Annotated in this window: 56 protein-coding genes and 1 pseudogene (1 of these 57 only partly in view); 26 read left to right on the top strand and 31 right to left on the bottom strand. The window is 73.0% G+C overall.

Annotated features, from left to right (window positions below; genetic code table 11):
• A protein-coding gene (locus tag ACWEF6_RS23440) for a phage tail protein (protein ID WP_449684905.1) crosses the window boundary here: on the top strand, window positions 1–1,729 show its 3' portion. 1,697 nt of this gene lie to the left of the window's left edge; only the last 1,729 of its 3,426 coding nucleotides appear in the window; its start codon lies off the left edge, out of view; the stop codon is at window positions 1,727–1,729.
• A 9-nt stretch (window positions 1,730–1,738) separates the two neighbouring features.
• Here ACWEF6_RS23440 and ACWEF6_RS23435 read toward each other — a convergent pair whose 3' ends face one another.
• The 3 genes and pseudogenes from ACWEF6_RS23435 to ACWEF6_RS23425 form a co-directional block, all read right to left on the bottom strand.
• Window positions 1,739–2,428 (bottom strand): eCIS core domain-containing protein, encoded by a 690-nt coding sequence (locus ACWEF6_RS23435; RefSeq protein ID WP_449684904.1) that lies wholly within the window; start codon window positions 2,426–2,428, stop codon window positions 1,739–1,741.
• 100 nt (window positions 2,429–2,528) lie between these two features.
• Entirely contained in the window at window positions 2,529–4,517 is a 1,989-nt protein-coding gene (locus ACWEF6_RS23430) for an ATP-binding protein (RefSeq protein WP_449684903.1), read from the bottom strand.
• Window positions 4,514–5,173, bottom strand: a pseudogene (locus ACWEF6_RS23425) (DUF4255 domain-containing protein). Before ACWEF6_RS23425 ends, ACWEF6_RS23430 begins: the two are co-directional and overlap by 4 nt.
• A gap of 118 nt (window positions 5,174–5,291) precedes the next feature.
• Here ACWEF6_RS23425 and ACWEF6_RS23420 point away from each other — a divergent pair.
• The 3 genes from ACWEF6_RS23420 (at window position 5,292) to ACWEF6_RS23410 (ending at window position 7,288) form a co-directional block, all read left to right on the top strand.
• Window positions 5,292–5,735, top strand: a complete 444-nt coding sequence (locus tag ACWEF6_RS23420; RefSeq protein ID WP_449684902.1) for an N-acetyltransferase family protein — start codon at window positions 5,292–5,294, stop codon at window positions 5,733–5,735.
• 75 nt (window positions 5,736–5,810) lie between these two features.
• Window positions 5,811–6,365 (top strand): hypothetical protein, encoded by a 555-nt coding sequence (locus tag ACWEF6_RS23415; protein WP_449684901.1) that lies wholly within the window; start codon window positions 5,811–5,813, stop codon window positions 6,363–6,365.
• An 8-nt stretch (window positions 6,366–6,373) separates the two neighbouring features.
• A complete protein-coding gene (locus tag ACWEF6_RS23410) occupies window positions 6,374–7,288 on the top strand; it encodes a hypothetical protein (RefSeq protein ID WP_449684900.1) in 915 nt (304 codons plus the stop codon).
• A gap of 60 nt (window positions 7,289–7,348) precedes the next feature.
• Here the strand turns inward: ACWEF6_RS23410 and ACWEF6_RS23405 are convergent, their stop codons facing one another.
• Window positions 7,349–8,182 carry a hypothetical protein gene (locus ACWEF6_RS23405; protein WP_449684899.1) on the bottom strand — a complete coding sequence of 278 codons (834 nt, stop codon included), beginning with the start codon at window positions 8,180–8,182 and terminating at the stop codon, window positions 7,349–7,351.
• Window positions 8,183–8,774: 592 nt separating this feature from the next.
• Here ACWEF6_RS23405 and ACWEF6_RS23400 point away from each other — a divergent pair.
• A complete protein-coding gene (locus ACWEF6_RS23400) occupies window positions 8,775–10,262 on the top strand; it encodes a right-handed parallel beta-helix repeat-containing protein (protein ID WP_449684898.1) in 1,488 nt (495 codons plus the stop codon).
• 7 nt (window positions 10,263–10,269) lie between these two features.
• On the opposite strand, the gene ACWEF6_RS23395 is transcribed toward ACWEF6_RS23400, so the two are convergent.
• Together ACWEF6_RS23395 and ACWEF6_RS23390 are read right to left on the bottom strand one after the other, a co-directional pair.
• Window positions 10,270–10,764 carry a hypothetical protein gene (locus ACWEF6_RS23395; protein ID WP_449684897.1) on the bottom strand — a complete coding sequence of 165 codons (495 nt, stop codon included), beginning with the start codon at window positions 10,762–10,764 and terminating at the stop codon, window positions 10,270–10,272.
• Between the two features lie 16 nt (window positions 10,765–10,780).
• Window positions 10,781–12,196 (bottom strand): amidohydrolase family protein, encoded by a 1,416-nt coding sequence (locus tag ACWEF6_RS23390; RefSeq protein ID WP_449684896.1) that lies wholly within the window; start codon window positions 12,194–12,196, stop codon window positions 10,781–10,783.
• 130 nt (window positions 12,197–12,326) lie between these two features.
• Here ACWEF6_RS23390 and ACWEF6_RS23385 point away from each other — a divergent pair, with 130 nt between their 5' ends.
• The 5 genes from ACWEF6_RS23385 to ACWEF6_RS23365 all read left to right on the top strand — a co-directional run bounded on the left by ACWEF6_RS23385 (window position 12,327) and on the right by ACWEF6_RS23365 (window position 16,999).
• The gene (locus ACWEF6_RS23385) at window positions 12,327–13,139 is read left to right on the top strand and encodes an IclR family transcriptional regulator domain-containing protein (RefSeq protein ID WP_449684895.1); all 813 of its coding nucleotides are present in this window, start codon (window positions 12,327–12,329) and stop codon (window positions 13,137–13,139) included.
• Between the two features lie 101 nt (window positions 13,140–13,240).
• Window positions 13,241–14,398, top strand: coding sequence for a CaiB/BaiF CoA transferase family protein (locus ACWEF6_RS23380; RefSeq protein ID WP_449684894.1), 1,158 nt, complete (start codon window positions 13,241–13,243; stop codon window positions 14,396–14,398).
• A complete protein-coding gene (locus ACWEF6_RS23375) occupies window positions 14,391–15,185 on the top strand; it encodes a citryl-CoA lyase (protein WP_449684893.1) in 795 nt (264 codons plus the stop codon). The genes ACWEF6_RS23380 and ACWEF6_RS23375 overlap by 8 nt, the downstream gene beginning before the upstream one ends.
• Before the next feature lie 11 nt (window positions 15,186–15,196).
• Window positions 15,197–16,057: a dioxygenase family protein gene (locus tag ACWEF6_RS23370; RefSeq protein ID WP_449684892.1), complete on the top strand. Its 861-nt coding sequence runs from the start codon at window positions 15,197–15,199 to the stop codon at window positions 16,055–16,057.
• A gap of 6 nt (window positions 16,058–16,063) precedes the next feature.
• The gene (locus ACWEF6_RS23365) at window positions 16,064–16,999 is read left to right on the top strand and encodes a quinone oxidoreductase family protein (protein WP_449684891.1); all 936 of its coding nucleotides are present in this window, start codon (window positions 16,064–16,066) and stop codon (window positions 16,997–16,999) included.
• A 28-nt stretch (window positions 17,000–17,027) separates the two neighbouring features.
• Here the strand turns inward: ACWEF6_RS23365 and ACWEF6_RS23360 are convergent, their stop codons facing one another.
• Entirely contained in the window at window positions 17,028–17,183 is a 156-nt protein-coding gene (locus tag ACWEF6_RS23360; RefSeq protein ID WP_158104622.1) for a hypothetical protein, read from the bottom strand.
• 174 nt (window positions 17,184–17,357) lie between these two features.
• Here ACWEF6_RS23360 and ACWEF6_RS23355 point away from each other — a divergent pair, with 174 nt between their 5' ends.
• The 4 genes from ACWEF6_RS23355 to ACWEF6_RS23340 are packed head-to-tail and all read left to right on the top strand — an operon-like array spanning window position 17,358 to window position 20,638.
• A complete protein-coding gene (locus ACWEF6_RS23355; protein ID WP_449684890.1) occupies window positions 17,358–18,296 on the top strand; it encodes a hypothetical protein in 939 nt (312 codons plus the stop codon).
• Complete coding sequence (locus tag ACWEF6_RS23350; protein WP_449684889.1) at window positions 18,296–18,502, top strand: hypothetical protein; 207 nt, start codon at window positions 18,296–18,298, stop codon at window positions 18,500–18,502. The genes ACWEF6_RS23355 and ACWEF6_RS23350 overlap by 1 nt, the downstream gene beginning before the upstream one ends.
• Entirely contained in the window at window positions 18,499–19,929 is a 1,431-nt protein-coding gene (locus ACWEF6_RS23345; RefSeq protein WP_449684888.1) for a substrate-binding domain-containing protein, read from the top strand. The genes ACWEF6_RS23350 and ACWEF6_RS23345 overlap by 4 nt, the downstream gene beginning before the upstream one ends.
• Window positions 19,916–20,638 (top strand): hypothetical protein, encoded by a 723-nt coding sequence (locus ACWEF6_RS23340; RefSeq protein WP_449684887.1) that lies wholly within the window; start codon window positions 19,916–19,918, stop codon window positions 20,636–20,638. The genes ACWEF6_RS23345 and ACWEF6_RS23340 overlap by 14 nt, the downstream gene beginning before the upstream one ends.
• Window position 20,639: 1 nt before the next feature.
• Here ACWEF6_RS23340 and ACWEF6_RS23335 read toward each other — a convergent pair whose 3' ends face one another.
• The 3 genes from ACWEF6_RS23335 to ACWEF6_RS23325 all read right to left on the bottom strand — a co-directional run bounded on the left by ACWEF6_RS23335 (window position 20,640) and on the right by ACWEF6_RS23325 (window position 23,793).
• Window positions 20,640–21,386, bottom strand: coding sequence for a hypothetical protein (locus tag ACWEF6_RS23335; protein ID WP_449684886.1), 747 nt, complete (start codon window positions 21,384–21,386; stop codon window positions 20,640–20,642).
• Between the two features lie 55 nt (window positions 21,387–21,441).
• Window positions 21,442–21,975, bottom strand: a complete 534-nt coding sequence (locus ACWEF6_RS23330) for a carboxymuconolactone decarboxylase family protein (RefSeq protein WP_449684885.1) — start codon at window positions 21,973–21,975, stop codon at window positions 21,442–21,444.
• 102 nt (window positions 21,976–22,077) lie between these two features.
• Window positions 22,078–23,793, bottom strand: a complete 1,716-nt coding sequence (locus ACWEF6_RS23325; RefSeq protein WP_449684884.1) for a glycosyl hydrolase family 18 protein — start codon at window positions 23,791–23,793, stop codon at window positions 22,078–22,080.
• A gap of 284 nt (window positions 23,794–24,077) precedes the next feature.
• Between ACWEF6_RS23325 and ACWEF6_RS23320 the strand changes: the two genes are divergently transcribed.
• From ACWEF6_RS23320 to ACWEF6_RS23310, 3 genes are read left to right on the top strand one after another with little or no spacing between them, the layout of a single operon-like run.
• Window positions 24,078–26,660 carry an FtsX-like permease family protein gene (locus ACWEF6_RS23320; RefSeq protein ID WP_449684883.1) on the top strand — a complete coding sequence of 861 codons (2,583 nt, stop codon included), beginning with the start codon at window positions 24,078–24,080 and terminating at the stop codon, window positions 26,658–26,660.
• Window positions 26,653–27,345, top strand: coding sequence for an ABC transporter ATP-binding protein (locus tag ACWEF6_RS23315; RefSeq protein ID WP_310972912.1), 693 nt, complete (start codon window positions 26,653–26,655; stop codon window positions 27,343–27,345). The genes ACWEF6_RS23320 and ACWEF6_RS23315 overlap by 8 nt, the downstream gene beginning before the upstream one ends.
• Window positions 27,342–28,010 (top strand): ABC transporter ATP-binding protein, encoded by a 669-nt coding sequence (locus ACWEF6_RS23310; RefSeq protein ID WP_449684882.1) that lies wholly within the window; start codon window positions 27,342–27,344, stop codon window positions 28,008–28,010. Before ACWEF6_RS23315 ends, ACWEF6_RS23310 begins: the two co-directional genes overlap by 4 nt.
• On the opposite strand, the gene ACWEF6_RS23305 is transcribed toward ACWEF6_RS23310, so the two are convergent.
• Entirely contained in the window at window positions 27,991–29,184 is a 1,194-nt protein-coding gene (locus ACWEF6_RS23305; protein ID WP_449684881.1) for an FAD-dependent monooxygenase, read from the bottom strand. The genes ACWEF6_RS23310 and ACWEF6_RS23305 overlap by 20 nt on opposite strands.
• 147 nt (window positions 29,185–29,331) lie before the next feature.
• Here ACWEF6_RS23305 and ACWEF6_RS23300 point away from each other — a divergent pair, with 147 nt between their 5' ends.
• A complete protein-coding gene (locus ACWEF6_RS23300; RefSeq protein ID WP_449684880.1) occupies window positions 29,332–29,688 on the top strand; it encodes a VOC family protein in 357 nt (118 codons plus the stop codon).
• Here the strand turns inward: ACWEF6_RS23300 and ACWEF6_RS23295 are convergent.
• Window positions 29,685–30,524: an oxidoreductase gene (locus ACWEF6_RS23295; RefSeq protein ID WP_449684879.1), complete on the bottom strand. Its 840-nt coding sequence runs from the start codon at window positions 30,522–30,524 to the stop codon at window positions 29,685–29,687. The genes ACWEF6_RS23300 and ACWEF6_RS23295 overlap by 4 nt on opposite strands.
• Window positions 30,525–30,622: 98 nt before the next feature.
• Here ACWEF6_RS23295 and ACWEF6_RS23290 point away from each other — a divergent pair, with 98 nt between their 5' ends.
• A complete protein-coding gene (locus ACWEF6_RS23290) occupies window positions 30,623–31,525 on the top strand; it encodes a LysR family transcriptional regulator (protein WP_449684878.1) in 903 nt (300 codons plus the stop codon).
• Here the strand turns inward: ACWEF6_RS23290 and ACWEF6_RS23285 are convergent.
• Entirely contained in the window at window positions 31,513–31,848 is a 336-nt protein-coding gene (locus ACWEF6_RS23285; protein ID WP_449684877.1) for a rhodanese-like domain-containing protein, read from the bottom strand. The two genes, ACWEF6_RS23290 and ACWEF6_RS23285, sit on opposite strands and share 13 nt — an antisense overlap.
• Window positions 31,849–31,858: 10 nt before the next feature.
• Entirely contained in the window at window positions 31,859–32,488 is a 630-nt protein-coding gene (locus ACWEF6_RS23280; protein WP_449684876.1) for an FMN-dependent NADH-azoreductase, read from the bottom strand.
• Between the two features lie 63 nt (window positions 32,489–32,551).
• Here ACWEF6_RS23280 and ACWEF6_RS23275 point away from each other — a divergent pair, with 63 nt between their 5' ends.
• Together ACWEF6_RS23275 and ACWEF6_RS23270 are read left to right on the top strand one after the other, a co-directional pair.
• Entirely contained in the window at window positions 32,552–33,184 is a 633-nt protein-coding gene (locus tag ACWEF6_RS23275; RefSeq protein WP_449684875.1) for a TetR/AcrR family transcriptional regulator, read from the top strand.
• A 106-nt stretch (window positions 33,185–33,290) separates the two neighbouring features.
• Window positions 33,291–34,370 (top strand): GDSL-type esterase/lipase family protein, encoded by a 1,080-nt coding sequence (locus tag ACWEF6_RS23270; protein WP_449684874.1) that lies wholly within the window; start codon window positions 33,291–33,293, stop codon window positions 34,368–34,370.
• A gap of 4 nt (window positions 34,371–34,374) precedes the next feature.
• On the opposite strand, the gene ACWEF6_RS23265 is transcribed toward ACWEF6_RS23270, so the two are convergent.
• Complete coding sequence (locus ACWEF6_RS23265; protein WP_449684873.1) at window positions 34,375–34,842, bottom strand: winged helix-turn-helix transcriptional regulator; 468 nt, start codon at window positions 34,840–34,842, stop codon at window positions 34,375–34,377.
• Between the two features lie 49 nt (window positions 34,843–34,891).
• Between ACWEF6_RS23265 and ACWEF6_RS23260 the strand changes: the two genes are divergently transcribed.
• Window positions 34,892–36,115, top strand: a complete 1,224-nt coding sequence (locus ACWEF6_RS23260) for an MFS transporter (protein ID WP_449684872.1) — start codon at window positions 34,892–34,894, stop codon at window positions 36,113–36,115.
• On the opposite strand, the gene ACWEF6_RS23255 is transcribed toward ACWEF6_RS23260, so the two are convergent.
• Genes ACWEF6_RS23255 through ACWEF6_RS23240 form a run of 4 tightly spaced genes read right to left on the bottom strand, consistent with a single transcriptional unit; the run spans window position 36,012 to window position 38,163 of the window.
• The gene (locus ACWEF6_RS23255; protein ID WP_310972923.1) at window positions 36,012–36,311 is read right to left on the bottom strand and encodes a hypothetical protein; all 300 of its coding nucleotides are present in this window, start codon (window positions 36,309–36,311) and stop codon (window positions 36,012–36,014) included. The two genes, ACWEF6_RS23260 and ACWEF6_RS23255, sit on opposite strands and share 104 nt — an antisense overlap.
• A complete protein-coding gene (locus ACWEF6_RS23250; RefSeq protein ID WP_191306170.1) occupies window positions 36,298–36,522 on the bottom strand; it encodes a hypothetical protein in 225 nt (74 codons plus the stop codon). Before ACWEF6_RS23250 ends, ACWEF6_RS23255 begins: the two co-directional genes overlap by 14 nt.
• Window positions 36,523–36,568: 46 nt before the next feature.
• Window positions 36,569–37,024 (bottom strand): Lrp/AsnC family transcriptional regulator, encoded by a 456-nt coding sequence (locus tag ACWEF6_RS23245; protein ID WP_043786019.1) that lies wholly within the window; start codon window positions 37,022–37,024, stop codon window positions 36,569–36,571.
• Complete coding sequence (locus tag ACWEF6_RS23240; protein WP_310972924.1) at window positions 37,021–38,163, bottom strand: M24 family metallopeptidase; 1,143 nt, start codon at window positions 38,161–38,163, stop codon at window positions 37,021–37,023. The genes ACWEF6_RS23245 and ACWEF6_RS23240 overlap by 4 nt, the downstream gene beginning before the upstream one ends.
• A gap of 541 nt (window positions 38,164–38,704) precedes the next feature.
• Between ACWEF6_RS23240 and ACWEF6_RS23235 the strand changes: the two genes are divergently transcribed.
• The gene (locus tag ACWEF6_RS23235; RefSeq protein WP_449684871.1) at window positions 38,705–39,649 is read left to right on the top strand and encodes a 5'-3' exonuclease; all 945 of its coding nucleotides are present in this window, start codon (window positions 38,705–38,707) and stop codon (window positions 39,647–39,649) included.
• Here ACWEF6_RS23235 and ACWEF6_RS23230 read toward each other — a convergent pair.
• From ACWEF6_RS23230 to ACWEF6_RS23215, 4 genes are all read right to left on the bottom strand, one after another.
• Window positions 39,646–40,863, bottom strand: a complete 1,218-nt coding sequence (locus ACWEF6_RS23230; RefSeq protein WP_449684870.1) for a GNAT family N-acetyltransferase — start codon at window positions 40,861–40,863, stop codon at window positions 39,646–39,648. The two genes, ACWEF6_RS23235 and ACWEF6_RS23230, sit on opposite strands and share 4 nt — an antisense overlap.
• A gap of 42 nt (window positions 40,864–40,905) precedes the next feature.
• A complete protein-coding gene (locus ACWEF6_RS23225; protein ID WP_449684869.1) occupies window positions 40,906–42,108 on the bottom strand; it encodes a GNAT family N-acetyltransferase in 1,203 nt (400 codons plus the stop codon).
• Between the two features lie 74 nt (window positions 42,109–42,182).
• Entirely contained in the window at window positions 42,183–42,953 is a 771-nt protein-coding gene (locus ACWEF6_RS23220; RefSeq protein ID WP_449684868.1) for a DUF4333 domain-containing protein, read from the bottom strand.
• A 158-nt stretch (window positions 42,954–43,111) separates the two neighbouring features.
• Window positions 43,112–45,880 (bottom strand): DEAD/DEAH box helicase, encoded by a 2,769-nt coding sequence (locus ACWEF6_RS23215; RefSeq protein ID WP_449684867.1) that lies wholly within the window; start codon window positions 45,878–45,880, stop codon window positions 43,112–43,114.
• A gap of 122 nt (window positions 45,881–46,002) precedes the next feature.
• On the opposite strand from ACWEF6_RS23215, the gene ACWEF6_RS23210 reads away from it, so the two are divergent.
• Window positions 46,003–46,578, top strand: a complete 576-nt coding sequence (locus tag ACWEF6_RS23210) for a hypothetical protein (protein WP_449684866.1) — start codon at window positions 46,003–46,005, stop codon at window positions 46,576–46,578.
• On the opposite strand, the gene ACWEF6_RS23205 is transcribed toward ACWEF6_RS23210, so the two are convergent.
• The 7 genes from ACWEF6_RS23205 to ACWEF6_RS23175 all read right to left on the bottom strand — a co-directional run bounded on the left by ACWEF6_RS23205 (window position 46,575) and on the right by ACWEF6_RS23175 (window position 51,482).
• Window positions 46,575–47,456, bottom strand: a complete 882-nt coding sequence (locus tag ACWEF6_RS23205; RefSeq protein ID WP_449676478.1) for a diacylglycerol/lipid kinase family protein — start codon at window positions 47,454–47,456, stop codon at window positions 46,575–46,577. The two genes, ACWEF6_RS23210 and ACWEF6_RS23205, sit on opposite strands and share 4 nt — an antisense overlap.
• Window positions 47,456–48,427: a twin-arginine translocase subunit TatC gene (tatC, locus tag ACWEF6_RS23200; protein ID WP_449684865.1), complete on the bottom strand. Its 972-nt coding sequence runs from the start codon at window positions 48,425–48,427 to the stop codon at window positions 47,456–47,458. Before tatC ends, ACWEF6_RS23205 begins: the two co-directional genes overlap by 1 nt.
• Window positions 48,428–48,512: 85 nt before the next feature.
• Window positions 48,513–48,827 carry a Sec-independent protein translocase subunit TatA gene (gene tatA, locus ACWEF6_RS23195; protein ID WP_449684864.1) on the bottom strand — a complete coding sequence of 105 codons (315 nt, stop codon included), beginning with the start codon at window positions 48,825–48,827 and terminating at the stop codon, window positions 48,513–48,515.
• Between the two features lie 31 nt (window positions 48,828–48,858).
• Window positions 48,859–49,071 carry a bacteriophage holin gene (locus ACWEF6_RS23190; RefSeq protein WP_310972933.1) on the bottom strand — a complete coding sequence of 71 codons (213 nt, stop codon included), beginning with the start codon at window positions 49,069–49,071 and terminating at the stop codon, window positions 48,859–48,861.
• Between the two features lie 9 nt (window positions 49,072–49,080).
• A complete protein-coding gene (locus tag ACWEF6_RS23185) occupies window positions 49,081–50,061 on the bottom strand; it encodes a helix-turn-helix transcriptional regulator (protein WP_449684863.1) in 981 nt (326 codons plus the stop codon).
• The gene (locus ACWEF6_RS23180; protein ID WP_449684862.1) at window positions 50,058–51,041 is read right to left on the bottom strand and encodes a helix-turn-helix transcriptional regulator; all 984 of its coding nucleotides are present in this window, start codon (window positions 51,039–51,041) and stop codon (window positions 50,058–50,060) included. Before ACWEF6_RS23180 ends, ACWEF6_RS23185 begins: the two co-directional genes overlap by 4 nt.
• Before the next feature lie 9 nt (window positions 51,042–51,050).
• Window positions 51,051–51,482 (bottom strand): winged helix-turn-helix transcriptional regulator, encoded by a 432-nt coding sequence (locus ACWEF6_RS23175; RefSeq protein ID WP_086842651.1) that lies wholly within the window; start codon window positions 51,480–51,482, stop codon window positions 51,051–51,053.
• A gap of 91 nt (window positions 51,483–51,573) precedes the next feature.
• On the opposite strand from ACWEF6_RS23175, the gene ACWEF6_RS23170 reads away from it, so the two are divergent.
• Both ACWEF6_RS23170 and ACWEF6_RS23165 read left to right on the top strand, forming a co-directional pair.
• Entirely contained in the window at window positions 51,574–52,497 is a 924-nt protein-coding gene (locus ACWEF6_RS23170; RefSeq protein WP_449684861.1) for an NADP-dependent oxidoreductase, read from the top strand.
• A gap of 10 nt (window positions 52,498–52,507) precedes the next feature.
• Window positions 52,508–53,206 carry an SDR family oxidoreductase gene (locus tag ACWEF6_RS23165; protein WP_449684860.1) on the top strand — a complete coding sequence of 233 codons (699 nt, stop codon included), beginning with the start codon at window positions 52,508–52,510 and terminating at the stop codon, window positions 53,204–53,206.
• Here the strand turns inward: ACWEF6_RS23165 and ACWEF6_RS23160 are convergent.
• Window positions 53,203–54,225 (bottom strand): WD40/YVTN/BNR-like repeat-containing protein, encoded by a 1,023-nt coding sequence (locus ACWEF6_RS23160; RefSeq protein WP_449684859.1) that lies wholly within the window; start codon window positions 54,223–54,225, stop codon window positions 53,203–53,205. The genes ACWEF6_RS23165 and ACWEF6_RS23160 overlap by 4 nt on opposite strands.
• Window positions 54,226–54,306: the final 81 nt, after the last annotated feature.

Below are 54,306 nucleotides of genomic sequence, written 5' to 3'. Positions count from 1 at the left end.
GATCATCGCCAAGCCGATCGAGTTCCTCGGCAACCTGGTCAACGCGGTGAAGACCGGCGTGATGAACTTCGGCGCCAACATCGTCCAGCACCTCAAGGACGGCCTGAAGGGGTGGCTGCTGGGCAACCTGGCGAGCGCGGGCATCGAGATCCCGGAGGCGCTGGACGCCAAGGGCATCCTGAAGATGGTGCTGTCGCTGCTGGGCCTGACCTGGGCGAGCGTCCGCGCGCGGATCCTGCGGTTCATCCCGGAGCCGGTGCTGGCGAAACTGGAGCAGACCCTCGACGTCGTCAAGGTCCTGATCACCGAGGGCGTGCCGGGCCTGTGGCGCTGGATCGTGCAGAAACTGGGCGACCTGAAGGAGCTGGTGCTCGGCCGGATCAAGGAATTCGTGGTCGAGAAGATCGTCAAGGCGGGCCTCACCTGGATCATCTCGATGCTCAACCCGGCGGCGGCGTTCATCAAGGCCTGCAAGGCGATCTACGACATCGTGCTGTTCTTCGTGGACAAGGCCGCGCAGATCAAGGAGTTCGTGGATTCGGTCCTGGACTCGGTCGAGTCGATCGCCCGCGGCGGCGCGGGCGCGGTGGCCGGGCTGATCGAGCGGACGCTGGCGAAGGCGTTGCCGATGGTGCTCGGGTTCCTGGCGAGCCTGCTGGGGCTGGGCGGGATCTCGGAGAAGATCAAGTCGGTGCTGGAGAAGGTCCAGGCGCCGGTGGGCAAGGTGATCGACTCGGTCGTGGGGACGATCGTCAAGGCGGGCAAGAAGATCTGGTCGAAGTTCACGGGCAAGAAGGGCAGCGGGGTCCCGGACCCGCGCAGTGCCGGCCAGAAGCAGCAGGCGCTGGCCCAGGCGAAGCAGGCGGCCGACGCGGAGATGCGCAAGCCGGACGCCACCCAGCACACCGTGGAAGCGGCGCTGCCGAAGATCAAGGACACCTACCGGCTCACGACCATCGCGTTGGTGCCCACGAGCAACGGCAAGTTCAAGACCCACCTGGAGATCAACCCGACCGACGACACCGGCGAACTCCCGCTCGGGCCGATGGCGCCGGTCGACGAGGCGAAGGTCTACCTCGGCAAGCGGTTCGTCGTGAAGTCCACCAACCGGGTCGCCAAGGTCACCGACGTCCGCCCCGACGGCTGGGTGACGCTCCAGTACGAGCTGGAACGCACCGTCGGCCGGAATTCGGAGGGGCGCCCGGCCTTCCCGGTGCTCAAGTTCCTGGCCAACACCCCGAACGGCGGCCCCGAGCTCGCCCCGGCCGAAGGCGGCGCCGACCAGACGCAGTACACGATCGACGGCAAGACCCTGCGGCCCGAGTACCACGACGTCCGCGCGGTCTTCTACGGCGGCTCCCACAAGTACAGCGGCCACGACGCGGCCAAGATCGCCGCGGTGATGCGGCCGGACGGCGTGACGTTCACCTGCCCGGGGGTCCCGTTCCTGGGCATCGCCCCGCACGTCGCGGCCCGCGTCAAGCCGAACAACGCCGACAACTACGCGCTGGACCACCGGAAGTCGGTCGCCGGGCACTGGAACGCCCAGGGCCGGGCGAAGGGCCAGAGCGATCGTTCGCAGTTCTACGCCGACCCGGGCAATCTCGAGGTCCTGTGCGCGTCCTGCAACAGCAAGAAGGGCTCCAAGGACGCCGACACGGGCGCGGCCGAGCGGTACCGCAAGGACGTGGAGATCCCGGGCTTCACCGGCCCGGACGGCAAGGCGTAGGGCGGCGGATCAGGCCTCTTCCTCGACCTCTTCCTCACGCTGCACGAACGTCTGCGCCATCGTGTCCTCTTCGCCTTCGGCGGCCTCGGGAGCTTCCTCCCGCTGAACGGCCGCCGCCGGAGCGGGCGCCGACATCAGCCGGTCGGCGTTCGCCACGGCTTCGCGCTCGAACCGGTCCGAAGGATCCGACACCTTCACGCCACCGCCGGCGTCCGTGCCGTCCACCGGGCCGCTCCGCTGCTGCACGACGTGCGTGAGCTCGTGCGCCAGCATGTGCTTGCCCGAATCCGAAGCCGGGTCGAACTTGTCCCGCTGGAACACGATGTTCGAACCCACCGTGTACGCCTGGGCGTTCACCGACTTCGCCGAATCGTGCGCCGCGCTGTCGGTGTGGACGCGGACGTCGGAGAAGTCCGTGCCGAAGCGGGTCTCCATGTCCTCGCGGGTCGCCTTGTCCAGCGGGGCGCCGCCACCCGAGCCGACGACGTCGTGGACCGGGGAACGGTCCTCCTCCACCAGCGACGACGTCCCCGCGTTGCCCACCGCGCGCTGGAGGCCCAGCAGGCCGGCCGGGCCCAGGACGTCGGTGCGGCCGGCCGCGGCCGCGCGGCCCAGGAGGTCGTGGTCGTCCCGCTCGAGGCGGTCGCCCTTCGGCCGCAGGGTCGGGTCGAGGTCGTTGTCGTGACTGTGCCCGCGCATGTTTGCTCCCTCCGCCCGTAAAGCTTGCCCCGCCGGCGGGGCCGAGCGCCAGACTGCGCCGCCGTCCGGACGGGCAGCGAAAGCTGCCCCTGCGGGCAGCTCAGCCGTCGGTCACCATCGCCAGGTAGGGGCCGAACTCCCGGTCGAGGCAGAGCCGGCCCAGCTTGCGGTACTCCCGGGCCACCGCGCCGACCAGGTCGCTCATCCCCACCGGCCGGCCCGCCTCGGCCGCCAGGTACGCGCCGGTGACCGCGGCCGAGCGGATGTGGCCGCCGGCCAGTTCGAACGCCTCGGCGAGGAAGCCCAGGTCCAGGTCCGCCCCCCGCGGCATCCGGGTGCCGAGGCAGCGGTCCCAGAGCCGGTGCCGGAGTTCGACGTCCGGCAGCGGGAAGTCGACGATCACGTCGAGCCTGCGGGTGAAGGCTTCGTCGAGGTTCGCCCGCAGGTTGGTGGCCAGCACCGCGATCCCGTCGAACGTCTCCATCCGCTGCAGCAGGTACGCGCTTTCGATGTTGGCGTACCGGTCGTGCGCGTCGCGGACCTCGGACCGCTTGCCGAAGATCGCGTCCGCCTCGTCGAACAGCAGCACGCCATTGACGCCGGACGCCTCGGTGAAGATCCGCTCGAGGTTCTTCTCCGTCTCGCCGACGTACTTGTCGACCACGGTCGCCAGGTTCACGGTGTAGAGGTCCAGCCCGAGCGAGGCGGCGATCACCTCGGCGGACATCGTCTTCCCGGTTCCCGAATCCCCCGCGAAGAGCCCGGTGACGCCCCGGCCGCGGCCGCCGCCCGGGCGCATCCGCCACTCGTCGAGGACCTGGTCGCGGTAGCGCGCCCGCGCCGCCAGTTCGTCCAAAAGGGACAGTACGCCGGCCGGCAGGACCAGGTCGGCCCAGCCGACGACCGGTTCGATCCGCCGCGCGAGCCGTTGCAGGCCGGCGGCGTTCTGGCTGCGCGCGCCCGCCCGGACGTGCGCGGTGCGGACCAGCCCGTCGTCGTCGGCCAGCGCGGTGACCGACGCCGCCTTCGCCGCACGCGCGATCTGCCCGGGCCCCAGGACGAAATGGGCGGTCGCCTCACCCGGGTCGACGCCCGGGGCGAGCCGGCCGTCGAGGCGGCTGCGCCAGAGTTCCGCGCGGGCCGCGCCCGACAGCGGCACGGCGTCGAGCTGCAACGGCGGTGTAGCGCTCCAGCGCGGGTCCCAGGCGCCGGTGCCGTGCACCACCAGCGGGATCGCCGGGTGCGCCAGCTCCTCCAGCCGCGGGTCCTCCACCGGGCCGAGCACGATCCCGGCGCCGCGCAGCAGCGCCTCCCGCCGCAGCGACGCGGTCAGCTCGGTGTGGCCGGGCTCGGCCTGCCAGCGCGGCGCGTCCACCACCAGCGCCGGGTACCCGGCCGCGGCCAGCGCGCCGACGCCGAGCTCCTCGGCCCCGCCGCCGGGCAGCTCCTTCAGGTAGACGAGCCCGGCGCGGCCGCGGATCGCGCGGGCGAGCCGGTCGGTGCCCGGCACTTCGACGAGCTCGGTGCCCAGGCGCGCGCAGCCGGCGAGCTCGGGCGCGAGCCGGTCGTCGCCGAGCAGGTGGTTCACCACCCGGTCCGGGACGCGCAGCGTGCGCGAGAGGAACGGCCGTTCCTCCTCCCCCACGGCGAGCAGGCCGCAGGTGACCAGCGGGGAATCGGCGTCGAGCCGGGCCCGGCCGGCGGCCGAGGCCTCGGGGATCCCGCACAGGCGCAGCGCGAGGCCGGCGCTGGCGCGGCGGCGGGTGACGTCGTCGTTGAGGTAGCCGTAGAACTGCTCGAACCGGCTGTCCAGGTCCGGGGCCAGCGCGACCAGCAGCAGTTCGACGTCGACGCCGGTGAGCCCCGCACGGTCGGCGAGGGGGCGCAGCCGGCCGTCCGGGGCGGAGTCGGTGAACGGGGTGAACGGCTCGCGCAGCCCCTCCAGCAGGGCGTCGATGGTCTCGTTGGACAGGTACAGGCCGCGGAAGGGGTCGTCGGGGTTCGGGTCGGCCGCGCGACGGCTGTCGACGGCGTCGCGGATCCGCTGTTCGAGCCGGGCCAGCCGCTCGAACAGGTACTCCAGGCTCACCGGGGCTTCCGGTGGGTGCGCGCCATCGCGACCCGGCGCTGCCCCTCGACGGCGCCGGCCGCGGACACGTGGTGCCCGACGAGCTCGCCGTCGCCGGTGTCGATCTTGAGGCCTTCCTTGGCGGGCGGCCCGGCCGGGTAGACGCGGCCGCTGTGGATCGGCGCGGAGACGACGACGTCCAGCGACGGCTTGAGCTCGCCGCCCAGCGCCGTCCACACGTCGGCGAAGGCGCGGTCCTCCGGCGGTGGGAGCGCGACGGTCATCGGGACGGGCAGCCCGGTCTCGGCCAGCGACCCCGTGAGCACCTCGGCCGGCACGGCTTCGTAGCGCAGCAGGCCGAGCAGCAGGTCGGACAGGACGCGGTGCTCGTCCTCGGGCCGCTGGGTTTACGCGGTGACCAGGTAGGACAGCTTGACGTGCTTGGGCGGCAGGTGCCGCGCGGCGACCTCGCCGCGCTGGTCGTACTCGTTGAGCAGCCCCCGCGACCGGCGCCGCATGTCCTCCCGCACGTCGTAGAGGTAGATGTTCACCGTCGGTGCGTTGCGCCGGGCGGCCCAGTCCTTGGTGGGTGCGTCGAAGGCGACGTCGACCTCGCTGCCCCGCAGCGCCTCGTCCTTCACCAGCCGGCGCAGCGCCTCGTCGACCTCGTGGATCACCGGCGGACCTCCTCGCACTGGCGGTCCCTCCACGATGATCGCGGCACGCGGGCCGGGCCAGCCGCACAACGGCAAACCTTCGGGTACACCCGGCTGCCCGTAAGGGCAAAGTGGGACCGTGACGATCACGACCCGGCCCGCCGCCGAAGCCGATTTGCCGGCCCTGCTCGCCCTGTTCCGGGAGCTGCACCCGGACGACCCCGCCCCGCCTCCGCAGGCCGCGGCGGCGGCCTGGCGGGCCATCGAGCGCCAGGCCGGACGCGCGATCCTGGTCGCGGAGTCGGCCGGCGTGGTCGTCGGAACGGTCGATTGCACCACGCTGCCGAACCTCACCCGGGGAGCGCGGCCGTTCATGCTCGTCGAGAACGTCGTGGTGGCGGCGGAACACCGCCGGTCGGGCGTGGGCGCCACCCTGATGGCGGCGGCCTTCGCGGCGGCACGGGAGGCGGGTTGCTACAAGGTCCAGCTGCTGTCCCGGTCCGGCCGCGACGGCGCGCACGCCTTCTCCGAGTCGCTGGGCTTCCGGGCCGCGGCCCAGGGCTACCGCCGGTACCTCGGCTGAGCCGGATCGATCTTGTAACCGGCTCCGGGCCCCCGGCGACTACTGCTTCGGGGAGTGGGAGAACACGAGGCACCCATGCGACGGATCGCCGGCCCGATCGGGACGGCCCTGGCCCTGCTGCTGGCCGGCTGCGGCACCCCGGAACCACCGGGGACGCCGGATCCGCCGCCGTCCGCCTCCACCGGCGCCGCGACCACGGACTCCACCGGCGAGCCGCCCACCGGCTCGGGCCCGTCGGCCACGGCCGCCGCACCGGCGACTCCGCCGTCCCGGACCACCACCGGCTCGTCCCCCGCGAAGACGTCGCCCAGGAAGCCGCCGACGCCTCCGAAGGTCACGACGGCGAAACCGCCGGCGAAGGGGTCGCCCGTGCGGACCGCGCCCATCGAGATCATCGGCACGTCCTACGCGGCGCTGGGGCCGGTGACCGAGGCGCAGCTCGCGGACGAGTGCGGCGGCACCCTCTGCGTCACGCTCCGGACGACCGTCGAAGGGCCCCCGGACCCGCAGCTGGACTGCAAGGTCGTGCGGATCATCCAGTCGGTGCCGATCTACCGCGGTGACACGATCACCTTCGTGCTCGCCGATCCGTGCGGGGACTTCACCGAACCGCCCCAGCCCACCGAGTAGCCGCGGCCATGGCGAAACGGCTCCGCTCACTGCGGCCCGCGCCCCCTCCGGCCGCGCCGCCCGAAAGCCCGTCGAAGGCGCTGCGCGTGCTCGGCTCGGTAATCGCGCCGACGACCGTGCTCACCGGGCTGCTGTTCTTCTTCGGCAGGCAGCACGCCAACTGGCTGCTCGACTACTTCGGCGTCCCGCTCTCGACGATGGGCCTGACCGCGCAGGACTACCTGGTCCGCAGCGCCGACGGTCTCTTCGCCCCGATCGCCGTCGTGCTGGCGGGGGTGCTGGCGCTGCTGTGGCTGTACCGCTTCCTGCGCGCCCGGCTCGGTGACGCGGCTTGGCAACGGCTGCTCCGGCTCGCGACCCCGGTCGCCGTCGCGGGCGGGGTGGCCGGGCTCGCCGTGGCGGCCGTCGGCGTGGTGCGTCCCGAAGCGTTCGCCTCGTCGTACGCGGTTCCCGGCGCCGGGCTCTCCCTCGGCGTGCTGTTCCTCGTGTCCGCGTCACGCCTGCTCGCGGCCCGGTCCGGCCGGGTGGTGCCCGCCGCGGTGGCGACCGCCGAGTGGGTGGCGGCATTCGTGCTGGTCAGCGTGGGGCTGTTCTGGGCCGTGGCCGACTACTCAGCCTCGGTCGGCGTCGGCCGGGCCCTGCAGATCGAGGCCGGGCTGGCCGCGCCGCCGGAGACCGTCCTCTACAGCGCCAAGAGCCTGAACCTCACCGGGCCCGGGGTGCGCGAAACGCAGTGCCGCAACACCGACACCGCCTACCACTACCGGTACACCGGGCTGAAGCTGATCCTGCAGTCCGGCGGCCAGTACTTCCTCCTGCCCGTGCAGTGGCACAAGGCCGACGGGACCGCCCTCGTGCTGCCGCGGACCGACGCGCTGCGGCTGGAGTTCACCCCGGCCGCGGACCCGGACGCACCGTGCTGAGCGAGCCGGGTCCGCGCGGTGCGGACCCGGTTCGCTCAGCCCTGGCTTCGACCGTGGAGCTCAGTCCTGGTCGTAGTCGGATTCGTCGTCCGCGTCGTGGTCGACGACCCAGTCGTCGTCGTCCGCCGCCGTGGCGTCGGCGACCGCCGTCACCGAGTGCGCGGCCGCGCCGCCCACCCCGGCCGTGGTGTACCAGGCGTGGTAGCCCGCGTAGTCCGGCACCGCCACCGCGTGCGCACCCTCCGACGATGCGCCGTACGGGCCGGCCGTCAGCTTCTCCGCCTCGTACGTGGCGTGGTGCTCGCCCGCGTGGCTCACCACGTGCGCCGAGGTCGCGCCGTCCACACCGGCCGAGTGCTGCTCGGCGTAGTAGCCCACGTCACCGGCGTCGTCGGCGTCGTCAGCGTCGTCGTCGGCGTCGTACACCGGGTGGACGACGTAGCCGGCCGGTTCCTGGTCCACCGGGTCGGGGTGGCTCACGGCGTGGTGCACGACGTCGTCGTCGTCATCGTCGTACTCGCCTGTGACGTAGTGGTGGTCGTCGCCGTCGTAGTCGTCGCAGTCGCCGTCGTCGCCGTACCAGCCGTCGTGGGCCGGGTGGTGCCAGGCGTGGTTCCAGCCGTCGTCGCCGGACTCGCCACTGTGCGTCACGGCGGCGCCGCCGATGCCGGCCACCGCGGAGTCCGTCTCCGACCAGTGGTGTCCCCACCAGGTCGAGCCTTCGTCGGTGTCGGTGGTGCCCGCGCCGCCGATGCCGGCCCAGGTGCTGGAGCTCTCGGCGCTCCAGGAGTCGTGCGGCCAGTCGAGCGGGTGCGCCGTCGCCGGACCGGCGATGACGAGGGAAAGCGGCAGTGCGAAAGCGCCGGCGACAGCCAGTCGTCGCAATGTGGACATGATTTCTCGGGGTTCCCTTCCTGAGTGCGGCGGCCGGGTTTGATTCGGGGCCCGGGCACCGGGGCAGCAGTTCTGTCCGATAGGTGACGCTACCGCCCCGATGGGCCGCCCACAGGGCGTTGACCTGCGTAAATACCCGATCGGTGCGCGGGAACCGCCGAGTGGAGGACAGATCCGGAATGGGGTTGAACCAGCCTACTTCGCCACCGCGGGAGTGGCCGGAATGAATGGCGTGAAATCACTCGCTCAGGTAGTTCTCCGTTTAACGGATAAAATCCGGGTCCGGGCCGGCACCACGGGAGGGGCCCGATCGCCGTCCGCCGGTCGACCGCGGCGGCGCTCGGCCGCCCGGCCGACCGCGACGCGGCAGGTGGCCCACCCGCACTGCGCCGCTCCGAGCCCGCCTCCGCGCGGAATTCCGGCCGCGGGCCGGCCCGGACCACGATAACAGAACCTTCCACCTATTGTTCCCACGGTATTCACAGTCGTGGAGTAATCACTGTTTTTTTCGTTACCTGGTACACCCGAAAACCACAGGAATGGACTCGATCGGACCAAGCCGTTGCGCGATCAATTGCGTAGGTTTCCCACCATGTCGCCGATGAGATCCATTCTGGCCGTCGTTCTGCTGGCCGCGTTCGTCGTGCCGCCCGGGCCGGCGGCCGCGGCCGCGGTGACGCCCGGGCCGGTGTGCGATCACCAGCCATTGGTCAACACCACGGCGCCCGCGGGTGCGGTCACCGTCGACGCCGCGGTACCCGGCGACCTCTACCGCAAGTCGCAGGAGTCGCCGCCGGGCACCACGTTCTGGCTGCCGCCGGGCACGCACCTGCTGGCGGCGGACCCGTTCGGGCAGGTCATCCCCAAGGACGGCGACGTCTACCTCGGCGCGCCCGGCGCGGTGCTGGACGGGCAGGGCATCAACCGCGCCGCCTTCACGCAACAGGCGAAGAACGTCGTCATCCGCGGGCTCACCATCCAGAACTTCGTCGCCCCGCAGGACCAGGGCGTGGTGAACCACGATTCCGGCGAGCATTGGATCATCGAAAACACGACCGTGCAGAACAACAAAGGCGCGGGAATCATGGCCGGGGCGCGCCAGGAGGTGCGGCACAGCTGCCTGCGCAACAACGGCCAGTACGGCATGAACGCCTACCGGTCGGACAGCACGATCACCGCGTTGATCATCGAGGGCAACGAGATCGCCGGAAACAACACCGACGACTGGGAAACGCGCAGCCCCGGCTGCGGGTGCAGCGGCGGGATCAAGTTCTGGGTGGTCGACAAGGCCGACGTCCGCGGGAACTGGATCCACCACAACCACGGCGCCGGGCTCTGGGCCGACACCGACAACAACGACTTCCTGATCGAGAACAACCTCATCGAGGACAACGACGCCGAGGCGCTGTTCTACGAGATCAGCTACAACCTGGTCTTCCGCGACAACGTCCTGCGGCGCAACAGCCTGGTCGCCGGCAAGCGCCGCGCCGACAAGGGCGACAACTTCCCGGTGGCGAGCGTCTACCTGTCCGAGTCGGGCGGCGAGCCGCGGGTGCCGGCCCGCACGCACCTGATCGACATCTACGACAACACCTTCGAGGACAACTGGTCCGGTGTCACCGCCTGGGAGAACGCCGACCGGTTCTGCAACAGCCCGGCCAACACCTCGATCAACACCTGCACCAAGCTCGTCACCGACCGCACGCGGTGCTCGGCGCCCGGGATCGCGTCGGCGCCGCTGTACGACGACTGCCGGTGGAAGACCCAGCTGGTCGAGGTGCACGACAACACGTTGCGCTTCGACCCGGCCCGCATCGGCTGCACGAACGGCTCCTGCGGCAAGATGGCGCTGCTGTCGAACTGGGGGACGTACCCGTCCTGGTCGCCGTACCAGGGCAAGGTCGTCCAGGACGCCATCACCCACGACCAGGGCAACTACTGGTTCAGCAACGCCTACTACGGGCCCTGGAAGTTCGTCGCGGGCGACACGTCCCGGATCCTGACGGCCGAGCAGTGGCAGACGACCCCGTGGGACCAGGACGACTGCGCGTCCTTCGACGGAGTCATGCCCCACTGCTGAGCGCGCCTCAGTGCGTGGCGAGCAGTCCCAGCACGGCGGCGGACTTCGCGGCGTCGAGGAACCGCAGGCCCATGAAGTTGTCGCCGGGGTTGAAGCCGGGCAGCGCCCAGACCGCTTCGTACGGCAGTCCGACACGCCGGTAGCGGCGCAGGCTGTAGACGTTGCTGAACAGGCACTTCCCCGGGTCCGGGCGCCACAGCCGGCGCGCGAAGGCGGGATTGCGGAACCCGTGCCCGACCTCGGCCGTCGCCTGGACGTGCTTGCCGCCGGTGAAGAGCACGACGTCGCCGGTGGTCACGGTGTCCATCCGGCGGTCGTACTTGTCCTTGGCGCCCCAGAACCGGGCCCGCCCGCCCGGGTGCAGCGCGTCGAGGCGGGCGAGGTCCGCGGGGTCGAGCAGGTCGGCGAGTTCGCCGAAGGCGACGGTCTTTTCCAGGGATTCGGCGCCGTAGCGGCGGGCGTCCGCGGTGCCGTAGGCGGGCTGGACGAAAACCTGGACCACGGAGGGGAACGGTAGCTCAGCCGCCGTGCGTGCGGTCACTCTGGTAGGCGGTGTAGGTGTAGGGGTTGTCGAGGATCTTGGTCTCCGGCACGTCGGGGTTCATCCCCTGCCGCCACGCCTCCTCCCCGAGCTGCGCCCGCAGGTACTCCACCGTGCCCTCGACCCGCCGCCGGACCGCGAGGAGGTCGACGTCGACCAGGCGGCCGTCGCGCTTGACCACGCGGCCGCCGACCAGCACCGTGTGGACGTCGGCGCGCTGGGCCTGGAACGCCACGTGGCCGTACGGGTTGAGCAGCGGGAACGACACCGGGGAGTGGTCGTTCTTCAGCAGCACGACGTCGGCCTTCTTGCCGACCTCCAGGCGGCCCAGGTCCGAGCGGCCCAGCGCCGCGGCGCCGCCCCGGGTGGCCCACTCCACGACCTGGTCCGCACGCAGGGCCGCGTGCGTCACCGTCTCGCCCTTCGCGTGCGCCTCCAGGTGCTCCCGGGACCGGTCGGCGCCGAGGGTGGCGCGCATGGCCGAGAACAGGTCGCCGCTCCACCACACCGAGGTGTCCATCGACAGCGACACCGGGATGCCGTACTTGCGCAGCGCCCAGGTGGGCGGGTAGCCCTGGCCGGCGCTCTGTTCGCTTTCGGTGGAGACCGACACCGACCCGCCGGTGGCGGCGATGCGGTGGTAGGAGTCGGCCGACAGCGACGCGCCGTGGACGTAGACCGTCTCCGGGGTCATGAACCCGTGGTCGTACATCAGGCGGATGCCGTCGTCGCCGGTCGCGCCCCAGACGCCGGCGTGGGTGGTCACCGGCACGCCGAGCTCGCGGGCCACCTCGAAGGCCGGCTTTTCGGGGAAGGCGGGGTCGCCGGTGACGTCGAAGGCGAGCTGGAAGCCGAGTTCGCCACCGGCGCGCCGGGCGGCGAAGTCGCGGAACTCCGGCGTGGCCGTCCAGTTCGCCGGGGCGTCCTGGATGTTGCCGTAGGCCAGCACGAACCGGCCGGGGACGGCTTCGAGCGCGTCGGCCGCCGCGTCGGCGTGCTGCGTGGTCCGCAGGCCGTGGGACCAGTCGACGGTGGTGGTGACGCCGGCCTCCAGGGCCTCCCACGCGCCGAGCAGGTTGCCCGCGTAGATGTCCTCGGGGCGGAACACCTTGCCCCACTCGAGGTAGTACCAGACGAAGTACTGGGTGAGCGTCCAGTCGGCGCCGTAGCCGCGCATGGCGGTCTGCCACAGGTGGCGGTGCGTGTCGATCATCCCCGGCATGACGATGCCGCCGGAGGCGTCGATCTCGGTCGTGCCCGCCGGGACCTCCAGGGCCGGGCCGATCGCGGTGATGCGGTCGCCCTCGACCAGGACGTCTGCGCCGGGCAGGACGCGGCGAGCGTCGTCGAGGGTCAGCACCGTGCCACCCCGCAGGACGATCGATTCGGACATCACTGGCCTCCGTTGCGTACACTTGTCCGCTCTACGGACACTCGACGGGTGCCGCCACTTTCGTCCAGTGCCGCGCCGGTGTCAATCCCCGCGGCTACGCTGCGGGCAGGACTGCAGAGGGAGGTCGCGCATGCCACGCGAGGGAACGGGTCCGGACTTCATCGAGGCGCTGGCGCGCGGGCTCGAGGTGATCACCGCGTTCCGGCCGGGCCGGCCGGCGATGACGCTGGCCGAGGTCGCCACCGCGACCGGGCTGGCCCGCCCCACCGCCCGCCGGATCCTGCTGACCCTCGAGGAGCTCGGCTACGTCCGCACCGACGGCCGCGACTACTCGCTGACGCCGCGGGTGCTCGACCTCGGCGTCGCGTACGTGCATTCCACGGGCCTGTGGGAGGTCGCCCGCCCGCACCTGGAACGCCTGGTCGCGCGCACGGACGAGTCCTGCTCGATCGCCCAGCTCGACGGCTCCGACATCGTCTACGTCGCCCGGGTGGCGGTGCCGAAGATCGTGGGCCTGAGCGTGCAGATCGGCACCCGCTTCCCGGCCCTGCCGACGTCGCTGGGCAAGGTGCAGCTCGCGGCGCTGCCGGCGGACGAGCTGGAGGCGGTGCTGGCCGAGCCGACCCGCTCAGGCCTGGTCCCCCGCTGGCAGCCGGGCCGGGCCGAGCGCGACGCCGAGCTGCGCGAGGTCCGCGCCCGCGGCTGGGCGCTGACCGACGAGCAGCTCGCCCTGGGCATCCGCTCGGTGGCGGCGCCGCTGCGCGACGGGACGGGCCGGGTGATCGCCGGCGTCAACGTCAACTGCCACGCCGCGGAGACCTCGGTCGAGCGGCTGGTCGAGCACCATCTGCCGCTGCTGCTGCAGACGGCCGGGGAGATCAGCGCCGACTTCGCCCGCCTCGACGCCGTCCCCGCCGTGGTCGTGAGTGGTAAGGCGGGTTAGAACGCGCCTTACCACTCACGAGGCTCCTTGACCGCGGACCGCCGCTGTCGCAGACTGGCGGACAAGAGTCCGTCTGACGGACAGAAGGCGAGGAGCTGGTCTTGGAAACCCCCACCGGCCCGCTGTCCGGGCTGCTGGTCGCGGACTTCTCCCGGGTGCTGGCCGGCCCGTACGCCACCATGCTGCTGGCGGACCTGGGCGCCGACGTCGTCAAGGTCGAGGGGCCGCAGGGCGACGAGACGCGCACCTGGATGCCGCCGGTGCGCGGGGACGTCTCGACCTACTACCTCGGCGTCAACCGCGGGAAGCGCTCCATCGCGCTGGACCTGCGTGAGGAGGCCGACGCCGTCGTCGCCCGCGAGCTCGCCGCCCGCGCGGACGTGCTGATCGAGAACTTCAAGCCCGGCGGCCTGGCCAAGTACGGCCTGGACTACGACACCGTCCGCCGGGCCAACCCCGGCAGCGTCTACGCCTCCATCAGCGGGTTCGGGGCGGGCGAAGGCGCGCACGTGCCCGGCTACGACCTGATGGTGCAGGCGATCTCCGGCCTGATGAGCCTGACCGGCGCCCCGGACGGCCCGCCGTACCGGGCCGGGATCTCGGTGTTCGACGTCATGGCCGGCAACCACGCGGTGATCGGCATCCTGGCCGCGCTGCGCCACCGCGACCGCACCGGCGAGGGCCAGCACGTCGAGGTCAACCTGCTCTCCTCGGCGCTGACCGGGCTGGTCAACCACAGCTCGGCCTACGCCGCCGGCGGGGTGGTGCCCTACCGGATGGGCAACGCCCACCCCAGCGTCTTCCCCTACGAGCCGCTGCCGACGGCCGACGCCGACCTGATCGTCGCCGCGGCCAACGACGGGCAGTTCCGGCGGCTGTGCGAGGTCCTCGACCTGCCCGGCGTCCCGGACGACCCGCGGTTCGCCCGCAACGCCGACCGCACGAAGAACCGCGAGGAGCTGCGGCCGATCCTGGTCGAGCGGCTGGCGACACGCGGTGCGGCGGACTGGTTCGACGCGCTGACGAAGGTCGGTGTCCCGTGTGGACCGATCAACACGATCGACGGCGGGTTCGCGATGGCCGAACGCTTCGGGCTGGACCCGATCGTCGAGGTCGGCGCGGGTGACCGCGCGGTCCCGACCACCCGCCACCCCATCCGGTTCTCCGCGACCCCGGCCGGCTACCGGCTGCCGCCACCGGAGCTCGACGAGCACGGCGCCGAACTGCGCGCCTGGCTGACGGAGGCCGCCGATGGCTGACCCGGTCTACGAAACCGCCCTCGGTGCGTCCACGAAGGACACGATCACCCTGCTCGGCCGCGACCTGGCCGAGGACGTCATGGGCACGGTCGGGTTCGGCGAGCTCGCCTTCTGGCTGGCCACCCAGCGACGTCCGGCCAAGGGCGAAACCCGGGTCTTCGAGGCGGTGCTGGCCGCCTTGGCCGACCACGGCTTCACCCCGACCGCGATCGTCACCCGGCTGACGTACCTGTCCGCGCCGGACTCGGTCCAGGGCGCCCTGGCGGCCGGCCTGCTGGGCGGCGGGTCGCGCTTCCTCGGCGTCACCGAGGACTGCGGCCGGTTCCTGCACGACGTTCTGTCCACAGTGGACAGCCTGCCGGACGACGACGGCGGCTGGGACGCGCTCGCGCTCGAAACCGTCGAAAAGCGCCGGGCGGAAAGGAAGTTCGTCCCCGGGCTCGGCCACCACGTGCACAAGGACGGCGACCCGCGCACCGCGCGGCTGTTCGCCATCGCCGAGGAGGAAGGCCTGCGCGGCCCGCACCTGGAGCTGTTCGCCGCGATCGGCCGGGTCCACCCGCGGGTGCTGGGCAAAACCCTGCCGCTCAACGGGGCCGGCGTCTGCGGGGCCGCGCTCGCCGACCTCGGGCTGCCCCTCGAGCTGCTGCGCGGGTTCGCGTTGCTGGCCCGGACGGCCGGGCTGATCGGCCAGCTCGCCGAGGAGCTGCGCCACCCCGTCGCCCACGACATCTTCCTGTCCGTCGACTTGAACAACCGGTCGGTCCCGCCGGATCCGCACGCGTGAGAGGAACGCCGATGCAGCTGGTCACCGAGGACAACATCACCGAGCTCGCCGCGCAGCGCTGGGCGAGCGCGCACGACCCGCGGACGGCGGAGGTGCTGGCGGCGCTCGTGCGTCACCTGCACGCCTTCGCCCGCGAAGTGCGGCTGAGCGAGCCCGAGTGGATGGCCGCGATGCGGTGGCTGACCGAAACCGGGCGGATCAGCGACGAGAAGCGGGAGGAGTTCATCCTCGCCTCCGACGTGCTCGGACTGAGCATGCTGGTGGTACAGATGAACCACGCCTTCGACGCGAAGGCGACCCCGGCCACCGTGCTCGGTCCGTTCCACATCGACGGCTCGCCCGAGAAGGACTTCGGCGGCGACATGTCCGACGGTCTGCCCGGCACGCCGCTCTACATCACCGGCGCGGTCCTCGACCTCGACGGCACGCCCGTCACCGGCGCGGTGCTCGACGTGTGGCAGGCCGACGAAGACGGCGCGTACGAGTCGCAGATCCCGGACATCGACGAAGCCCGCCTGCGCGCCAAGTACACCAGCCGCGCCGACGGGACCTACTGCGTGCGGACCATCGCGCCGAAGGGCTATTCGATCCCGATGGACGGCCCGGTCGGCGCGCTGATCCGCGGCACCGACATCAGTCACTTCCGGCCCGCGCACGTGCACTTCCTGATCAACGCCGCCGGGTACGAGCCGCTGATCACCCACCTGTTCCAGGAGGGCGCGCAGTACCTGGACAGCGACGTCGTGTTCGGCACCAAGCAGGAACTGGTGGTCGCCTTCGAGGAACGCGCTCCCGGGCCGACGCCGGACGGCGGCGAATCGGAACAGCCGTGGCTCGAGGCGCGCTACGACTTCGTCCTGCAGCCGGTGTGAGGGCCGGTGCGCGCGGCGGAGATCCGGGCGGCCGGGCAGCCGCCGGTGGTGACCGACCGGGCCGGGCCCTCCCCCGGGCCCGGTGAGGTCGCCGTCCGCGTGACGGCGGCGCCGATCACCCCGCTCGACCTGCTGTGCGCGTCCGGCACGTCCTACTTCGGCGTGCCGGCCACCCCGTACGTGCCGGGCGTGCAGGGCGTGGGCGAGCTGGCGGGGACGCCGGTCTGGTTCGCCACGGCGGCGGGCATGCGGCCCGGGGACGGCAGCATGGCCGAGTACGCCGTGGCCGCGTCCGGCGACGTCGTCGTCCTGCCGGAGGGAGCCGATCCCGCGCTAGTCGCGGCGCTCGGGCTGTCGGCGGTCGCGGCGTGGCGGTGCCTGACGGCCACGGGCGGACTCGCCGCGGGCGAGACCGTGCTGGTGCTCGGCGCGGGCGGGGTGGTCGGGCAGTCGGCCGTCCAGCTGGCGCGGGTGGCCGGGGCCGGCCGGGTGGTGGCGTGCGCTCGGTCGGAGGCCGCGCTGGCGCGGGCCCGGCAGCTCGGCGCGGACGCCGCGGTCCGGCTCGAGGGCGGCGAAGACGCCGAAACCCTCGCGCAGCGGCTCGGGGTGGTGGCCGGCCCGGTCGACCTGGTGGTCGATCCGGTGTGCGGCCTCCCGGCCGCGGCGGCGCTGCACACCCTGCGTCCGGGCGGGCGGCTGGTCAACCTCGGCAGCGCGGCCGGCGAGGTGTGCCCGGTCCCCTCGGCGCTGCTGCGCAGCCGGTCCCTGCGGATCCTCGGCTACACGAACAACGAGCTCACCGCCGGCGAGCGCCGCGAAGCGCTGCTGACGGTGGTGGCGCAGACGCTGACGGGGGCGCTCACGGCCGGGTACGAGCGCGTCCCGCTGCACGACGCGGCCCGGGCGTGGAACCGCCCGGGCCGCGTGGTGCTGGTGCCCTGACGCGGGCATCCGGCGGTGACCACGGTGGTCACCGGCCCCCAGGGCCGGGTTTCGGCACATCGCCGATGTAGGGACCGCTTCCCACCCCGCCGACCGGCGACGGGTCGTTCGTCGCGGACGCCGCGGGGGCGAGCACGGCGAGCGCGGCCGCGGTGAGCAAAGCGGCAGCTACAGCACGTTTCATCGATGAGCTCCTTCGCGTTCCCCCGCATTCTGCGGGATCCGGCTTCCAAACCGCTTCCGTTCCCGGAAAAACCGATGGTCCGTTCGGTCCTATTTCGGCGGATGCCGTGGCCGGTGCGGACGGCCTTCTCGTTCAATGACCCGGTACGGAGTCCGAGGGGCCGAGGGGGCCGGGGTGGACGAGCCGAAGTTCGACGTCGTCGACACGCGACGGCGGTTCCTGTCCTGGTTCGTGCCGCCGGCCGGGGTCTTCGTGCTCGGGTTCGTCGCGCTGCTGTTCGCCGGGCACGTCACCGGGCCGCTGAAGCACATCACCGTGGTCCGCGCGATGATCGCGTCCAAACGGGACTTCTTCGAGGACGAGCAGGTCAAGCGGCTGCTGATGAGCCACGGCTACCAGGTCCAGGTGACCCCGGCCGGCTCGTTCGAGCTGGCCGAGACCGCCGACCTGGACGGCTACCAGTTCGTGTTCCCCTCCGGGCAGGCCGCGGCCGACCGCGTCTACGAGCGCCGCCAGGGCAAGCACGCGGTCGGGTACAAGCCGTTCTTCACGCCGCTCGTGCTGGCCACCTTCCGCGACTACGCCGAGGCGCTGGTCGCGGCCGAAGTGGCCGAACGGCGGTCCGCCGGGGACCGGCCGCTGTACTACAGCGTCGAGATGGACAAGCTGATGGCGCTCGTGGCCGGCCAGGGCCGCTGGCGGGACTACGGCCCCGGTCTCAGCGCGAACCGGCTGCTCGTCCAGTCGCCCGACCCGTGCCGGAGCTACTCGGGCGCTGCCTACGTCGGCCTGGTCGCTTTCGCACGCTACGCGCAGCCGGCGGCGACGGAAGCCGAAGCCGTCGAGCAGGCCCGCGGCATCAAGCCGATGCTGGACGCCGAAGGCCAGCACAGCGACGACATGGCGCCGAAGTACTTCGTGCCGGAAGGCCGCAGCTTCGCGACGGTCGCGGTCATCTACGAACACCAGTACCTCGCCTACCAGAACCGGCGGCTCGACAACGGTTCGGCCCTCGACGCCGACCGGGTGCTGATGTACCCAGCGCTCAGCACCAGACCGCGCCCGACTTCATCTCGTTCAGCCCCGAGGGCGACGCGATCGGCGCGCTGCTGATGTCCGATCCCGCACTGCGCCGGCGGGCCGTCGAACTCGGATTCCACGTGTACTCGGCCGACACCGCGCAGTTCGACTTCGCCGGCTACCTGAAGGAGCGCGGCATCCCGGAACCCGCGGCCGCGATCGGGGACACCGAGACCTGGCTGCCCCGCGACGCCGAGTTCCGGCGGATGGTCGCCGAGATCGGGGGCTGCCGGTGGTGAGGGCCGCCCTGGTGCTGCTGCTCCTGCTCACCGCGTGCAGCCCCGGCGAACCGGCCGACACGAAGCTCACCGTGCTGGCCACCAGCGAGCTCGCCGATCTGGGCCCGGTGCTGGCGGACCTGCGTCGCGACACCGGCGTCGAACTGGTCCTGGACTACCGCGGCACGGTGGCGGCGACCGCCGAGCTGAACCGCGGATTCGACCTGGCCTGGCTCTCGACCGGCCGGTTCCTGCGGCTGCGCGGGACCGAGCCGAAGCTGGCGACGTCGATCATGCTCTCGCCGCTGGTGCTCGGCGTGAAGCCGGGCGAGGCGGCGAAGCTGGGTGCACAGCCGACGTGGGCGGACATCGCCGATCGCGCGGCCGGCGGCGAGCTGCGGTTCGGCATGGCGGACCCGCACGTCTCCGGCAGCGGGCTGGCCGCCCTGATCGGCGTGGCCACCGCGGCGGCCGGGACGGGCGCTGCGCTGCGGCCGGAGGACGTCCGGTGCGACCGGATCCAGGGCTTCCTCGCGGGCCGGGCGTTCGACGCCGCCGACGTCGCCGAGGAGTACGTGCGCCGCCAGCACGAGGCGGGCGGCATCGTCGCGCCGGAGTCGGCGATCCTGGCGCTCAACGCCTCGGGCCGCTTGCGCGAGCCCCTCCAAGTCGTCTACCCGCGGGACGGGATCGTGCTCGCGGACTACCCGCTGATGCTGCTGAACCCGGACAAGCGCGCGGCCTACGACCGGGTCGTGCAGTGGCTGCGCGGCCCGTCGGCGCAGCGGGCGATCATGGACCGGACGTTCCGGCGTCCGGCCGATCCGGCGGTGCCGCGCACCGGGCCGCTGGCGGCGCCGATCGGGAACCCGCTGTACTTCCCGGACCACCAGGAGGTGCTCGACCGGCTGCTGCAGGCCTACGACCGCGCGCGCACCGGCCGTCAGGTGATCTACGTGCTGGACTACTCGCTGTCCATGGCCGGGCCGCGGGTGGCGGCGCTGCGCCGGGCGTTCGCCGCGCTGACCGGGTTCGACCGCTTCTACGCCGGTGAGACCGTGACGATCATCCGGTTCGCCGGCGAGGTCCTGGAGGAGCGCACGGTCACCGTGTCCCGCCGGGAAGACGCCGACGCGCTGCAGGCGGTCGTGGGGTCGGCCGACCTGCGGCCGTACACGGCGATCTGGGGCGCGCTCGAGCACGCCTACCGGATCGCGAAGCCGGGGGCGTCGATCGTGCTGATGACCGACGGCGAGAACAACGCCGGCCCGGGCCTGGACGGGTTCCTGGCCGGCCGGCACGACGCCGGGCCGGCGTTCGCGATCCGGTTCGGCGAGGCGAACCCGGCCGACCTGGCCCGGGCCACCGCCGCGACCGGCGGGCGGGTCGTCGACGGCGCCGCGGAATCGTTGACGGAGGCGGTGAGGGAGCTTCGTGGCTGTCGATAGGGCCATGCTGTGGTCGGTGCTCGGCTGGTGGGGTGTGCTCTGGGTGGTGACCGCGCTGGCCGCGGTGCTGGCGCTCGTAGTGCTGGTGCTCGGGGTGCTGAGGCGCAGCCGCCCGGTGATCCTGCCCGGCCTGCCGTTCTACCTGGACGAGCCGCGGGTGATCGAGCTGTGCCAGCAGGGCGGCTACGGCGACATCGCCAAGCGGACGATCCGCGAGTTCGTCAACCGCAGCACCGACGGCTCGTTCGGGTTCACCAGCCAGTGGTTCAAGCTCGGCCGCGGCGCCAACCGCGGGCACGAGACGGAGACGAGTTACGACGTGCACGTCACCGCGAACACGCTGCTGGGCCTGGCGTTGCAGTCCCTGGAGGCGCAGCACGGCGTCGTGCACGCGAACCTGCCGGCCCGGTCGGTGCAGGGCGACCGGGCTTGGCGCCGGACGGGCTCACCGCGGCTGTCGGAGATCCACGACGGCTACGTGGTCGTGCAGGGCAAGTTCACCGTGGCCGAGGAGTCCGGCGACGAGGTCGTGCTGCACGCGCGGATCGGCCGGCACGACGCGTGGGTCCGGGTGGCCTGCCACGACGGCCACCTGCGCCGCAAGGAGGTGCCGCGGGGCGAGTTCAACGCGCGCTGCCTCGGCAAGAGCCAGGCGTGGCGGCCGGACAGCGGCGAGCTGGTCATCCTGCCGATCGCCGTCCTCCAGTAGCTCATCCCGGAGGGGTGAGGTTTGTGCAGAGGGCGGTGGGGAACTTCGGTTCGGCGGCCAGGATTTCCCCGCAGCCGCCACCTTTCGCCCCGGCGACGCTCGTCCAGCCGGTGCCCGCCCAGCGGTAGGCGACCCGGGTCGCGGGCTCGCCGCTGTGCCGTTGCAGGTCGTGGATCAGCCAGTTCTGGTCGCAGGCCCGGGTGGTGCCGGGGTACTCGGCTTCGGCGCTGAACTCCAGCTGCGCGATCCACGCCGGGTTGCAGTGATCGGCGGGCGGGTGGCAGCCGAGACGTTCGTCGCACTTCTTCCAGGCGCCGGACACCAGTCCCCAGGTCTGGTTGACGTTGACGATGAACGGCCGGTCCCCGATCGGTGCCGCCGTCTTGACCGGGAAATCGGCCGGTGCCTGTCCGCAGCTCGTACCCTCCGGCGGCCGGAACAGGATCTCGGCGTCGATGCGGTTGCCGTCCTCGGTGACCCGGGCGTGCGGTGCTCCCGCGCAGGTGGGCAGGTCGACGTGCAGGACGGCGCTGCGGTCGTCGGGGCCCGGCCGGACGTCGGTGACCCACGCGAGCTGCTCCGCCGGCGGCGCGGGTACAGGCGGCGCCGAAGTGGCCGCTGTTGACGCGGGCGCCGGCGTGGCGGTGCTCCGGTACGGGATGTCCAGCGCCAGTAGCAGCCAGAACGCGAGCAGGCCGGTGGCGAGCACCCCGGCCGTCCACAGTGCGGGCTTGACGAATCGCGACATCGAAGCTCCCCCCTCAATGTTCCGGGGGGAGCCTAGCCGACGCCGGGCGCCCGGCTCAGCCGCCGTAGCCCTCGGTGGCGAGCATCTTGCCGATCTGGTCGTAGACCGCCTGGTCGTCCGGGGCCACCGTGGCGAGGCCGTCGACGTAGCGGTTGAACATGCAGAACGCCGCCGCGATCAGGACGGTGTCGTGCAGCTCGACGTCGGTCGCGCCTTCGGCGCGGGCCGCCTCGATCAGCTCGGGCGTCACCGCGCGCCCGGTTTCGCGGGTGGCGAGGGCGATCCGCAGCAGGGCCTTGAGCTTGTCCCCCACCGGGGCGTCGTCGATCCCCGCGCAGGCCGCGTCGACCACCGCGCGGCCGCCGTCGAGGGTTTCGGCCGCGGCGGCGGCGTGGCTGCCGTGGCAGAAGCGGCATTCGTTGCCGTGGGAGACCACCGCCGCGATCAGTTCGCGCTCGCCGACGGTCAGGCTGCTCGGGCCGCGCAGGAGAGTCTGCGCCAGGTGGTTGAGCGGGACGGCGGTCTCGGGCCGGAACGCGAACAGCGACCGGATGCCGGGCGACTGCGGGTCGAGCGGGATGTGCGGCATCGGTTCCTCCAGGCGGGCGCGAAAGATCGTCCCGCGCAGTCTGGCGGCCGGCGGCGGCCCGGCCAACCTCCGTGTTGCGCAACCGGACCGCCGCCGAAAGCCTCAACTCACCGCGAAGTCGTCGGCGTAGACGGCACTTTGGCCGTACCAGCCGTGGACGTACACGGTCACCGCACCCGACGCGCCGGTCGTGAACGGCACCGACAGCTTCGTCCAGCCGCTGCCGGAGGTCCACGCGCTCGCGGTGGCGCCACCGCGGACGCCGACGTAGGCGTAGCTGCCCTGCACCCACGCCGTGAGCGTGTAGGCGTGGTTCGGGGCGAGCGTCACGTTCTGTGCGGCTTCGCCGGTGGCCGACGCCGTGGGCGTCACCTGCAGCGCGTGGGTGCCCGAGTGCGCCGGGGTGGCGACGAGCGCGTCGCCGGGGGCGGTCCACGGGCTCAGGGCGCCGGTCTCGAAACCGCCGTTGACCACGCCGCCCGCCGGCGGGGTGCCCTTGACGGTGAGGGTGAAGGTGGTGCTGTGGCTGCCGGAGGCGGCGGTGCCGGTCACGGTGAGCGGGTAGACGCCGGGGACGGCGGCCGCGGTGGTGCCCACCGAGAGCGTCGCGCTGCCGCCCGCGGTCACCGTGCCGGGACTGACAGCCGCGGTGACGCCGGCGGGTGCGCCGGTGACCGACAGCGTGACCTGCTGGGCGGAGCCGGACGTCACCGCGGTGTTCACCGTCGCCGAGGCCGAACCGCCCGGGTCCACCGCGGCCGACGCCGGGGTGGCGGCGAGGGAGAAGTCGTTGCCGGGCACGGACGTGCCGCCGGTGAAGGGCTCGAAGGCGTGGCTGAAGAACCAGGTGTCCTGGGCGATGCCGGAGCAGTTGTCGGCCGCGGCGCCGCCGGGGCAGCTGCCGTTGTCGCGTTGCAGCGCCCAGAACGACAGCGTGTTGATGCCCTTGGCCACGGCCCAGTTGTAGACGGTGGCCGCGTCAGCGGTGGTGAAGGTTTCGGCCGGGCCGAAGTCGTCGACGCCGATCATCTCGGTGACCCCGGCCATCGCCCACAGCTGGGCCTGGGTCTTGCCCGGGTAGAGCGAGCCGAGCTGGGAGACCAGGCCGGCCGCGGCGGTCTGGGTGTCGGTGGCCATCTGGTGGGCGGCGTTGTCGTAGTAGTCGAAGGTCATCAGGTTGACGACGTCGACGCGGGTGCCGTTGGCGACGGCGTTGCGCAGGACGGCGAGGCCGCTGTCGGCGAGGCCGCGGGTCGTCGTGGGCAGGGTGTAGGAGATCTGCAGCGAGCGCCCGGAGGCCGCGGCCCAGTCCTGGACCTTCTTGAGCGCCTTGTTGCGGCGGTCGATCCCGGCCGAGTTGGTCAGCGAGTTGTCCTCGATGTCCATGTCGAGCCGGGGGACGTCGTAGGTGGTGAGCACCGACTCGTAGGCGGCGGCGATCGAGTCCACGTTGGTGCAGCTGTCGGCTATTTCGGTGCCGGTGTTGTCGGCGGTGTAGCCGCCGAAGGACGGGATGACGTCGCCGCCGCGGGAGCGGATGGTGGCGATGTCGGCCCCGAAGACGCCGGTGGAGATCGGCATTCCGGTGTCGCCGTTCCAGTACACCGTGCAGGAGCCCTTGGTGGCGGCCTGCAGGAACGCCATCGTGAGGTGCTTGGCGCCGGACTGCTGGGCCAGCGCGGCGGGGCTCTCGCCGGTCCAGGCTTCGAAGTAGGGCGCGAAGACGTGCGTGGGCAGCGGCGTGGCGGCCTGGGCGGTGCCGGCGGCGGCGACCAGGGAACCGGCCGAGAACGCCGCCAGGGCAAGGGAAACGGACAATCGGGAGAAAGGTCTGCGTCGACGCATCTGCGCTCCTGAGCCGGCGGGAGCCGTGCGGCGGCGTGGCACGGCGGGAACGCTTTCAGGATTGGACCAGACCAATCGGTGCGTCAAGGTCCAGACCACTAAACCGGCCGGATGGCGGCGGCGATTGCGCGGGAAGGCAGCCCGGCGCGAGCCCACCGAGTGGGCAACGATCGTGACAAAAACGTTCCAACTCTCCGAGGTGGCCGGTAGCGTCCTGGTCCATGCGGGTGATGTGGGGGAAGAATGGACGACGCAGAGTGACCAAGCCGTGGCGAGCCGCCCCGAAGGCCGCCCTCTCCAGCCCGCTGACGCTGATCGTGGCGGCCGTGACCTCGCTGCTGGCGTGCTTCCTCGGCACGGCCGCGGTGCTGCAGGCGTCCGCGGCCGGCGGGGCCACCGTCGCGTACCAGACGGGCATCACCTGCCCGGACAGCTACGGCCCGATGTTCGGCAAGGGCAACATGCCGGTGCAGGACATCCCGGCGGTGACCGGCGCGATCCAGCGCCACGCCGCCGCGCACGGGTTCGGCGCGCCCGTCGTCGGCGAGTTCACCACCGTGCTGCGGGGCACCGAGTTCAACGGCGACCCGCACTACAAGGTCCGCTTCGGCTACCGCGACCAGGTCGGCCTGGACAACCTGACGCTGCAGCAGGGCACGCGGGCACCGGGGTTGTGGCTGGGCAACGTGGTGGCCGACGCCGAGCACATCGGCGTCGGCACGAAACCGAGCCTGCAGGGCGTGCCGCTGCCGCCGGTCACCGGCATCTACCGCGACCTGCTCGACCCGCCGCCGCGGTGGTGGTGCTCGCAGCAGTCCGGGGCCGTGATCGACCGGCTGGTCGACGACCCGATCGACTCGATCGTCTTCGCCACCGACCGCAAGACCTTCGACGACACCATCCGGGCCATCGGCCTGCCGACGATGCAGTACTTCCACGTTTCCTTCTACGAGCCGGCGCCGACGACGCTGAGCGCCGCCGAAGACCTCCTGCAGCGCTCGCAGGACCTGGTCGCCGACGTCCGCGCCGACCTGACCGCCCAGGGCCTCGGCTCGCTGATCGCCGCCGACGTCCCGACGTTCCAGCGCTCGGTGCAGATCGCCCGGCAGGCCCAGGAGAACGTGTTCGTCTCGATCCTGCCGCTGGCGCTGATCAGCGTCCTGGTCGGCTGCGCCGGCCTGGGCACGGTGGCCCTGCAGTGGTACCAGCGGCGGCACGCCCAGCTGCGGCTGCTCTCCGCGCGCGGCAGCGGCCCGGCGGCGCTCGGCGGGCTCGCCGTCGCCGAGCTGGGCCTGCCGATCCTGCTCGGCGGGGCGGCGGGCGCGGTCGCGGCCCGGCTGCTGCTCGGCGTGTACGGCCCGCCCGGCGCCCCGGATCCGGCCGCCGTGCTGACCGCCGCCGGCGTCGCGGCCGGGACCCTGGCGGTGTCGCTGGTGCTGCTGGCCCTGGTCGTCGCGGTGCGGGTGCACCGGGAGTTCGAGCTGGGCCGGGTGCGCCGCGGCGGCAAGCGGGTGCGGCTGCTGGCGTACTTCCCGTGGGAGCTGGCGACGGCGGGCATGGCCTGGCTGGGCTGGACGCGGCTGGCGCACTACGGCACGGCGTCCCGGCTGGGCAATCCCCTCCCCCAGGTCGACCCGCTGGCCCTGACCTACCCGGTGTTCGTGGTGCTGACGGTCGGGCTGCTGACCGCGCGGCTGGCGTGGCTGGCCCTGCACGCCTCGCACCGGGCCCGGTTCTGGTCGCGCCCGGCGCTGCAGCTGGCGATCCGGCGGCTGGCCGGCGCCCGCGCCCCGGTGACCGGGGTGCTGGTCATCGGAACGCTCGCCATCGGCACGCTGGCCACCGGGATCGGCATCGCCCGCGGCCAGGAGGAGGCCCTGGACACCAAGTCGGCGATCTTCGTCGGCAGCAACGCCCGCCTCGACACCGACAGCCCGCTCGGCATGGGCCAGGTCGCGATGCCCCCGTCGCTGGCCGGGGGCAGCACCGTGGTCGGCGAGCTGACCGGGACCGGCAGCGTGGTGCTGGTGGTCGACCCGGCGACGTTCGCCCGCGGTGCGGCGGTGGAACACATCCCTGGTGACGACCTGACCGGGCTCCTGCAGCAGATCTCGAAGCCGGACCCACGCGGCACGCCGGTGATCCGGGTCGGGCACACGGCCAAGCAGAACGCCAAGCTGCCCGACGACCTGCCCGACGCGGTCGTCGCCGGCGACCTGCCGGTGTTCCCGATGATCGGCACCTCCCCCGGCTACGTCGTCTCGCGCACGGTGCTCACCCACGCGCAGCTGGACGGCATTCCGAAGTGGAGCGTGCTGACGACCGCGCCGATGGCGGAGGCGACCGCGGCGCTGCGCGCCGCGGGGGTGTTCATCCCGAACCGGATCAGCCGCGAGTCCGCTTTGGACGGTCTGCCGTTCTTCGTGGTGGCGTGGACGTTCTCGTTCGTGGCGCTGCTGGGCGCGGTGCTCGGCGTGGTGGCGATCCTGGCGCTGCTGGTGGCGGTCGAAGTCCGGCGGCGGCAGAACGCCCTGGCCGGGGCGCTGGTGCTGCGGATGGGCATGCGCCCGCGGACACTGCTGGCCAGTCACCTGATGGAACTGGGGGCGCTGAGCGGGCTGGCGATCGTGGTCGGGGTCGTGTGCGGGGTTTCGGTGGCGGGGCTGTCGGTGCCCCGGTTCGACCCGGCGACGTTCCTCGCCCCGCGCTCGGAGCTGCCGGATCCGCTGCCGTTCGTGCTGACCGTCGTGGTGATCGGCGTGGCGGTGGTCGCGCTGGCCGGCTGGATCGCGGTGCGCTCGGTGCGCACCGCCCGGACCGCGGAGCTGATCCGTGCCTGAGAAGCCCATCTTTTCCCTGCGCGGCATCGGCGTCGACTACCCGACGCCGGCCGGGGTCGTCACCGGCGTCGACGACGTCAGCCTCGACGTACCCGCTCGCGGGATGACCGTGCTGGCCGGGCCGTCGGGGTCGGGGAAGTCGACGCTGCTGCGGGTGCTGGGGCTGTTCGAGCAGCCCGCGCGCGGCACGCTGACGTTCCAGGGCGCCGACGTCCGCAAGCTCAAGCACCGTGAGCGGCGGGCGCTGCGGCGCCACCACCTGGGCCTGGTGTTCCAGAACCCGAGCGACAACCTGCTGGGCTACCTGACGGTCGCGGAGAACCTGCACGCCGCGGCCGAGGCCGCCGGGACCGAGTGCAACGCCGAGGACATCCTCGGGCAGCTGGGCCTGCACGGCACCGGCGGCTGGAAGATCGCCGCGCTCTCGGGCGGGCAGCAGCAGCGGCTGGCGTTCGGGTGCGTTTTGGCCGCGCGCTCGACGGTGATCCTCGCCGACGAGCCGACGTCGCAACTGGACGAGGCATCGGCGGACCTGGTGCTCGACACCCTGCAGTACCTGGTGGACCAGGACTTCGCGGTCCTGGTCGCCTCGCACGACGAACGCCTGATCGACCTCGGCGCGCGGGTGGCCCGGCTGCACAAGGGCGTGCTCGAAGGCATCGAAGAACGGGAGCTGCCGGCATGACACTCGTGGAAGCGGTCGGGCTGCGCCGCAGTTTCGCCCACCCCAGCGGCGACATCGAGGTGCTGCGCGGGCTGGAACTGCGGGTGGGCGCGGGCGAGCTGGTGACGGTGTCGGGCCGGTCGGGCTCGGGCAAGAGCGCGCTGCTGGCCCTGCTGTGCGGCTTCGACTCCCCCGACTCCGGCTGCGTGCTTCTCGACGGCGTCCCGATCGACGGCGCGCCGCCGTGGCACACCTGCGCGGTGCTGCCACAGGCGCTCGGGCTGGCGAACGAGCTGACGATCGCGGAGAACGTGGCCTTGCCGCTGCGGCTGCGGTCGGACGTGCCGCGCCCGTCGCCGCCGGCGATCGCCGAGCGGGTGGGTGGCCTGCTGGACGAGCTGGGCATCGGCGACCTCGGCGACCGCTATCCCCTGGAGGTGTCGTTCGGCCAGCAGCAGCGGGTGGCGCTGGCCCGCGCGGTCGCCGGCCGCCCGCGGGTCCTGCTGACGGACGAACCGACCGCGCACCTGGACGCGGGCTCGACACCCCGGGTCCTGCGCCTCCTGCGCCAGTGCGCGGCGGAAGGCGCGGCGGTGATCGTGGCCACCCACGACGAGGAGGTCCACCGCATCGCCGACCGCCGCGTCCGCCTGCTCGACGGGGTGCTCACGGCCTTGCTGGACTGACCCGCGCCCCCGCGTCCGGCACGCCCGCGTAGTCCGGCAGCTCCACGCCGTTGAGCGCACGCTCGACCAGCGGCATGAGCGCTTCCATGTCGGGCTCGGCGTCCGCACCGGCCTCGCGGCTCTGCACGTGCAGCCGGCCGATCTCCTGGTTGGCCTCGACGAACGGGCGCATCCGCGTCTCGTAGGCGGCGAACCCCGCCTCCGGGTCCCACCCGGCGGCGGCCAGCTCGCCGGCCAGCAGGTAGGCGCCGACCAGCGCCAGTCCGGTGCCGCCACCCGACATCGGGGACGAACAGAACGCCGCGTCGCCGATCAGGCCCACGCGGCCCGACGACCAGCGGTCCAGCACCACCTGGGCGACCTGGTCGAGGTAGAAGTCCGGGGTGTCGTCCAGGTGCGCGAGGATCTCCTCCGTCCGCCAGCCCAGGCCGGCCATCCGCGCGCGCAGCAGTTCCTTCTGCGCGTCGATGTCGCGGTAGTCGACGTCGAAGCCGTCGGCGGGGAAGGACAGCATGGCCATCGCCCGGGTGGGGTCCTTGAGCGGCCGCAGCCCGGCCGAACGCCCCTCGTGCTGGTAGTCGATCATCCAGCGGTCGATCCCGAACTCGTTGGGCACGCTGTAGAAGGCCAGCACCATCCCGAGGTGGCGGACGAACCGCTCGCGCGGCCCGAAGACCATCCCGCGCAGCGCCGAGTGCAGCCCGTCGGCGCCGATCACCAGGTCGAAGCGCCGCAGGGCGCCGCTCGCGAAGGTGACGTCGGCGCCGTCCGCGTCCTGGGTGAGCTCGGCGATCCGGTCGCCGAAGAGGTATTCGACATGCTCGCGGGTGTCGTCGTAGAGCACCTGGGACAGGTCGCCGCGCAGGATCTCGATGTCCGCGATGTACCCGTCGCCGCCGTCGTCCTCGGCGCTGAAGGTCTCCAGCACGGTCCCGTCGGCGGCCACGGTGTGCGCGCCGGCGGTCTCGGTGCGGGCCGCGCGCACCGGCGCCTCCAGCCCCATCAGGCGGATGACGTCCTTGGCCACCCCGCGCGCGTCCACCGCCTGGCCGCCGGGACGCAGCCCGGGCGCCCGTTCCACGACGGTCACCTCGGCGCCCCGCCGCCGCAGCCAGTGGGCCAGCGCGGGCCCCGCGATGCTCGCCCCGGTCACCAGCACCCTGTTCCCGCTCACCGCGGTCCCCCCATCGCCGTCCGCATGCCGGTCCGGAGTGTAGCGGCGGTGGCCGCGCCAACCGATCAGGAATCGAGAAGCGCTGGTCAGCGGGCCGGTCATAGCGTCTACGACGTACCGCAGACCACGACTTCAGGAGCACCGAAGATGAGCACCCAGGGGATCAAGACCGTCCTGCACCCCGTCACCGACCTGGCCGCCGCCAAGGCCGTCTACACCGCCCTGCTGGGCGTCGAGCCGCAGGCCGACGCGCCCTACTACGTCGGCTACGACGTCGAAGGCCAGCACATCGGGCTGGTGCCGAACGGCGCGCAGCAGGGCATGACCGGGCCGGTGTCCTACTGGCACGTCGACGACATCGAGGCGAAGCTCGCCGAGGTCACCAAGGCGGGCGGGACGGTCAAGGACGCGCCGAAGGACGTCGGCAACGGCCGCCTGGTCGCGACCTTCACCGACGCCGACGGCAACGTCCTCGGCGTGCTGCAGGACCCCGCGCAGTCCTAGTCGAGCGCGGTGGCCCGGCTGACCTCCTCCCAGGCGGCCAGGTCCGCCGCGACGGCCTCGTGGTGGGCGCGGATGGCTTCGACGGCGTCCGCGCCCAGCGCGAGCCGCAGCGGGGCGTCGTCGCTGCCGACCGCACGCACGATCGCCGCGGCGGCCTTGGCCGGGTCACCGGGCTGGGTGCCGTCCATGTTCTCGACCGCATCGCGCGTTCCGCCGGTCGACACCGCGTAGGCGTCGATCGTGCGGGAGCGGTGCATGCGGCCGCCGCCGAACTCGGTGCGGAACGCGCCCGGCTCGACGATCAGCACCCGCACCCCGAACGGCGCCACCTCCGCGGCCAGGGCTTCGGAGATCCCTTCCAGCGCGAACTTCGTCCCGCAGTAGGCGCCGTAGCCGGGCAGGGAGAGCTGCCCGCCCATCGAGCTGATCTGCACGACCGTGCCGCTGCCCTGCGCGCGCAGGTGCGGCAGCACGGCCTTGGTGACCGCGACCGCGCCGAAGAACATCACGTCCATCAGCGCGCGCAGTTCGTCCATGGTGAGCTCCTCGACCGCGCCGACCGACCCACTGCCGGCGTTGTTGACCACCACGTCGATCTGGCCGAACGCCTCGAGCGCGGCCTTCACCGCCGTGTCGATCTGCCCGGCGTCGGTGACGTCGAGGGCGGCGGTCCGGAGCCGGTCGCCGCTGCGATCCTGCAGTTCGGTCAGGGTTTCCGGCCGGCGAGCGGTGGCCAGCACGCGGTCGCCCGCGGCGAGCGCGGCCAGCGCGATCTCCCGGCCGAAGCCGGCGGAGCAGCCGGTGATCAGCCAGACCCGGCCGTCGGTGTTCGTCATTTTCCGTGTCCTCCCAGTGCTTTCCTCCCTTCCATCCTGACGACGATCTTGGCCGGGGCGCCAACACCGATGTCCTGGCGCGGCTACAGTCTGAGCCTGTGACCCCCGAGTTGCGGCAGCTCCGCTACTTCGCCGCGGTGGCCGAGGCCGGCAGCTTCACCCGCGCCGCCGCCGGGCTGCACCTCGCCCAGCAGTCGCTGTCCCAGCAGATCACCGTGCTGGAGCGCGCGCTCGGCGTCCGGCTGTTCGACCGCGACGCGCGGGGGACGCGGCTCACCGCCGTCGGCCGGCTGTTCCTGCCCGAGGCCCGCGCGGTGCTGGCCCGCGCCGAAGAAGCCGTCGCCACGCTCGGGCGGGCGGTGCGCGGCGAGATCGGCGACGTCCGGCTCGTCTTCCTCGCCACGACGGCGAACTACCTGCTGCCGCCGGTGGTGCGGGCGGTCCGGGAGCAACTGCCCGGGCTGGCCGTGACGACGGCCGAGGCGTCGATCGCCGAGCTGGTCGAGGGCCTGCGCGAGGGCCGGTTCGACCTGGCGTTCACCCGGCCGCCGCTGGTGGCCGGCCTGGTGTCCCGGACGTTGCTGACCGAAGAGGTGTGCGCGGTGCTGCCGGCGGAGCACCCCCTGTCCGGGCGGGTGTCGCTGCAGCTGGCCGACCTCGCGGACGAGCCGTGGGTGCTCACCCCGCGCGGCAGCTGGGAGCCGTGGCACCGCGGCTACGACGACGACTTCGCCGCGGCCGGCTTCACCCCGCGGGTGGTGCAGCGGGCCGCGACCGTGCAGGGCCTGCTCGGCCTGGTGGCGGCCGGGGTCGGGGTGACCCGGCTGGCCCGCTCGTCGCACAGCCTGCGCCGCACCGGCGTGGCGTTCGTGCCCCTGGCGGGCGAGGTCGCCCGCACGGAACTGGTGTGGTTGCCGGGCAACGACAACCCGGCGGTCCGGGCGATCGCCGAGGTGGCGGCCGGCTTGGCGGCGGCGACGGACCTGACTCAGGCGGGCTGACCGCTTTCGGTGGGCAGCCCGGCGTCCACCCAGTCTTCGATGCCCGCGGCGTACTTGCGGACGTCGGTGTAGCCCAGCCGTTCCAGCTGCACGGCGACCTGGCCGCTGTTGGCGCAGGCGGGGTTCGAGCAGTAGGTGACGATCGCGGCGGCCTTGTCCGGCAGCACCTTCGGCGCCTTCGCGGCGACGTCGTCGGCGACGAGGTTGATCGCGCCGGGCAGGTGCCGGGTCGCGTAGTACGACTCTGGCAGGGCGTCGACGAGGACGAGGGTGCCGTCGGCGAGCCCGGCGCGGAGCGTGTCGCGGTCGATGGTCTCGGTCATGGCGGGCCTTTCAGAAGGTCTTGGCGGCGTCGCGGGCGGCTTCGTGGGCGATCCGCCCGAGTTCGGCGGCATCGCCGGTGAGGGTGGGGTGGAAGCGGATCTCGGCGACGTCGTCGATGCCGGTCCAGTCGAGCCAGCCGGTGAAGAAGGGCGCCTGGAAGTCCGCGCCGAACTCCGGGCCGAGCCCGGGCGCCCAAACGGCGCTGGTGTAGATGACCGCGGCGCGCTTGCCGCGGCCGGCCAGGAGGTGCCGGTAGCCGGAAGCCGGGTCCACGCCGAAGACCCAGCCGGGCTGGGAGACGACGTCGACGAATTGCTTGAGCACGTACGGCACGCCGGAGTTCCACATCGGCACGCTGAACAGGATCCGGTCGGCGGCGTCGAACCGGGCGAACGCCGCCTGCGCCGCGGCCCAGGCGTCGGCCTCCTCGCCCTGCGGGGTGCCGCCGCCGAAGACGGTCATCTTGGCGCGGGCGGCGGCGGGGCCGAAGGCGGGCAGCGAGCCGTCCCAGAGGTCCCATTCGTCGATGTCGGCGTCCGGGTGCTGGCTGCGGTAGCTGTCCAAGAAAGTGGCTGCCAGACGCAGCGACTCGGACGCTTCCCCCCGTGGGGACGCGGAAATGTGCAGCAGATCGGGCATGGCGATGCTCCTCGGAGGGAGGTCCGGCTTTCGCCGGACGGGAAATCGGACTAGAGTCCGCTTATGTCTTCGAACCGTAGCGGACCGAAGTCCGTTTCGTCAACGCCGGCCGAGCTGCCGGTGCTCGGCGCCCCCGTCCGCGAGCGGGCCGACGCCGCCCGCAACCGGATCCGCGTCCTGGAGGCCGCCGAGAAGCTCTTCGCCGAACGCGGCGTCGACGCGGTCACCATGGACGACATCGCGGGCGCGGCCGGCGTCGGCAAGGGCACGCTCTACCGCCGTTTCGGCGACAAGGGCGGCCTCGCCATGGCCCTGCTCGACGAGCGCGAAAGGGAACTCCAGGAGCGGATCATCACCGGCCCGCCCCCGCTGGGCCCGGGCGCGGAGCCCGCCGACCGCCTCGACGCGTTCATCGAGGCGTACCTGGAGCTCTTGGACCGCCAGCTGGACCTGGTGCTGCTGTCGGAGACCGCCACCACGGGCGCCCGCTTCCGCACCGGCGCGCACACGTTGTGGCGCCGGCACTGCCGGCACCTGTTCGAAGCGGGCGGCGCGGAGGACGCCGAGATCGCCGCGGACGTCCTGCTCGCGGCCCTGTCGGCCGAGCAGGTGCGGCACTGGCGGCAGGAGCGCGAGATGTCCTCGGTGGCGCTGGCGGAGTCGCTCGTCCGGCTGGCGCGAGCCTGGCTGCGATGACGCACAGCTCGACGACACCCCGCACGCTCGCTCGTCCGACTGGCCCGAACCTGGCTGCGGTGACGCACCGTGTCCGCCGCTCGGCCGGTCCGTAGAATCGACCGCGATGCGTCGTCTTCGGTGGTACTGGGGAGCCCTCGTCCTCGCGTGCGTGGCCTTGCTGGTCGGCTTCTTCGTCTTCTTCGGCTCCGAAAGCAAGCCCGGGCAGCCGCAGCCGCGGCAGGGACCGCCCGGCACCGGGCCGCTCACCGTCGTCGCGATGGGTGACAGCACCGTGTCCGGCGAAGGGGCCGGCCAGTACACCGCCGCCACCAACGGGCAAGGCGGCAACTGGTGCCACCGCTCCCCCAACGCCTTCGTCGAGAAGATCGCCGCCCCGGGCGTCACCGCGCGGGTCAACCTCGGCTGTTCCGGTGCGCCCGCCGAGCAGGTCGCGCTCGGGGACGTCAAGCAGTGGACCGAGGGTTCGCAGGCGCAGCAGCTCGCCGCGCTGGTGAAGGACCACCGGGTGGCGGCGGTGGTGATCGCGGTCGGCGCGAACGACGAGCCGAAGTTCTCCAACCAGGTCAACGACTGCTTCAAGGCGTGGTTCGACGCCGGCGGCCCGCCGTGCAGCACCGCGCTGAAGCAGACCTGGAAGTCCAAAGTGGACGCGATGGTGCCGAAGGTCGCCAAGGCCGTCTCCGACGTCAAGACCGTCCTGGCGCAGGCCGGGTACGTGCCCGCGGACTACCAGCTGATCCTGCAGTCCTACGCGGCCCCGATCGGCCCGGACCTCCCGGAGGACCTGCGCAGCCTCAACGGCTGTCCATTCCGCACCGAAGACCTGCGCTGGATCGCCCAGACCGGCATCGGCGTCCTGTCCGCCGGTCTGAAAGCGGCCGCCCAGCAGTCCGGGGCGCGGTTCCTGGACCTGGCGAAGGCGGGCGTCAAGCACGAGGCCTGCAGCGGTGGCGCGAACCCGGCGACCGAGTGGTTCACCCGGCTGACGCTCCAGCTGGCCGACCTCGGCCAGGCCGAGCGGGCCGGGCACGCGCTGCAGGAATCGTTCCACCCCAACGCGACCGGCCACGCGGCGATCGCCAACTGCCTGACCGAGTTCATCGCGGCCAAGGACGGCAACGCCTCCTGCCTGGCCGGCGCGGACGGCAAGCTGCACGCGGTCCCGGAGGTCGTGGCCCGCTGACCGCTCAGGGCACTGTGCGCACGGACGTCGTGTCCACGTCGGCGCGGGTGCCGTCCGACCCGATCGGCTGCAGCGGCGGCAGCGGGACGCCGTGGGTGTCGACCAGCACCGAGTGGGCCTCGCCGGGGGCGAAAGCGTGCCGTTCGCCCCACTGCCGCAGGGCGACGACGACCGTGAACAGGTCGCGCCCGGCCGGGGTCAGCTCGTAGACCTGCCGCCGGCCGGACGGCGCGGTCCGCCGGTCGAGGACGCCGCGGTCGACCAGGCGGCGGAGCCGGTCGGTGAGGATGTTGCGGGCGATCCCGGTGCGCTGCCGGAAGTCGGTGAACGACCGGGCGCCGTCCATCGCGTCGCGGACGACGAGCAGGCTCCAGCGGTCGCCGACGAGGTCGAGCGCGCGCGCCACCGGGCAGCTCGGGTCGGTCCAGTCCTCGGTCACCACACCTCCGGAAGAGTTGCTGTTCGCAACCATTCTGCCGTACGGTCGGATCAGTTGCAATCTGCTACCGATCGGAGGGTTCATGGGCCGGAACACGCTGCTGGCGGCGGTGTGCGCGGTGGCGGTCGCGAGCATCTACGCCGCGCAGCCGGCGCTCGCCGGGATCGGCGCGGACCTGGACGTCCCCGCCGCGGACCTCGGCTGGATCGTCGCGGCCGGCCAGCTCGGCTACCTGGCGGGACTGGCCCTGCTCGTCCCCCTCGGAGACCTGCGGGACCGGCGCCGGCTCATCGCGGGACACCTCGTCCTGACGGCGGCGGGCGCGGTCGTCGCCGCCTCCGCGACCCGGCTCTGGGTGCTGCTGGCGGGGCTGGCCGTCGCCGGGTTGTTCGCCGTCGTCGTGCAGACGACCGTCGCCTACGCCGCGGCGAGCGCCACGCCCGCCGAACGCGGCCGCACCCTCGGCGTGGTGACCTCCGGGGTCGTCCTCGGCATCCTCGGCGCCCGCGTCGCGGCCGGGGCACTGGCCACGGCGTGGGGCTGGCGCAGCGTGTACGCCGTGCTCGCCGCACTCCTGATCACGCTGGCGGGGGTGGTGCTGAAGACCCTCCCACCCGACCCGCGCCCCGCACGGTCGTCCTACCGGGACGTGCTGACGTCGCTGGGCGGGCTGTTCCGCGAGCGGCTGTTCGTCTCGCGCGGGCTGGTCGCGTTCTTCCTGTTCGCCTCGTTCGGCACGCTGTGGAGCGGCCTGGCGCTGCCCCTGTCCGCCGCACCGTGGCGGCTGGACGCGGCGCAGATCGGCCTGTTCGGGCTCGCCGGATTGGTGGGCGCGTTGGGCGCCGCCCGGGCGGGCCGCTGGGCCGACGCGGGGTTCGCGCGCACGGTCACGCTCGGCGCCCTCGCCCTGCTCGCCGTCTCGTGGGCGGCGATCGGACAGGCGTCGTGGTCACTCCCGCTCGTCGTCGCCGGCGTGGTCGTGCTCGACTTCGCCGTACAGGCCGTGCACGTGAGCAACCAGCACCTGCTGACCACCGCGCACCCGGACGCGACCAGCACCGCCATCGGCGGCTACATGCTCTTCTACTCGCTCGGCTCGGCCCTGGGCGCGACCGCCACGACGGCCGCGTTCGCCGTCGCCGGCTGGGCGGGCTCCAGCGTCCTCGGCGCGGGATTCGCCTTGTGCGCCTTGGCGGCCGGCCTCACAGGTCGAGCGCGGCCCGCAGCGCGATGTCGATCCGTTCCTGGACGTCCTGGTCGATCTCGGCGATCCGCTCGTCGAACCACGGGCGGTAGAGCCGGGTGAGGTTGAGCGTCGACACCCAGTACCGGGCGTCGATCGCGACGCCGAGGATGTCCATCGGGTCGCGGTCGAGGAGTTCGGTGCCGAGCAGCCACGGGCGCTCGGACTCGTTCACCCCGTCCGAGGACAGCAGCACCACCGTGCGCTGCCGGGCCGGATCGGTCGGGGGGTGGTACGTCCAGACTTCACCCCTGCGCACGCAGATCCTTCTCCGCCGCGCTCAGCTCGGCCTCGTCCGATTCCGCGGCGGCCGGTTCCGGCTTCTGCGGGGTGTAACCCGTGCGCACCGCCTCGCGCCTGGCCGCCTTCGACAGCCAGGACGAGACCGAGATCCCGTGGGCTTTCGCGGCTCGTTCGGCGAATTCCAGCGCGCCGCTGTCCAGCGAAAGAGTGACCTTACGTGTTGCCATACCTTTTACCGTACCAGCGCCCCGGCCACCGGACGGGGCGCCGGGGTCAGAACGTCGGCGAACGTCCCTCGAACGGCGTAGAGAGCACCACCGTCGTGCGGGTCGACACCTTCGCCGCTTCCCGGATCCGCCGCAGCAGGTCCTCCAGGGCCAGCGGCGACTGGACGCGCACCAGCAGGATGTAGGACTCGTCGCCGGCCACCGAGTAGCACGACTCGATCTCCTTGATGTGCTGGATCCGCTGCGGGTAGTCGTCCGGCGCGGCCGGGTCGTTCGGCGTCAGCGAGATCAGCGCCGTCAGCGGGAGGCCGATCTGCTCGCCGTCGAGCCGCGCGGTGTAGCCGAGGATGACCCCGCGCTGCTCGAGGCGGCGCACCCGCTGGTGCACCGCCGACACCGACAGCCCGACCCGCTCGGCGAGGTCGGTGAAGCTGCGCCGCCCGTCCGCCGCGAGCTCCTGGACGATCGACTGGTCCAGCGGCTCCAGGCCGCCGGTGGTCATGCGTCCAGCACGACGAGCTCGTGCGGCTGGTTGTTGACGGCCTCGACGCCGTCTTCGGTGACGATGACGATGTCCTCGATCCGGGCGCCCCACCGGCCCGGCTGGTAGATGCCCGGCTCGACGCTGAAGGCCATGCCCGGCTCCAGCGGCAGCGCGTTCCCGGCGATGATGTAGGGCTCCTCGTGCACGTCCAGGCCGATGCCGTGCCCGGTGCGGTGGATGAAGTACTCCCCGAACCCGGCCTCGGCGATGACGTCCCGCGCGGCGGCGTCGACGGCCTCGGCGGTGACGCCCGGCTTCACGGCGGCCACCGCGGCGGCCTGCGCGCGCTGCAGGACCGCGTAGGTCTCGGCCACGTCGGCGTCGCGCGGAGTGCCCACGGCGTAGGTGCGGGTGGAGTCGGAGTTGTAGCCGGCCGGCAGCGGGCCGCCGATGTCGACGACCACGACGTCACCCTTCTCGATGACGCGCTCGGAGACGTCGTGGTGCGGGCTGGCCCCGTTCGGGCCGGAGCCGACGATCACGAAGTCGGCCTGGACGTGGCCCTCCTCGACGATGGCCGCGGCGATGTCGGCCCCGACCTCGGCTTCGGTGCGACCGGGCCGCAGCCACTCGTGGACGCGGGCGTGCACCCGGTCGATCGCCGCACCGGCTTCGCGCAGCGACGCGATCTCGGCGGCGTCCTTGCGCATCCGCAGCTCCCGGACGACGGGCCCGGCCAGGGTCTGCTCGGCGGTGTCGAGGGCGGCCCGCAGCGCGAGCACGTGCAGGGCCGGGGTGAAGTCGCTGACGGCGACCCGGCCGGGCTTGCCGAGCCGGTCGGCGACGAGCTTGTAGGGGTCGTCACCGTCGACCCAGGTGAGCAGCTCGACACCGAGCTCGTCGGTGGGGACGTCGGCGTACCCGGGCGCCTCCAGCTTCGGCACGACGAGCGCGGGCGTGCCGTCGGCGGGGACGACGAGGGTGGTGAGCCGCTCGAACGAGCCCCCGGCCTGCCCGAGCAGGTACCGCAGATCCGAGCCGGGCGCGATCAGCAGGGCATCGGTCCCCGCGGCAGCCGCGGCAGCGCGGGCACGGTCCAGCCGCGCCCGGAGAGCGGCGGCATCGGGAGCGGGCGTGTGAAGGGATCGGCGCGACATGAAGGCGAGCCTAGTGGGGCGCCGGGCGAACCGGACGCGCCCGGGGCCACGACATGCCGGGCCGGGTGACCCGCAGCTCACCACTCCCCCGCCGCGAGCCGCCCCGGCCCCCGTTGGTAGTTCCTGAGCGAGGAGCGGTGGTCGCCAGGGCCGGTGTTACTGGCCCACCATGCAGCCGACCCCGCCCGCACCCGGCAACCGCCAGCTCAACGCGCACCGCTACCGCCGATTCGCTCCCCCCGCGGGCCACCCCACCGCGGGCCGGGCCGCCGCGAGCCGCCCCGGCCCGCGGGGGCGCCCCCCGTTTTCCACGCTACCGGTCACCACCGACAATTCCGGGCCCCGGAAGCCGAACCCGCTCAGCCGCCTGGTCGCCGCGAGCCCGGCCAGCACCGCACTCCCCCGAAGCCGAACCCGATCAGCCACCCTCGCCGCCGTGAGCCCGGCCCGCACCGCGCCTCCCGGCACCCACCGCACTCCCGGGCGACCGCGCCGCGTGGCTTGTCCCTCCTCCGCCGCCCCGACGTGGCAGGCTGTGCGGGTGACCGGATCCCTTGCCCTGCTCGACTCCGCGAGCCTGTACTTCCGCTCCTTCTTCGCCCTGCCCGACTCGATGCGTGCCGCCGACGGGACGCAGGTCAACGCCGTGCGGGGGTTTGCCGACACGATTGCGCGGATCCTCACCGACCGGCGGCCCGCGCGGCTCGTCTGCTGCCTCGACGCCGACTGGCGGCCGAAGTTCCGCACCGATCTGCTCCCCAGCTACAAGGCGCACCGGGTGGCCGAAGAGACCGGCAGCGGCCCCGACGTCGAAGAAGTCCCCGACACGCTCACCCCGCAGGTGCCGATCATCCTCGACCTGCTCGAAGCGTTCGGGTTCGCCACCGCCGAAGCCGCCGGGTACGAGGCCGACGACGTCATCGGGGCGCTCGCCACCCGGGAGAAGGCCGACCCGGTCGAGGTCATCACCGGCGACCGGGACCTGTTCCAGCTCGTGCGCACCGAACCCACCCCCGCCTCCGTCATCTACGTCGGCAAGGGCTGGGCCAAGGCCGAGGTGCTGGGCCCGGCCGAGATCGCCGAGCGCTACAGCCTCCCCCGCGAAACCGCCGGGCCCGCCTACGCGGACATGGCCGCCCTGCGCGGGGACCCGTCCGACGGGCTGCCCGGGGTCGCCGGCATCGGCGAGAAGACCGCCGCCAAGCTGATCACGCAGTTCGGGTCGCTCGAAGCCCTCGTCGCCGCGGGCGAAGCCGGGGACTCCGCGCTCCCGCTCAAGACCCGGCTGCGGCTGAAGGACGCGGCGGACTACCTCGCCGTCGCCCCCACCGTCGTCCGGGTGGCGGTCGACGCGCCGGTCGAGCAGTCGCGCCCCGACACCGTCCCCGCGACGCCCGCCGACCCCGAGCGGGTCGCCGAGCTCGCCGAACGGTGGAACCTCGGCAACTCCGTCGAACGGCTCCTCAAGGCCCTCCCCGGCGCCTAGAAGTGCGTGCCGCACCAGGGCGCGGCCGTCGTGGTGAACAGCTCGTCGGCCCGCCCGGGTGCCGCCGGGTCGCGGACGTCGATGCGGCCCGCCTCCGCCAGCGTCGTCGCCGGCCAGTGCCCGAGGTAGAGCATGCCGAGCGTGTCGACGTCGAGGGCCAGGTCCGCGGCCGCGTCGGTGCGCCGGGCGCCGTCCGGGCCGATCTCGTAGTGCCCGGTGTTGGCCGGCAGCAGGCGGTCGGTCACCGCGAGCACCACCGGGGCGGCCGCGCGGTAGGTGCGGGCGGCGAGCGCGGCCGCGACGTCGACCGGCCGCAGCCACAGGTCGTCCTCGACGGCGGTGGTGGCCGCGTGCCGGTGGTCGGTCAGCATCAGCGCGAGGGGCTCGTCGACCGGGCGGTGCCGGGCGCAGACCTCCGAAACCAGGTCCACCGACAGCAGGTACTGCCAGAGCGCGGCTCGCGCGGCCGGGCCGGCGGCGTGCAGGTCGTGGACGTCCAGCACGGCACCGCGATCGGGTGAGTCGACCGACCGGCGGGTGATCGTGGCGTACACGACGAACCCGTCGTCACCCTCCGGTCCACTGTGGACGGCGACGAGGTGCCCGCCGTCCGGGCTCACCTGCCGGTCGTGCGAGATCGGCCACCACCGCTCCGGCCGCCCGATCATGCCCGGCCGGTGCAGCCCGATCCGCCGGTACAGCCCCGGGATCTCCTTCACCGCTTCCTCGGACGTCAGCAGCCGGACGTCGCCCTCGGCCGCGACGCGCTCGTGCAGCCGCGCCGCCGGCCGGGACACCCGCAGGGTCTTGCCGAGCGCGGCCGAGCCGTAGCCGAACCGCCCGTAGATGGTGGGTTCGCTCGCGTGCAGGACGGCCAGCGGCAGCTCGCGGGCCGCGAAGTCCGCCAGCTGCGCGCGCATCATCGCGCTCAGCACCCCGCGGCGGGTCCGGTCGGCGCGGACCCCGACCCCCTCCACCGCCGCGACCGGCACCGTCCGCCCGCCGGGGACGGCGATCTCGGTGTCGTAGGAGCTGACGATGCCGATCGGGCTGCCGCCCTCGAACACGCCGAACTTGTGCCCGGCCGGCCAGGAGTCCCCGATCCGCGCCCAGAGGTCGTCGGTGACGGGCTTGACGTGCAACGCGCGGCGCAGCAGGTCGAACGTGCTGCGCCGCTCTTCTTCGGTGATCGGGCGGACGTCGAAGGCGGTCATCCTCCCGATCCTGCCGCGGGACGCCCGGACCGGCACCCGGTTTTAGAAGTGGCTGCCGCTCCAGGCCGCCACCCGGGTGCCGAACAGCACGTCCGCGGCCGCCGGAGCGGCCGGGTCCCGGACCTCGATCCGGCCCGCGTCCGCCAGCGCCGAGGGCCGCCAGGTGCCGAGGTACACCATCGCCAGCGTGGTGACGTCCAGGCGCAGCCCGGCCGGCCGGTCGGTGCGCGCGGCGCCGTCCGGCGTCACCAGGTACGGGCCGCTGTTGCCGGGCAGCAGCGGATCGGTCACCTCGATCACCACCGGCTCGCCGGGCCCGTACGCCCGCCCGGCCAGGGCGGCCGGGACGTCGACGAGCCGGATCCAGTGCTCGTCCCCGATCCGGTCGACGTTCCCGCACCGGTGATCGGCCAGCAGCAGCTCGATCGGGTCGTCCAGCGGCCGCGACTCGACCGCGACCCGGTCCACCAGGTCGAGCCCGAGCAGGAACCGCCACAGCCCGGCGAACGCCGCCGGGGATCCGGCGAACAGGTCCGCCACCTCCACGGTCTTCGTCCACGGGTGCGCCTGCGGCCCCGCCACGTGGTAGAAGGCGAACCCGTCCGGCCCGCCGGAACCGTGGTGCACCAGCGCCTTCACCGGCATCGCGTGCCGCCGCAGCTGCATCTCGTAGAGCCGCCACAGCACCTCGGGCCGCGACATCATCCCCGGCCGGTGCTCGAGACCGTCGTACACCGCGGGACAGACTTCCAGGGCCCGGTCGAAGTCCAGCAGCTCCAGCTCCCCGCCCACCGGCGCGTCCGGCCGCAGCCGCGCCCGGTGCGGGTCGAGGCTGTAGGCGCGATACCGGGTGGCCAGGCCGTAACCGAACCGGCCGTAGATCCCGGCCTCCGACGCCAGCAGGTTCGCGAACACCACCCCGCGCGCCGCGAAGTCCTCCAGCTGCGCCGTCATCATCGCGCGCAGCACCCCACGCCGGGTCCGGTCGGGCCGCACCCCCACCGAGGTGACCCCCACCATCGGCAGCCGCGCCCCGCCCGGCACGGTCAGCTGCGCGTCGAACGAGCGGGCCGTGCCGATCAGCTCCGGGTCGAACACCCCGACCGTGCCGCCGGGCTGGTAGTACCGCGCCGCGTACACCCATTCGGCGTCGTCGGACGGCGGGAAGTGCACGGTCTCCCGGAACAGGTTGCTCGCCGCCCGGTGCTCCTCGGTGCCCAGCGTCCGGATCTCGAAGTCGCTCATGCCCGGATCATCTCCGGAACCGCCGAGGCCCGGCCACCGGAATTACCGGCGGCCGGGCCCGAAGACGTCACGCGCTACTTGGTGACGGGCGGGGAAACCTCGTAGTTGCCGCCGTCACCCTTCACCGTGATCGGCACCTGCTGCGGCTTCCCGGCGATGGTGGCGGTGCACTCGAACTTCGCCCCGTCCTCCACCTTCTGCTCCGCCGGGCAGGTCACGTTGGTGACGCCGTCGATCTTGTAGGTCTCGGTCAGCAGCTTCTGCACGTCGGTCTGCATCTGGGTGTTGTTGAAGACCTGCGTCTTCAGGAACCCGGGCGCGACGAACCCCAGCACCAGGAACGCCGCGACGGCGACGATCGCCGCGACCACGCCGATCAGCAGGCCCTTCTTCGACTTCGCCGGCTGCTCGCCCTCCGGGGCGGCCGTGCCGGGGAACTGCTGCTGGCCGTAGTCGTACTGGCCACCCGGCTGCTGCCCGTACTGCGGCTGCGCCTGGGGCCCGCTCTGCGGGTACCCCCCACCGGGCTGCTGCCCGTACTGCGGCTGGGCCTGCGGGCCGCTCTGCGGGTACCCGCCGCCGGGCTGCTGGCCGTACGGCGGCGGCTGCTGGCCCCACTGGGGCTGCTGCGGCGGGGCGTACCCGCCCGGCTGCTGCCCCCACTGCTGCGGTTGCTGGGGCTGCTGCGGCTGGCCCCATTGCTGCTGCTGGTTCGGGTCGTAAGAAGGCTGCTGCGGCTGGCCCCACTGCGGCTGCTCCTGCGGGCCGCTCGGCGGGTACGCGCCGCCCGGCTGCTGCCCGTACTGGGGCTGCTGTGGGTCGTTGCCGCCATACGGCGTGCTCATCGTCTGCCTCCGCCTGCTTCACTCATCTCGCTGTCCACCCCGAAACACCGCCGAGCCGCGCACACACGGTGTCGCACGCGATCCAACCACAGGTCGGAGCCGAGCACACGCGCCCACGCTCACCGCTTCCGCCGCTTGGAGCAGGCCTGACACGGAGTTCACGCGGCTCCCGCGGCCACGACCCCGCGCCGCAGTGCCTTCACCGCCTCGGCCGCCGCCGCCCCCACCGGATCCGCCTTGCCCAGCACGTCCCGGATCTGGTCGAGCAGATCGATCACCTGCCGCGACCAGCGCACGAAGTCACCGGCCGACAGCTCCTGCCCGTTCGCCTCCGCCGCGGTCAGCACCTTCTCCAGGGATTCACCCCGCGCCCAGCGATAGACCGGCCACGCGAACCCGGCGTCGGGCTCCCGCGTCCGGTCCAGGCGGTGCCGCCGCTCGTCCTCGGTCAGCTCCACCCACAGCCGTGCCGTCTCCTGCCACGCCTCGGGCACCGCCCCGCCCGGCAGCCGCGGCTCGCCCGCGGTGTCGCGACGCGCCTCGAACACCAGCGTCGACACGACCGCCGCCAGCTCGGCCGGGTTGAGCTGGCGCCACACCCCGTGGCGGATGCACTCCGCGGCCAGCAGATCCGACTCGCTGTAGAGCCGCGTCAGCCGCCGCCCGTGCTCGGTGACGCGGTCCTCGCCGTCGCCCGGCCCCAGATAGCCGCGCTCACCCAAGAGAGCCAGGATCCGGTCGAAGGCCCGCGCCAGCGAGTGCGTCGTCGCCGCGACCTTCCGCTCCAGCTGCTGCGTCTCCGCCGCGAGCCGCTGGTACCGCTCCACCCAGCGCAGGTTCGCTTCGCGCTCGGCCAGCCCATGACCCGGGTGCGCCCGCAACGCCCGCCGCAGCGCGGCCAGCTCCCCGTCCTCGTTCGCCCCCGACCGCCGCTTCTGCCGCCCCGGCAGCGAAATCCCGGCGTTCCGCAACGTCGAGGCGATGTCCCGGCGCGTCCGGGGCGACCGCAGCTCGATGTGCTTGGGCAGCTTGATCCGCCCCAGCGCCTCCACCGGCGCCGGGAAGTCCGCCACCGACAACGGCCCCGACCACCGGTCCTCGGTCACCACCACCGGCCGCGGCTCCCGGATCGGGTCCAGCCCCGGATCGACCACCACGGCCAGGCCCGCCCGCCGGCCCGCCGGCACCGCGATCACGTCACCCTTGCGCAGCTTCTCCAGCGACTCCGCGGTCCCGGCCCGCCGCACGGCCGTGTTCTGCCGCGACAACGCCTTCTCCCGCGCCGAAATCTTCGCCCGCAGCTCGACGTACTCCAGCATCTCGTCGAAGTCGCCGGTCACCGCGGCCGTGTAGCCCTTCAACGCCTCCTTGTTCCGCTCGATCCGGCGTGCGGTCCCCACCACCGACCGGTCGGCCTGGAACTGCGCGAACGACTGCTCCAGCAGCTCCCGCGCCTCGGCCGCCCCGACCTGCGCCACCAGGTTGACCGCCATGTTGTAGCCCGGCCGGAACGACGACCGCAGCGGATAGGTCCGCGTCGAGGCCAGCCCGGCGACCTGCTTCGGATCCACCCCCGGCTGCCACGCCACGACGGCGTGCCCCTCGACGTCGATGCCGCGCCGCCCGGCCCGGCCGGTGAGCTGCGTGTACTCCCCCGGCGTCAGGTCGACGTGCGCCTCGCCGTTGTACTTCACCAGCCGCTCGAGCACGACCGTGCGGGCCGGCATGTTGATCCCCAGCGCCAGGGTCTCGGTCGCGAACACGACCTTCACCAGGCCGCGGACGAACAGCTCCTCGACGGTCTCCTTGAACGCCGGCAGCAGCCCCGCGTGGTGCCCGGCGATTCCGCGCTCCAGGGCCTCCCGCCACTCCCAGTAACCGAGCACGCCCAGGTCGCCCTCCGGCAGGTCCGCCGTGCGCTCCTCGATGACCCGGCGGATCTCCTCGACCTCACCCGGCCCGTTCAGCCGCAGCCCCGACCGGACGCACTGCGCCACCGCGGCGTCGCAGCCCGCCCGCGAAAAGATGAACACGATCGCCGGCAGCAGCCCCGCCCGGTCCAGCTGCTCCACGACGTCCACCCGCGACGGCGGCCGGAACCGCGGCATCCGCGGCGGCGCACCCCGCCGGTTCCGCGGCCCCCGGAACCCCGCGGGCGCGTACTGGCGGCCGATCTCCTCGGTCCGCCGCAGCAGGGTCGGGTTGATCCGCAGCTCGGCGTTCGGCGCGTGCACGTCGTCCCCGGCGAACAGGTCCAGCAGCCGGTTCCCGACCAGCATGTGCTGCCACAGCGGCACCGGCCGGTGCTCGTCGACGACCACCGTCGTGTCGCCCCGCACCTCCACCAGCCACTCGCCGAACTCCTCGGCGTTGCTGACCGTCGCCGACAGCCCGGCCACGCGGACGTGCTCCGGCAGGTGCAGGATCACCTCTTCCCACACCGCGCCCCGGAACCGGTCGGCCAGGTAGTGCACCTCGTCCATCACGACGTACCCGAGGTCGGTGATCGTCGACGAGCCCGCGTAGAGCATGTTGCGCAGCACCTCGGTGGTCATCACGACCACCTGCGCACCGCCGTTGATCGAAGTGTCCCCGGTCAGCAGGCCGACGGCGTCGGTGCCGTAGCGGGCCACGAGGTCGGCGTACTTCTGGTTCGACAGCGCCTTGATCGGCGTCGTGTAGAAGCACTTGCGGCCCTCGGCCAGCGCCAGGTGCACCGCGAACTCGCCGACGACGGTCTTGCCCGCCCCGGTGGGCGCGCAGACCAGCACGCCGTGGCCGTCTTCGAGGGCTTGGCACCCGCGGATCTGGAACTCGTCGAACTCGAAGGACACCTCCGCGGCGAAGCGCGTCAGCTGGGGGTGCTTCCCGCGGCGCGCGGAGGCCGCATAGGCCTCGGCCGGGGACGGAGAAGGGCTACTGGCCACCTCCTCAGGGTTTCACACCCCTCCGACAGTTCGCACGTTGCGTACATCGACCCGCAGTATAGGTCGTTATACGCCCGAGAGGATCGCGGAACCGGTGGCCGGGTGGGCGCGTCGGAGCGGGCATGACCGAACCGTGCCCGAGCTGCGGCCTCCTGGACCAGGTGCAGCACGTGCCCGCGGCCTACCACGGCGGCCACTCGTTCTTCCGCGGCCAGGGCCCGGCGGTCGCGGTGCCGGCCGGGGACGGCGTGATCGTGACGAACAGCCAGGTCAGCGGGATTTCCGTGACCGCGGTCGCCCGGTCGCTCGACCCCTTCCCTCCCCCACGCCGCGGCGGCGGCCTCGTGGCGGCGGCGATCCTGCTGGCCCTGGTCGGCAGTTGCTTCCTGCTGCTGCCGTTCTCGGCTGCCGACGACCCGCCACCCGGCGGTGTGGCGTCGAAGGCGCTGGGTTTCGCGGTGCTCGCGCTGCCGGCGTTCGCGGTGTACCTCGCCGCCGGCGTCCTCGTCTGGCTGTACGTGCGGCGGGCGCGGGCGCACCGGCGGCAACGGCGCGGTGTCCCGGCGGCGCAGCAGGTGTGGGAGCAGGGCTGGTTCTGCCACCGCTGCGGCGGCGTCTACTTCGCCGACGCGGGCCGGCTGCTGACCCCGGCCCACTTCCGGCACCTGGTGGCCCGGGCGGGCGGCTACGACCGTTAGGCCAGCACGGTGAGCGCGCCCGGGACGCAACTGGCCGTCACCGGCACCGCGCCCTGCGGTTCTCCGTCGGCGTAGGCCGGCCACGTGTTGCCGGCCAGGGTCACCGAGCGGGCGCGCAACGTGCGGACCGCCGGGTGGGTCACGTGGTTGCCGGTGCGCAGGCCCGGGAGCATGCGGATCAGGCCGCGGCGGGTGGCGTGCCCGATGATGGTGACGTCGAAGACGCCGTCCTCCGGGTCGGCCGTGGGGCAGATCGGGACGCCGCCGCCGTAGAACCGGGTGTTGCCGATCGCCACCAGCGTCGCGTCGAGTTCGAGGCGGCCGGTGCCGGTGTCGACGACCACCGGGCGGGGCCGGAACGACGCCAGCTCGGCCAGGATCGCCACGTCGTAGCGGCGCGGACCGGACGGCCAGCGCATCCGGTTGGCGCGTTCGTTGACGCTCGCGTCGAACCCCGCGCACAGCACCGTCGCGAACCACGTGTCGCCCACGCGGCCGAGGTCGATGCGCCGGCGGGCGCCCGAGCGCAGGGCCGCGACCAGCGCGTCGACCGCCGGGAGCGGCTCGCCGGGGATGCCGAGGGCGCGGGCGAAGTCGTTGCCGGTGCCCGCCGGGACCAGGCCGAGCGCGACGTCGTGGTTCGCGCAGAACTGGACGCCCTGGTGGGCGGCACCGTCCCCGCCGAGCACGATCAGGACGTCCAGCCCGGCGGCGTGGGACGACCGCATCAGCGCGCGGGACTCCTCGACGGAGTGGGCGACCAGCACGTCGAGCCGGTCGACCGCCGCGCGCAGCCGCTCGGCGACGGTGTCGGCGATCCGGGCGGCCGCGCCGTGCCCCGACGCCGGGTGCACGGCGAGCGCGGCGTGGATCCCCACTAGGTGACGTCGTCGGTGCTCGACCGGCCGCCGGACGCGGTCGGGGCGGACGGCTCGTCGTCGATGGTGCTCGGCGTGTAGTCGAACGGGGCGGCTTCGTCGTCGGCGAGGGAGTCCCAGCCCTCGTCGGAGCGGGCCTTGTCGAGCTTGCGGTCGTGGAAGCGGGCCATCTGCACGGCGATCTCGAACAGCACGGTGAGCGCGCCGGCCAGGCCGAGCATGGAGAACGGGTCCGAGCCCGGGGTGGCGAAGGCGGCGAAGACGAACAGCGCGAACACGATGCCGCGCCGCCACTTCTTCAGCTGCACGTACTTCACGACGCCGACGCGGTTGAGCATCACCACCAGCAGCGGGAGCTCGAAGCTGATCCCGAAGATGATCAACAGCGACAGCAGGAACGAGATGTACTTGTCCGCGGTCAGCGCGGTGACGAACGCGTCCTGCCCGAAACCCATCAGCAGCTGCAGGGCGTGCGGGAAGAGGATGTAGGCGAGCACGGCGCCGGTGGCGAACAGCACCGACGCGAACGCGACGAACGTCATCGCGTACTTGCGTTCCTTGCTGTACAGGCCCGGCGCGATGAACGCCCAGATCTGGTACAGCCAGGCCGGCGAGAGGAGCACGGCCCCGGCCGCGATACCGACCTTCAGCTGCGTCATGAACGCTTCGAACGGCACGGTCTGCAGCAGCCGGCACCCCTCGGCGCTGTCGAGCCGCCGGCTCGGCGGGATGGCGCAGTACGGGTCCTTCACGAGGTCACCCAGCGACGGGATCGGGCCGAGCTTGGTGCCGAACCAGATGAACCCGAAGATCCCGCCGATCACCACCGCGAGCAGCGCGAAGCCGAGGCGGCGGCGGAACTCGTAGATGTGCTCGATGAGCGTCATCGTGCCGTCGGGATTGGCCCGACGGCTGCGCTTGCGCCGCTTCGACCGGCGGCTGTCACCGTTTCCGGAGGCGGATTCCGCCACGGGTTGTTCCGTTCTCGTCGGAGTCCGCCGGAGCGCGCCGGTGCGGCGCGCTCCGTGGACGGGGGACCGGGTGTGGCCTAGCCGCTCAGCTGACGTTCTTCTGCGGCTGCTCGGCCGCTTGCTGCTTCTTCAGCTCGTCGAGCTGACGCTGCAGGTCGGCGACCTGCTGGTCGGTCGAAGCGGGCGCGGCGGGCTTGGCCGGGAGCTGCTTCGTGTCGGCGGGCTCGGCGTCTTCGTGCGCCGCGGCCTTGTCGCCGGTGAGGTCCTTGGTCTCGGCCTTGAAGATCTTCATGGACTTGCCGATGGACCGGGCCGCGTCGGGAAGCCTCTTGGCCCCGAACAGCAGCACGACGACGAGCACCAAGATGATCAAATGCCACGGCTGCAATCCGTTCAGCATGGTGGCCTCCTATCTGCGTCTGGTAGGGATGTTACTGGTTTTCCGCTTTGCGGCGGCGCTGCGCGAACGCGACGCGCAACCCCGCGGCCCTGGCCCGGACGAGCCCCGCCCGGTCCTGGGTGTTCGTCACCACCATGCTTGTGGTTTGCCGGAAGGCACGCAAGACCTTGACGGTCCGCACCAGCAGGACCACGAGCAGCGCGAGGCCGAGCACGATGAGCACAGCGGTGGGCAGGTACGGCACGCCGTCAGCCTAGTGGTCGCAGGTTGACGCAAGGTGACGGGCTCGGGCCACCGCGTCGGCCGCCCGGCGACCGACGTCGGACGCGAGGTCCGCCGGGCTCTCCACCAGCGCTTCCCCGCCCAGGCTGAGCACCAGGCGCACCATCCACGACTGGTCGGCGTAGCGCATCCGGATGCGCAGCCGGCCCCCGTCGAGCTCGTCGAGCTCCTCGCACGGGTAGTACTCGGCTACCCAGCGTGCGTCCGGGTCGAGAACCAGGACGGCCTCCCGCTGGTCGGGACGTTCGCGGAAGACGCCGTCGGAGACGTCGGTGGGGTGCGCGTGGGCGGGCGGCCGCGACGGCTCCTCGAGCACGGTCAGCTCGTCGATCCGGTCGAGCCGGAACAGCCGGACGCCCTCGGCGCGGCGGCACCAGGCCTCGAGGTAGCCGACGGCCTGGACGATCAGCAGCCGCATCGGGTCGACCGTGCGCTCGGTGATCTGGTCCTTCGAGGCGGTGTAGTAGCGGATCCGCAGCGCGCGCCCGCCCTGCAGCGCCCGGGCGACCTCCTCGCGGGTCTGCGCGGTCTTCTTGCCTTCGCGCACTCCCCCGCCGACCACCACCCCGGCCGGCTGGGCCTGCCCGGCGGCGGCCTCGATCTTGGCGATGGAGCGGCGGACGGCGTCGCCGTCGACCACGCCCGGCGTCTCGGCCAGCGCCCGCAGCGCCACCAGCAGCGCGGTCGCCTCGCCGCCGGTCAGCCGCAGCGGGCGGCTCATCCCGGCGTCGTGGGTGACGACGATCGTGTCGCCCTCGAAGGACAGGTCGATCAGGTCGCCGGGGCCGTAGCCGGGCAGCCCGCACATCCAGAGCAGCTCGAGGTCCTTGCGCAGCTGCCTCGGCGTGACGTCGAAGTCCTGCGCCGCGTCGTCGATGCGGACGCCGGGGCGCGCCAGCAGGTACGGCACGAGCGCGAGCAGCCTCGGCATCCGGTCGGTGGACCCGCTCACCGGGCGCTCACCTGCCGGGCGACGACGGCTTCGAGGCGGTCCTGCACGCTCTTGGCCAGCACGTCGGGTTCGAGCACGACGACGTCCGGGCCCTGCGCGCTGATCCAGTCGGCGGCCGATTCGGGGTAGAGCAGGCCGATCTCCACGAGATCGCCCTCTTCGCCGTCGACACTGCTGCGCCCGACGACGGTGCCGCGGCGGCGGACCCCGGCCGCGCGGCCGTCGGCGACCCACAGCCGGGCGGTGGTGACCGGCGCCGGTTCGCTGTCGCCGGTGGCCGTGACGAGCTTGAGCAGGTTGACGCCCTCGGGGCGCCGGACCTCGCCGGGCTTGCCCACCGGGCGTACCTGCCCGGTGACCCGGGAGAGCCGGAAGCAGCGGGTGGCGCCGCGGTCGCGGTCGTGCCCGACGACGTACCAGCGGGCCCGCCAGGACACCACGCCCCACGGCTCGAGGGTGCGCATGATCCGCTCCGGGGAGCCGCTGCGGCGGTACTCGAAGCGCACGGCCTGGCCGTTCTGGACCGCGGCCAGCAGCGGCCCGAACGCCGGCTCGGCGCGCACCCGCGGCTCGACCACGGTCGGTGCCTGGTCGTCGACCTCCAGGCCGGCGGCACGCAGCTTCACGAGCGCGCCCTGCGCCTGACCGGTCAGCTCCGGGGAGTCCCACAGCCGGGAGGCGAGCGCGACGGCGGCGGCTTCGTCGGGGGCGAGGTCGATCTCGCCGAGTTCGTAGTCGCGGCGGGCGATGCGGTAGCCCTCGATGGCGTCGAACGCGCCGTTGCGGCCGGTTTCCAGGGGGATGCCGAGCTCGCGCAGTTCGGTCTTGTCCCGCTCGAACATCCGGAAGTAGGCGTCGTCGCTGGCCGCGTCGCCGTACCCGGGCACGATGCCGCGGATCTTCTCGGCCGTGAGGTACTGCCGGGTGGACAACAGGGCCAGCACCAGATTGACCAGTCGTTCGGCGCGTGCGGTGGACACCGGTAGAGCCTAGCCCGCGCCGCCCGGCCCGATCGTGAGGTCCGGGGTACGCGCGTCGTAATCGCTTCGCGCGGCGTCGACGGCTTCGAAGTTCGCTTCGGCCCAGTCCTTGAACCCGGCCATCAGGGCACGCAGCGATTCCCCCAGTGGCGTAAGGGAATAGTCGACGCGGACGGGCACCGCCGGGGTGACCTCGCGGCGGACGAGGCCGTCCCGTTCGAGCACCCGCAGGGTCTGGGTGAGCATCTTCTGGCTGACCCCGGCGATCCGCCGCGAAAGGTCGCTGTAGCGCTGCGGCCCGTCACCGAGCGCGACGAGGATCAGGCTGACCCACTTGCCGGCGATCTCGTCGAGCAGCTTCCGGGTCGGGCAGGCGGCCAGGTAGGCGTCGTAGGCGGCCTTTTCGGCCTGCCGGCGCTGTTCCGCCGTGCGCGTGGGCACCGGGCGAACCTCCTCGTCGGGTAGGCACCTGCGAGTGCGTACTTCCCGATGGAGAGTAGCTCCCCCTACGTTCGCGGGAAAGGAGGTTCGGATGCGTGCGATGGTGATCCGCCGGTTCGGCGGGCCGGAAGTGCTGGAGTTCGCCGAGGTCCCGGTACCGGAGCCGGGCCCGGGGCAGGTCCGGATCCGGGTGGCGGCGGCCGCGGTGAACCCGGTGGACCTGGCGACCCGGAGCGGGGTGCTGAGCGCGGCCGGGGTGGTGCCGCCGCGGGAGGTGCTCGGCCTGGGCTGGGACGTCGCGGGCGAGATCGACGACCCCGGCGACACCGCGTTCCGGGCCGGCGACGCCGTGATCGGCCTGCGCGACCGGATCGCCACGCCGCTCGGCGCCTACGCCGAGCGGATCGTGCTCGACGCCTCGGCGGTCGCTCCCGCTCCGGCCGGCGTCTCCCCCGCCGAAGCCGCCACCCTGCCGCTGAACGCGCTGACCGCCGCCCAGGCCCTGGACCTGGTCGACACCACGGGAACCGTCCTGGTCACCGGCGCGGCCGGGGCCGTCGGCGGGTACGCCGTCGCGCTGGCGCACGCGCGGAAGCTGCGGGTCGTCGCGGTGGCGTCCGAAGCCGACGAAGCCCAGGTCCGGGCGGCCGGGGCGGACGAGTTCGTGCCGCGCGGGCCGTCGCTGGCCGACCGGGTCCGCGCGGTGGTCCCGGGCGGTGTGGACGCGGCTCTCGACCCCGCGCTCCTCGGCTTGGACGCGCTCGACGCGGTCCGCGGGGGCGGCGAGTTCGTGGCCTTCGCCGCGGGCGCCGCCCCGATCCCCCTGCGCGGCATCCGCGTCCGCACCGTCTGGATCCGCGCCGACGGCGACCGCCTGGCCGAGCTGGCCCGCTTGGCGGAGAACGGGACGCTCCCCCTGCGCGTCGCCGGGGTCCTGCCCCTGGCCGAGGCGGCGGCCGCTCACGAGCGGCTCGCCGCGGGCGGGTTGCGCGGCCGGTTCGTCCTGACTCCCTAGCCTGGGAGGCATGGATGATCGCGTTCTCCTCATCACCGGCGCCTCCCGCGGCCTCGGCGCCGCGACCGCACGCCTGGCTGCCGCGGCCGGTTTCAAGGTCGCCCTCGTCGCCCGCGAAGCCGAGTCCGTCAGGCCCCTGGCCACCGAACTCGGCGAGGACCGGGCCCTGGCCCTCGGCGCGGACGTCGGCGACTGGCCGGGCATCTCCGCCGCCGTGGCCGAGACCGTCGCGAAGTTCGGGCGGCTCGACGCGGCCTTCGCCAACGCCGGCATCGGCGTCGGGACGTCCTTCTTCGGCGACGACGACCCCGATCCGACGGCGTGGGAGCCCATGGTCCGCACGAACGTCCTCGGTGCGGCCTACACCGCCCGCGCCGCCCTCCCGGCGCTCAAGGAGACCGCCGGCCACCTGCTGATCACCGGCTCGGTCGCCGGCCGGTACATCCGCAACGCGAGCCTGTATTCGGTGACGAAGTGGGCCGTCACCGGCATGGCCGGCGCGATCCGCGAAGAAGCCGTCGGCACCGGCGTGCGGGTCACGCTGATCAACCCGGGCATCACCGACACCGACATCCTCACCGACGAGCAGCGCACGAAGCCCCACCTCGAGCCCGCCGACATCGGCCGTGCGGTGCTCTACGCCCTCCAGCAGCCGCCTTCGGTCGACGTCAACGAGATCCTGGTCCGCCCGACCGGCCAGGTCCTCTAGCGGAGCCGGGCGACCCGGCCGCCGGCGCCACTGGCCCAGCAGGCGGCCCCGGCGCAGGCCACGCTGTCGAAGCTGCCGGTGTCGAACGACGTCCAGTGCCGGCCGCCGTCGGGGCTGTAGTCGCTGCCGCCCGGGCCGACCGCCAGCACCGTCCCGCCGCGCCAGGCCAGCCCGGAGCGGTACCCGGCCGGGTACTGGCCGGGGGTGGCCCAGGTGCGGCCGCGGTCCCGGGTGAGCGCGACGGCCGGGCCGGGCGCCGTCGGGTTCGCGAAGTCGCCGCCGATCGCCACGCCCTGGAACGGCGAGCGGAAGGCCAGGGCGAACACGCCCGCCGACGGGCTGCTCGGCAACGGCGTGTCCGACGCCGTCCAGTGGCGGCCGCCGTCGCCGGAGTGCAGGACGCGGGCGGTCGCGCCGCCACCGGTCGCGAGCCAGGCGTCGAACGGCCCGGCCGTCGTGACGCACTGGCCGCTGGCCGCGAACCCGGCCTCGCCGGGCAACGCGGGCGGGAAGCCGCTGCCGGGCACCGGGCGCCAGCTGCGGCCGCCGTCGAAGGTGGCCTGGACCCGGAACCGGCCGTCGACCGGGTCGCTCATCGCCAGGCCGCGCCAGGGGTCGAAGAAGGCCAGGCAGTCGTAGAAGGCCGCCGCGTCGGTGTTCTGGAACGTCTGGCGCCAGTGCGCGCCGCCGTCGTCGGTCCGGTAGACGCGGGAGTCGGTCCCGGGCCCGATGGAGAGGATCACGGCGTGCTGGGCGTCGAAGGCCTCGATGTCGCGGAACTGCAGCGTCTCGGTGCCCGGCGGCCCCACGGACGTCCAGGTGGCCCCGCCGTCGGTCGTGCGCAGGACCGTGCCCTGGGTGCCGCTGACCCACGCGACCCGCGCGCTGACGGCGGACAGGCCACGGAACTGGGCGGTGACGCCGGTCGGCGTGAGCTCCCACTTCGGCGGGCGTTCCCCCGCCGACGCCGGAGCCGCGATCGAGACCAGCAGGGCGAGCACCAGCAGCACGACACGCATGCGGGAGATCCTGCCGCAGTCCCGCCCCGACTTTCGTCGCGTCCCGCCCCCGTCGTGAGTGGTAAGGCGGGTTAGAACCCG

It is taken from the genome of Amycolatopsis sp. NPDC004772 (assembly GCF_053601215.1).
This window is presented reverse-complemented; position numbering and strand designations above follow the sequence as displayed.

Excerpts from the sequence above, each read along its gene's own strand:
- ACWEF6_RS23435 (WP_449684904.1), bottom strand. The coding sequence starts at position 2,428 with ATGCGCGGGCACAGTCACGACAACGACCTCGACCCGACCCTGCGGCCG.
- ACWEF6_RS23415 (WP_449684901.1), top strand. The coding sequence starts at position 5,811 with ATGCGACGGATCGCCGGCCCGATCGGGACGGCCCTGGCCCTGCTGCTG.
- ACWEF6_RS23410 (WP_449684900.1), top strand. The coding sequence starts at position 6,374 with ATGGCGAAACGGCTCCGCTCACTGCGGCCCGCGCCCCCTCCGGCCGCG.
- ACWEF6_RS23405 (WP_449684899.1), bottom strand. The coding sequence starts at position 8,182 with ATGTCCACATTGCGACGACTGGCTGTCGCCGGCGCTTTCGCACTGCCG.
- ACWEF6_RS23400 (WP_449684898.1), top strand. The coding sequence starts at position 8,775 with ATGTCGCCGATGAGATCCATTCTGGCCGTCGTTCTGCTGGCCGCGTTC.
- ACWEF6_RS23390 (WP_449684896.1), bottom strand. The coding sequence starts at position 12,196 with ATGTCCGAATCGATCGTCCTGCGGGGTGGCACGGTGCTGACCCTCGAC.
- ACWEF6_RS23385 (WP_449684895.1), top strand. The coding sequence starts at position 12,327 with ATGCCACGCGAGGGAACGGGTCCGGACTTCATCGAGGCGCTGGCGCGC.
- ACWEF6_RS23375 (WP_449684893.1), top strand. The coding sequence starts at position 14,391 with ATGGCTGACCCGGTCTACGAAACCGCCCTCGGTGCGTCCACGAAGGAC.
- ACWEF6_RS23370 (WP_449684892.1), top strand. The coding sequence starts at position 15,197 with ATGCAGCTGGTCACCGAGGACAACATCACCGAGCTCGCCGCGCAGCGC.
- ACWEF6_RS23360 (WP_158104622.1), bottom strand. The coding sequence starts at position 17,183 with ATGAAACGTGCTGTAGCTGCCGCTTTGCTCACCGCGGCCGCGCTCGCC.
- ACWEF6_RS23350 (WP_449684889.1), top strand. The coding sequence starts at position 18,296 with ATGTCCGATCCCGCACTGCGCCGGCGGGCCGTCGAACTCGGATTCCAC.
- ACWEF6_RS23335 (WP_449684886.1), bottom strand. The coding sequence starts at position 21,386 with ATGTCGCGATTCGTCAAGCCCGCACTGTGGACGGCCGGGGTGCTCGCC.
- ACWEF6_RS23330 (WP_449684885.1), bottom strand. The coding sequence starts at position 21,975 with ATGCCGCACATCCCGCTCGACCCGCAGTCGCCCGGCATCCGGTCGCTG.
- ACWEF6_RS23310 (WP_449684882.1), top strand. The coding sequence starts at position 27,342 with ATGACACTCGTGGAAGCGGTCGGGCTGCGCCGCAGTTTCGCCCACCCC.
- ACWEF6_RS23300 (WP_449684880.1), top strand. The coding sequence starts at position 29,332 with ATGAGCACCCAGGGGATCAAGACCGTCCTGCACCCCGTCACCGACCTG.
- ACWEF6_RS23295 (WP_449684879.1), bottom strand. The coding sequence starts at position 30,524 with ATGACGAACACCGACGGCCGGGTCTGGCTGATCACCGGCTGCTCCGCC.
- ACWEF6_RS23285 (WP_449684877.1), bottom strand. The coding sequence starts at position 31,848 with ATGACCGAGACCATCGACCGCGACACGCTCCGCGCCGGGCTCGCCGAC.
- ACWEF6_RS23280 (WP_449684876.1), bottom strand. The coding sequence starts at position 32,488 with ATGCCCGATCTGCTGCACATTTCCGCGTCCCCACGGGGGGAAGCGTCC.
- ACWEF6_RS23275 (WP_449684875.1), top strand. The coding sequence starts at position 32,552 with ATGTCTTCGAACCGTAGCGGACCGAAGTCCGTTTCGTCAACGCCGGCC.
- ACWEF6_RS23270 (WP_449684874.1), top strand. The coding sequence starts at position 33,291 with ATGCGTCGTCTTCGGTGGTACTGGGGAGCCCTCGTCCTCGCGTGCGTG.
- ACWEF6_RS23265 (WP_449684873.1), bottom strand. The coding sequence starts at position 34,842 with ATGGTTGCGAACAGCAACTCTTCCGGAGGTGTGGTGACCGAGGACTGG.
- ACWEF6_RS23260 (WP_449684872.1), top strand. The coding sequence starts at position 34,892 with ATGGGCCGGAACACGCTGCTGGCGGCGGTGTGCGCGGTGGCGGTCGCG.
- ACWEF6_RS23250 (WP_191306170.1), bottom strand. The coding sequence starts at position 36,522 with ATGGCAACACGTAAGGTCACTCTTTCGCTGGACAGCGGCGCGCTGGAA.
- ACWEF6_RS23245 (WP_043786019.1), bottom strand. The coding sequence starts at position 37,024 with ATGACCACCGGCGGCCTGGAGCCGCTGGACCAGTCGATCGTCCAGGAG.
- ACWEF6_RS23240 (WP_310972924.1), bottom strand. The coding sequence starts at position 38,163 with ATGTCGCGCCGATCCCTTCACACGCCCGCTCCCGATGCCGCCGCTCTC.
- ACWEF6_RS23230 (WP_449684870.1), bottom strand. The coding sequence starts at position 40,863 with ATGACCGCCTTCGACGTCCGCCCGATCACCGAAGAAGAGCGGCGCAGC.
- ACWEF6_RS23225 (WP_449684869.1), bottom strand. The coding sequence starts at position 42,108 with ATGAGCGACTTCGAGATCCGGACGCTGGGCACCGAGGAGCACCGGGCG.
- ACWEF6_RS23220 (WP_449684868.1), bottom strand. The coding sequence starts at position 42,953 with ATGAGCACGCCGTATGGCGGCAACGACCCACAGCAGCCCCAGTACGGG.
- ACWEF6_RS23210 (WP_449684866.1), top strand. The coding sequence starts at position 46,003 with ATGACCGAACCGTGCCCGAGCTGCGGCCTCCTGGACCAGGTGCAGCAC.
- tatA (WP_449684864.1), bottom strand. The coding sequence starts at position 48,827 with ATGCTGAACGGATTGCAGCCGTGGCATTTGATCATCTTGGTGCTCGTC.
- ACWEF6_RS23170 (WP_449684861.1), top strand. The coding sequence starts at position 51,574 with ATGCGTGCGATGGTGATCCGCCGGTTCGGCGGGCCGGAAGTGCTGGAG.
- ACWEF6_RS23165 (WP_449684860.1), top strand. The coding sequence starts at position 52,508 with ATGGATGATCGCGTTCTCCTCATCACCGGCGCCTCCCGCGGCCTCGGC.
- ACWEF6_RS23160 (WP_449684859.1), bottom strand. The coding sequence starts at position 54,225 with ATGCGTGTCGTGCTGCTGGTGCTCGCCCTGCTGGTCTCGATCGCGGCT.